We start from the raw sequence: 56,193 nt of genomic DNA on the forward strand, positions 1-56,193 counted from the left end.
GAAGGACGCCGAATGGGGGTATTGATACTTGGCACTGACTTTCGGCACGCTGTTGAGTTCTCAAGGAGCGGACGCGCTCGAAACCCGACCAATTGCTTGGCCCTCGTTCGAGGCGGCTTGTCCGACTGTACGCCGTGCACGGCTCGCTGTCACACCCGGGGGTCTGACCTCGCGGCTCCCGGCTCTCTCGACCCGGTCTCGCTCGGCGCAAAGAAGAAGTTACGTGCCGACCGGGCCCTCGTCAAACCGCCAGACGGCCTGAGCGACGTCCGAACGCCGCCCGAGGGCCGTGACCGCGGAGAAACCGCAGGTCAGCGCCGACTGCAGCGTCCAGGATTGCGAGGCAGGTCACTACCCGGGCCCCGGTGGAGGGCCAGCCAGCCCGCCCGCCGGCCTCAGAGCCCGAGCAGCGACTCGATCCCGACGGTCAGGCCAGGACGGCGGCCGATCTCCCGGACGGCGAGGAGGACGCCGGGCATGAACGACGCCCGGTCGTAGGAGTCGTGCCGCAGGGTCAGCGTCTCCCCCGCTGCCCCCATGAGCACCTCCTGGTGCGCGACGAGGCCGGCGAGCCGAACCGCGTGCACGGGCACACCTTCGATGTCGGCACCGCGCGCCCCGGGCAACGAGTCGGCCTCCCGGGTCGCGTCCGGCGCGACCGGGACGCCCGCCGCCCGCCGAGCGGCCGCGACCAGCCGGGCCGTGCGGGCCGCGGTGCCCGAGGGGGCATCGACCTTGGCCGGGTGGTGCAGCTCGACGATCTCCACGGACGGGAAGAAGCGCGCCGCCTCCTGGGCGAAGCGCATGAGGAGCACGGCACCGATCCCGAAGTTCGGTGCGATGAGCACCCCGAGGTCCGGCTTGGGCTCCAGCCACTCGGCGATCGTGGCCAGCCGCTGCTCGTCGAAGCCCGTCGTCCCGACGACGCAGTGGATGTTCTGGTCGATGCAGAAGCGGATGTTGTCCATGACGGAGTCGGGTCGGGTGAAGTCGACGACCACCTGGGCGCCCGCGTCCGCCACGTTGAACAGCCAGTCGCGCTCGTCGACCATCGCCACGAGCTCGAGGTCCTCTGCGGCGTCGACCGCCCGGCACACCTCGGTGCCCATCCGGCCCCGGGCGCCGAGCACCCCCACCGAGACCAGCGGGGTCTCCCCGGTGGTGGAGGTCGGAGGCTGGACGTCGGGGGCCGGCGGAGTGCTCATCCCGCGATGCTCACCAACGCGGGCGTCGCACGCAAGGCGGCGCCCCACCCACCGGCAGGTCAGGTCGTACGCGCGGCCCGGTGTCGGGCGAGGGCTTCCCAGGCCAGGAGCCCGACGGCCACCCCGACGACGTCGGCGACGAGGTCGGCGAGCGACGTCGACCGGTTGAGCACGGCCAGGGACTGGAGCAGTTCACTGGCCGCCGCGTAGAGCACCAGGAGGACGGCGAGCACCCCCCGGCCGACACCGGCCCACCGGCCGCTGACCGCCAGCACGGCGAACAGCAGCCCGTGCACGACCTTGTCCACGCCCGGCGGGGCCGACGGCACGCCGGACGCCGGGGTGAGCAGCACCGCCAGCGACACCAGCACGACGACGGCGAAGGTGCCGCGCGCCAGTGCACCGTGGTCGGCGAACGCGGGGGTCGGGCGGGAGGTCATCCGGCGGATCAGGCGGCGAGCAGCCGGTCGAGGTCGCGTTCCCGGTAGGGGCCGACGACGGCCAGGCAGGTCGGCCGGGTGAACAGGTCGGCGGCCACCGCACGCACCTGGTCCTCCTGCACGGCCTCGAGCCGGTCCAGCACGGTGCGCACCGGCAGGTACTCACCGTAGGAGAGCTCGCTCTTGCCCAACCGGCTCATCCGCGAGCCGGTGTCCTCCAGCCCCAGCACCAGCCCGCCCTTGAGCTGGCCGCGTGCCCGGGCGACCTCCTCGGTGGTCAGGCCGCTGGCCGCGACCTCCGCGAGCCCGGCGCGGATCAGCCGGAGCACCTCGGGCACGCGCTTGGGCGAGCAGCCGGCGTACACCGAGAAGCTCCCGGCACCGGCGTAGTGGGTCAGCGAGGACCCCACGCTGTAGACCAGGCCCCGCTTCTCCCGGATCTCCTGGAACAGCCGCGAGCTCATGCCGCCACCCACCGCGGCGTCCAGCACCGCGCCGGCGTACCGCCGCTCGTCCAGTCGGCCCATCCCCAGGCTGCCCAGCAGCAGGTGCGTCTGCTCGGTGCGCCGGTGGATCAGCCCGGTCGGCCGAGCCGGCTCGCCCAGGACGACGTCGGACCCCAGCCGCAACGGCTCCGGCCGCGTTCCCCCGCTCAACCGTCCACCGAAGGCCGCCGTGACGAGGTCGATGACCTGCTGGTGGTCAACCCGTCCGGCCGCCGAGACGACGATCGAGGGGACGGCGTAGCGGTCGCGGTACCAGCCGTCGACGTCGTCCCGGGTCAGGGACTCGATCGACTCCACGGTGCCGAGCACCGACCGGCCCAGCGGGGTGTCGCCGAACAGGGTCTCGGCGTACAGGTCGTGCACCGCGTCGGCGGGCTCGTCGTCGCGCATCGCGATCTCCTCGAGCACCACCGTGCGCTCGGACTCGAGGTCCGGGGCGGTGTTGAGCGCCTCGGTGACCAGGTCCCCGAGCAGGGTCACCGCGAGCGGGAGGTCGCTGGCGAGCACGTTCGCGTAGTAGCAGGTGTGCTCCTTGGCGGTGAAGGCGTTCATCTCACCACCGACGGCGTCCATCGCCGTGGCGATCTCCAGCGCCGTGCGGCTCCGGGTGCCCTTGAACAGCAGGTGCTCGAGGAAGTGCGAGGAGCCGCCCAGCTCCGGGCTCTCGTCCCGGGACCCGACGCCGACCCAGATGCCGAGGGTCGCCGACAGCACCCCGGGCATCGTCTCGGTGAGCACCCGCAGCCCGCCGGGCAGCTCGGTCCGCTCCACCCGGCCGCCGACCTCGTCGACGTCCAGCACCTGCGTGACACCGACCGGGGCCGGGACGGACGCCGCAGCGCCCGCCCCGGCCCCGGTCAGGTCGGTACTCGTGTTCACGCCTCCGCGGGAGCGGCGGTCTCGTCAGCCGGAGCTGCGTCACCGGCAGCGGCCGCGTCGCCCTCGACGACCGGCACCAGGCTGATCTTGCCGCGGGCGTCGATGTCGGTGATCTCGACCTGCAGCTTGTCGCCGACGTTCGCGACGTCCTCCACCTTGGCGATCCGCTTGCCGTTGCCCAGCTTGCTGATGTGGACCAGGCCGTCGCGGCCGGGCAGCAGCGAGACGAAGGCGCCGAAGGCCGTCGTCTTGACCACGGTGCCGAGGAACCGCTCGCCGACCTTGGGCAGCGTCGGGTTCGCGATGGCGTTGATCCGGTCGACCGCGGCCTGGGCCGAGGGGCCATCGGAGGCGCCGACGTAGATCGTGCCGTCGTCCTCGATGGTGATGTCGGCGCCGGTCTCGTCCTGGATCGCGTTGATCATCTGGCCCTTGGGCCCGATGACCGCGCCGATCTTGTCGACCGGGATGCGCACCGTGGTCACCCGCGGGGCGTAGGCGCTCATCTCGTCGGGGCCGTCGATCGCCTCCAGCATGACGTCGAGGATGTGCAGCCGGGCCGCGCGGGCCTGGGTCAGCGCACCGGCGAGGACGTCGGAGGGGATGCCGTCGAGCTTCGTGTCCAGCTGGAGGGCCGTCACGAAGTCCTTGGTGCCGGCGACCTTGAAGTCCATGTCACCGAAGGCGTCCTCGGCGCCGAGGATGTCGGTCAGCGCGACGTACTCGGTCTTGCCGTCGACCTCGTCGGAGACCAGGCCCATGGCGATGCCGGCGACCGCGGCCTTCAGCGGCACACCGGCGTTGAGCATGGCCAGCGTCGAGGCGCAGACCGAGCCCATCGAGGTGGAGCCGTTGGAGCCGAGGGCCTCGGAGACCTGTCGGATCGCGTAGGGGAACTCCTCGCGGTTCGGCAGCACCGGCAGCAGTGCCCGCTCCGCCAGCGCTCCGTGGCCGATCTCGCGGCGCTTGGGCGAGCCCACCCGGCCGGTCTCACCGGTGGAGTACGGCGGGAAGTTGTAGTTGTGCATGTAGCGCTTGCGGGTGATCGGGTTCAGCGTGTCCAGCTGCTGCTCCATGCGGAGCATGTTCAGCGTGGTGACGCCCATGATCTGGGTCTCGCCGCGCTCGAACAGCGCCGAGCCGTGCACCCGCGGGAGCACCTCGACCTCGGCCGACAGCGGCCGGATGTCGGTGAGCCCACGGCCGTCGATGCGGATCTTGTCGCGCAGGATGCGCTGGCGGACGACCTTCTTGGTCACGGCGCGGAAGGCTCCGGAGATCTCCTTCTCGCGGCCCTCGAACTGCCCGGCCAGGGCGGCCTTGACCTCGTCCTTGAGCGCGTCGGTGGCCTCCTCGCGCTCCTGCTTGCCGGCGATGGCCTGGGCCACGGCCAGCTTCTCGGCGGCGTGCGCCTCGACGGCGGCGTAGACGTCGTCCTGGTAGTCCAGGAAGCGGGGGAAGTGCGCCTCCGGCTTGGCGGCCTTCTCGGCCAGCGCGGACTGCGCCTGGCACAGCGCCTTGATGAAGGGCTTGGCGGCCTCGAGGCCCTGGGCCACGACCTCCTCGGTCGGGGCGGTGGCGCCACCGGCGATGAGCTCGATGGTCTTCTCGGTGGCCTCGGCCTCGACCATCATGATCGCGACGTCGCCGTCGGGCAGGACCCGGCCGGCCACGACCATGTCGAAGACGGCGTCCTCGAGCTCGGCGTGCGTCGGGAAGCCGACCCACTGGCCGTTGATCAGCGCCACCCGGGTGCCACCGATCGGGCCGGAGAACGGCAGGCCGGAGAGCTGGGTGGAGGCCGAGGCGGCGTTGATCGCGAGCACGTCGTAGACGTGGTCGGGGTCCAGCGACAGGACGGTGATGACGACCTGCACCTCGTTGCGCAGGCCCTTGGCGAAGGTCGGCCGCAGCGGGCGGTCGATCAGCCGGCAGGTGAGGATCGCGTCCTCGGAGGGGCGGCCCTCGCGGCGGAAGAACGAACCGGGGATCTTCCCGATCGAGTACATCCGCTCCTCGACGTCCACCGTCAGCGGGAAGAAGTCGAACTGCTCCTTGGGCTGACGGCCGGCCGTGGTGGCCGACAGCAGCGTGGTGTCGCCCATGGTGGCGACGACGGAGCCGGCGGCCTGCTTGGCGAGGCGGCCGGTCTCGAAGGTGACGGTGCGGGAACCGAGGGCCCCGTTGTCGATCACCGCGGTGGCGGTGAACACGCCGTCCTCGGCGTCGAAGTCGGTGGGATCTGTGGTGGGTGCGGACATCGTGTCCTCTTCCTACGTCGCATACGGCGACGTCCTCTTCGCGGCGTCGCGCCGACGGCGTCCGGGGCGACCGGTCTTCGATCGAAGCCCTCGGGGGGCGCACTCGCGGGGTCCTGCACTCAGGCTCGCTGCGTCCCGGGGGCCACTACCGAGGACCGGCCCTCGCGGGGCGGCCGGCGTGGGGCCGGTGGTCCCGTGCGGCGGGTGCCGCACGAGTGAGGGGACCGTCCCGGTGTTGCCGGAGCGGTCCCCTCGGTCGTGCTAGCGGCGCAGGCCGAGCCGCTCGATGAGCGAGCGGTACCGGTTGATGTCGGTCTTGGCCAGGTAGTTCAGCAGCCGCCGGCGACGGCCGACCAGCAGGAGCAGGCCCCGCCGGCTGTGGTGGTCGTGCTTGTGCATCTTGAGGTGCTCGGTCAGGTCGCTGATCCGTCGGGTCAGCATCGCGACCTGCACCTCGGGGGAACCCGTGTCGTTCTCGACCGTCGCGTACTCGGTCATGATCTGCTTCTTCGTCGCGCTCTCCAGCGCCATGGTGCCTCCAGGGCAGGTCACGTGTGGCCCCCGGTCTGTGTCACGGGGGCAGCATGCACACACGTCGGTCACCCGACGTCAGCACCGAGGTTACACGGCCGCACCAGGGCCAGGCCCGGAGTCGCCCGGTCACACCTCCAGGACGGCGCGGGTCCGCGCCACGTCCTCGCCCATGGCCACCAGCAGCTCCGGCACCCCGGCGAAGCTGAGCATCGGGCGCAGCCGCTCGACGAACTCGACGCCGACGTGCTCGCCGTACAGGTCGCCGTCGAAGTCGAGCAGGTGGGCCTCGACGGTGCGCCGGGCGCCGGCGAAGGTCGGGTTGCTGCCCACCGAGATCGCGGCCGGGTGGGTGCTGCGGCTGACCCCGCGGTGGTCGCGCAGCACCAGCCGCCCGGCGTAGACCCCGTCGGCCGGGATCGCGGTGTGCGCCGGGCTCTCCACGTTGGCGGTCGGGTAGCCGAGCTCCCGCCCGCGACGGTCACCGCGGACGACGATCCCGTCGACCCGGTGCGGGCGGCCGAGCGCGAGGGCGGCCGACGCCATGTCCCCGGCGGCCACGCAGGCCCGGATGTAGGTGGAGGAGATGGTCACCTCGCCGTCGCCGGCCGGGTCGGGGGCCGAGCCGACGCTGGTCAGGTCGACCCCCTCGACGCTGAAGCCGAACCGCCGGCCCTCGGCGGCCAGCGTCTCGACGGTGCCGACCGCCTTGTGCCCGTAGGTGAAGTTCCGCCCCACCACCACCTGGGCGGCGTGCAGGTGCTCGACCAGCACGGTGTGCGTGAACTCCCCCGGGGACAGCCGGCTGAACTCGGGCGTGAAGGGCAGCACGCACATGGCGTCCACACCCAGCTCGGCCACCAGCTCGGCCTTGCGGTCGGCCGAGGTCAGGATCGCCGGGTGGGAGCCGGGCCGCACCACCTCGGAGGGGTGCGGGTCGAAGGTGAGCAGCAGCGCCGGTCGTCCGACCGCGCGGGCCCGGGTGACCGCCGCACCGATCAGGTGCTGATGACCCCGGTGCACGCCGTCGTACATGCCGACGGTGACCACGGTGCGCCCCAGGTCCGGCGGCGTCGCGTCCAGCCCACGCCAGCGCAGCACGTCGTTCCCCTCCCCCGGTGTCGAGTGGTCGACGTGCTCAGGAGGCCACGGGCGCGACGCGGTGCAGCCAGCCGTGGGTGTCGGGGACCCGGCCGTGCTGGACGTCGAGCAGCCGCGCGCGCAGCTCCATGGTCAGCGGGCCGGGCTCGCCGTTGCCGACCGTGAAGTCGCCGGTGCGCCCCTTGACCTCACCGACCGGGGTGATGACCGCGGCCGTACCGCAGGCGAAGGTCTCGGTCACCGTGCCGTCGGCGACACCGGCCCGCCACTCGTCGACGCTGAACTTCCGCTCGGTGACCGGGTGGCCGAGCTCGCGGGCCACGGTGATCAGCGACTCGCGGGTGATCCCGGGCAGCAGCGTGCCGGTGAGTTCAGGGGTGACGAGCTCGGCGTCGGCGCCGGAACCCAGGACGAAGAACAGGTTCATCCCGCCCATCTCCTCGACCCAGCGCTTCTCCACCGCGTCCAGCCAGACCACCTGGTCGCAGCCGGCGGCGATCGCCTGCTCCTGGGCCAGCAGGCTGGCCGCGTAGTTGCCGGCGCACTTGACGTCGCCGGTGCCGCCGGGGGCCGCCCGGATGTAGTCCTCGGAGAGGTAGACCGACACCGGCTGCACCCCGCGCGGGAAGTACGCCCCGGCCGGGCTGGCGATGACGAGGAACAGGTACTCGCTCGCCGGCCGGACCCCGAGGAACGGGTCGACGGCCATCATGTACGGGCGGAGGTAGAGGGTCTGGTCGGGGCCGGTGGGGACCCACTCGCGGTCGGCGTCGACCAGGGCGTCGACGGCGGTGAGGAAGGCGTCGTGCGGGACGGCCGGCATGGCCAGCCGGGCGGCGCTGCGGGCGAACCGGGCGGCGTTGGACTCCGGCCGGAAGGTCGCGACGCTGCCGTCCGGCTGGGCGTAGGCCTTGAGCCCCTCGAAGATCGACTGGGCATAGTGCAGGCCGGCGGTGCTGGGGTCCAGCTGGAGCGGCCCGTACCCGGTCAGCCGGGCGTCGACCCAGCCCTCACCGGCGCGGTACCGGGCCACGACCATCGAGTCGGTGAAGTGGCGACCGAAGCCGGGGTCCGCCAGGACCGCGACACGGTCGGCGGCGGACCGGCGCGGCACGTCCTCCACGACCAGCGGCACACCCTCGGTGAAGACCCGGGGGGAGGTACGGCTGTCGGCGAGCGTGTCGGTCATGGCTCCCACCTGCTGGTGCTCGTGCTGGAGCGTGGTCCGGCGGTTGCCAGGCCCGCCCGGTCACCCTAGCCCGGCTCCGCGGCCCCACGGCACGTGCGGCGGGACGACCACCCGTCCGGACGTGGTGCGACCGGACGAACCGGCGGGCCCGGCCGTCGTCGCCGGGGCGGTGACGACGACGGCGCGGGCCGGCGGCTCAGCTGCTCTTCGGGGCCGCGGACTCGACGACCTCGTAGCTCCACACGTGCTGCTGCGAGCGCTCGGCGGCCGGGGCCAGGGTGTCGCCCCCGCCGTCGTGCGCGCGGTCGAAGTCCTGGCTGGTCTGCCAGGCCTCGTAGGCTTCCTGGCTGCTCCACCGCGTGTAGACGAGGTAGGAGTCGGTGCCGGCGACCGGGCGCAGCAGCTCGAACCACTCGAACCCCGGGGTGGTCTCCACCGCACCGGCCCGGCCCTTGAACCGCTCCTCGAAGCGGGCGCGCTTGTCCTCGGGCATGGTCACGACGTTGATCTTGACGACGCTCATGCACCGCATCCTGCCCCGCGACGACCGGCTCGACACGGCGGGTGCGACACCGCGGCTGCTGGTTCGGCGTCCACTCGCACGGGAGGGCGCGGTCATCCCCGCGGCGGTGGGACGTAGACCCGGATCGGCGGACGCACTCCCGCAGGGGTCGTCCAGTCGGCCGACCGGCGGTCGGCCAGGCACCATCCCAGCCGCTCGTACAGGCGCACGGCACCGCTGCCCTCGACCACCTCGAGCACCACCTGCAGACCCCGGTCCGCGGCGCACGCCGTCACCGCGGCCAGCAGACCGGCGCCGAGGCCCTGCCCTCTCCCCCGCGGCGCGACGTACAGCCGGGAGACGGCACCAAGCCCGCCGGCCGGCACCCCGGTCTGCCGGCTCAGCCCGTCGTCGACCACGTCGCCCACCAGGCAGGCGTGCCCGACGACGACGCCGGCCACCTCGGCCACCCAGCAGGCGACGGTCCCGCTGGGCGTCAACCACGCTGCGGGGTCCGCCGGCCACCGCGCCGGGTACCCGTCGACGTCGTACACCTCCCGCAGGGCCCGGACGCTGTCCGGGAGGTCGTGGTCCACCCGCCGCCGCACCAGCACCCGGACAGTCTGCCGAGCCGGTGGGCGAGACTGACGCGGTGACCGAGCAGCCGCGCACCGCCGACATCGGCTTCGCCCGGCTGGACCCCGACCGGGCGGCCCGGACCGGCACCCCCGAGGTGGTCTTCGCCGGCGGCAAGACGCCGGCCGAGACGGTGGGCTGCCTGGCCGGCCTGCTCGACGCCGGCACCCCGCTCGCCTGGGCCACCCGGGTCGACGAACCCACCGCTGCGGCGGTGCTCGCGCGCTGGCCGGAGGCCCACGTCGACCCGGTGGGCCGGGTGGCCTGGGTGGGCACGCCGGCACCGCCGGTCGGCCAGGTGCTGGTGCTGACCGCCGGGACGTCGGACGGCGCGGTCGCCGCCGAGGTCGCCGCCACTCTGGCCGCCAGCGGGGTGGGGTGCCGGCGGGTGGACGACGTCGGGGTGGCCGGCGTGCACCGGGTGCTGGCCGTGGCCCCGGACCTGGCCGCGGCCGACGCCGTCGTCGTGGTCGCCGGGATGGACGGCGCGCTGCCCAGCGTGGTCGCCGGGCTCACCGACCGGCTGGTGGTCGCCGTCCCCACCTCGGTCGGCTACGGCGCCGCCTTCGAGGGCCTGGCCGCGTTGCTCACCATGCTCACCGCCTGTGCGCCCGGCGTCCTGGTCGTCAACATCGACAACGGGTTCGGTGCCGGCGTCGCGGCCGCCCGGATCGTCCGCTCAGCTCACCGGTAGCGCACCGGGTCGGGCAGCAGCTCGTTCATCGCCCCCGACCGGAAGCCCCGCGGGTCCAGCTCCACCCGGGCGAAGCCGGGGACCGCGGCCAGCAGCTCTGCGCCGACGACCGGGACGAGCACGGCGTCGACCTCGACCCGGGCCACGTCGTCGCCCATGTCACGCACCCGTAGGTCGCGGGCCACGTGCCCGGCCTCGGTCAGGGCCGCCCGCAGCGCCGCCTCGGCCGCCTCCACCCGGGCCAGGCCCGCCGCCGACACCGGCACCCCGTAGGCGATCCGGCTGGCCAGGCACGCGGCGGCGGGTTTGTCGGCCAGCGGCAGGCCCCAGAGCCGGGCGGCCGCCCGGACGTCGTCCTTGGTCATGCCGGCCCTGGCCAGCGGCGCCCACGCCCCCCGCTCGGCAGCCGCCCGGATGCCGGGCCGGAAACCCGCCCGCAGGTCGTCGGCGTTGGTACCGGTGACCACGTCGGCGATCCCCAGCTCCGCGGCCAGCGGGGTGAGCACGTCGACCAGTTCGGTCTTGCAGAACGCACAGCGGTCACCGGCGTTGGCGACGTAGCCCGGACGGGACAGCTCGTCGGTGGGCGGCTGCTCGTGACGCACCCCCAGGCCCACCGCGAACTCATGAGCCGCCACCCGCTCGACGACCGGCAGGCTCGGCGAGATCGCCGTCGCCGCGACCACCCGGTCGACGCCCAGGGCCCGCACCGCCGCGGCGAGCACCACCCCGGAGTCGACGCCGCCGGAGAAGGCGACCAGCACCCCGGGCACGGCGGCGAGCTCGGCGTCCAACAGGGCCAGCCGGTGCTCGAGTCCGCTCATCGTGGCCAGGGTGTCATCCAGGTCAGCCGGGCGGGAAGCCGACCGCGACCCGGGCGACCGACCCGGCGTCCTCCACCAGCGCGACCAGCCGCCCGTCGGGAGCGACCGCCGCGTGCAACCCGGGCGCACCGGTGGCCGGGACCCGCTGGCCGTACCCCAGGGCCACGGCCTCCTCCACGGTGAGCTCGCGGGCGGGGAAGACCGCCCGGGCGGCGTCCGTCAGGCCCAGCACGCCCGGCCCGCTGCCCGGCCCGGCCAGCGCCCCGGCAGCCTCCTCGACGGGACGGGCCGCGGTCGTGGCGAAGGGCCCGGAGGAACTGCGGCGCAGCGCGGTGAGGTGGCCGCCGACCCCGAGGGTCCCGCCCACGTCCCGGGCGATCGCCCGGATGTAGGTGCCGGTGCTGCAGGAGACGGTGACGTCGACGTCGACCAGGTCGGCGGTGGGACGACGGACCTCGTGGACGTCGATCCGGTGCACAGTGACCGACCGGGCGGCCAGCTCGAACTCCTCGCCGGCCCGCACCCGGTCGTAGGAGCGCTTGCCGTCGACCTTCACCGCGCTGACCGACGAGGGCACCTGCTGCAGCGGGCCGACCTGACCGGCCAGTGCGGCACGGACGGCGTCCTCGGTGACCCCGGCGGCCGAGGCGGTGGCGGTCACGTCACCCTCGCGGTCGTCGGTGACCGTCGTCTGGCCGAGCCGGATGGTGGCCTCGTAGGTCTTGTCCGAGCCGGAGAGGTGGCCGAGCAGCCGGGTGGCGGCGCCCACGCCCAGCACCAGCAGCCCGGTGGCCATCGGGTCCAGGGTGCCGGCGTGCCCCACCTTGCGCACCGACAGCACCCGCCGGGCGCGGGCGACGACGTCGTGGGAGGTCATGCCGCCGGCCTTGTCGACCAGCAGCAGGGACGGCGGGACGTCGGCGTCGGGCTTCTTCCGGCTCATCCGACCTCCTCGCTGACGCTCGTCGGCCGGCTTCGCCGGGCTGCTCTGCTGATCGGTTCGCTCGCGAGCTCGCTCACGAGACCACGCTCTCACCCAGCCAGACGCTGCCCCGCACCCGCCAGCCCACCGCCACCAGCCGCAGCACGATGAACAGGGTCAGGCCGGTCCACACCCCGGGCAGTCCCCAGTCCAGCCAGCCGGACAGCAGCGACAGCGGCACGAAGCCCACCAGCGCCGACCCGACGGTGACGGTGCGCAGGTAGGCGACGTCCCCGGCGCCCATGAGCACCCCGTCGAGGGCGAAGACCACCCCGGCCAGCGGCTGCATGAGCGCCAGGAACCACCACACGACGCCGGCCTCGGCGAGCACCGCCGGGTCGTCGGTGAACAGCGGCGGCAGCACCGGGCGCAGGGCGAGCAGCACGACGGCGACGAGGACGCCGGTGCCCAGGCCCCAGCCGACCACCCGGCTCGCGGTGGCGCGGGCCTCGGCCGGGCGGGCCGCACCCAGCGCCGTGCCGACGAGGGTCTGCGCGGCGATGGCGTAGGCGTCGAGGACCAGGGCGAGGAACAGCCACAGCTGCAGGGCGATCTGGTGCGCCCCGAGCTCGGCGGTGCCCGACCGGGCCACCACCCCCGCGGCGGCGGCGAAGGCCAGCTGGAGGACGGCGGCGCGCAGCAGCAGGTCGCGCCCGAGCACCAGCTGGGCCCGCAGCGCGGCCGGTCGGGGCCGCAAGGAGATCCCGGTGCCGGCGATCTCGCGGGTCAGCGCCCGCACGAAGAGCGCAGCGGAGACGGCCTGGCCGATCACGTTGGCCACCGCAGAACCGACCAGGCCCATCTCGGCCGTGTGCACCAGCAGCGGGCACAGCACCAGGCTGACCAGGCTGCCGGCCAGGACGTAGCCCATCGGCCGGCGCAGCTCCTGGACGCCACGCAGCCAGCCGTTGCCGGCCAGTGCGATCAGGAGCAGCGGGAGCCCCAGGCTGGCCACCCGCAGCCACTCCTCGGCGGCCTCGGCGACCGGCCCGTCCCCGCCGGCGAGCAGGCGGGTCAGCGGCCCGGCCGCGACCTGGAAGACGGCCGCCAGTCCCACGCCCAGGGCCAGGGCCAGCCAGGTGGCCTGCACGCCCTCCGCGACCGCGCCGACCCGGTCCCCGGCCCCGGCGCGCCGGGCCGCGCGGGCGGTCGTCCCGTAGGCGAGGAAGTTGAGCAGCGCCGCCACGTAGGCCAGCAGACCGCCGCCGACGGCGAGGCCGCCGAGGCTGACCGTGCCGAGGTTGCCGACCACCGCGGTGTCGACCAGCAGGTACAGCGGCTCGGCGGCGAGCACCACCAGCGCCGGTGCCGCCAGGGACGGGATCGACCTGCTCAGCGGGCCAGCTCCTGCCGGAGCGCGGCGATCGTGTCCTCCCGGTCGGCGGTCGAGGTGTACCCAGCGGCCGCGCGGTGACCACCGCCGCCGAGGGCCATCGCCACCCGGGCCAGGTCGGTGGCGCCGCGCGAGCGGAGGGAGACCGACCAGGCACCGTCGTCCTGGCCCTTGAGGACGCAGGCAACGTCGGCCTCGGCGGTCGCCCGGACGACGTCGACCAGGGCCTCGAGCTGGTCGGCGGCCAGGCCGTGGGCGCGCGCCTCGGCCGCCGTCGACCAGGTCCAGACCAGGCCTGCGCCGACCTCCCGGTCGAGCACCGCGCGCCCGGTGACGGCCGAGAGCAGCCCCAGCCAGCCGAAGGGCGCCGTGTCGAACAGCCGCTGGCTGATCGCCGCGTGGTCGATGCCGGTGCGCAGCAGCCGGGCAGCCAGCTCGTGGGTGCCCGGCGCGGTGTTGCCGAAGCGGAAGGAGCCGGTGTCGGCCGCCAGCCCGGCGTACAGGCAGGTGGCCAGCCGCTCGTCGAGCTCCACGCCCAGGCCGTCCAGCAGGTCCGCGACGAGCACCACGGTCGCGGCAGCGCGTGGCTCGACCACCCGGATCTCGCCGAACCCCGGGTTGCTGGCGTGGTGGTCGACGACGACCGACCGCCGCGCGGTGGTCAGCAGGGCCGCCAGGTCACCCAGCCGACCGGGGGCGGCCGCGTCCAGGCTGACGAACACGTCGACGTCGGCCGGCACGGTCCGCGGTGGGACCAGCTGCTGGGCGCCGGGGAGCCAGCCCAGCGAGGCCGGCAGCGTGAACGGCTCGGGGAAGGTCGCGACCACCCGGGCGCCGCAGCGGCGGAGCCCCTCGGCCAGCGCGAGGGTGCTGCCCAGGGCGTCGGCGTCGGGCTGGACGTGGCCGGAGAGCACGACCGTCTGCCCGGCGGCCGCCGCAGCGGCGAGCAGCTCCACGGCCGCGTCCGCGGGCGCGGAGACGGTGGTCACCGGTTCACGTGCCGTCCGGGCCGGCGTGCGGCGGCTGCTGCGGCTCGGGATCGGTGTTGCCGCCGCCCGGCGCGTAGTGCGTGCCGTCGTCCGACTCGTCCTCGGCGATGCTGTCGGTCGTCCCGATGTCGCCGTGCTTGCCGCCGGCGGTGGGGTCGCCGGTGGCCGGCTCCTCCCGGCCACCGAACCCGGCCACCTCTCGCTCTCCGGCCAGGTCGTCCGGGTCCGGGTCCACGGCGCCGGTCATGACGCGCTCCGCTCGGCGGCCGACGGGCGGCCGTCGGCGTAGCCGTCCGTGCGGCCGGCAGCGGCGTCGGCCGGCTCGTCGGCAGCGCCGTCGAGGTCGTCCCCGTCCTCGGTGTCCTCGTCCTCGTCGACCGCGGGCTTGCGGTACGGGTCCGCCTCGCCGGCGTACTGGGCGTTCTCGCGGGCGCGGGCCAGTTCGGCGTCGGCCTCCCGGACGCGGGCCAGGGCCTCCTCCAGCTCCCGGGCGGTGTCCGGGACGATGTCGGCCACGAAGGCCAGCGTGGGCACGAACTTGATCCCGGTCTGCTTGCCCACGGTGGAGCGGAGCACACCGGTGGCGCTGGCGAGGGCCCGTGCGGAGTCCTCGATCTGCTGCTCGTCGCCGTAGACGGTGTAGAACACCGTCGCCTCACGCAGGTCACTGGTGACCCGCGCGTCGGTGATGGTGACCATCCCGAGGCGGGGGTCCTTGATCTGCATCTCGATCGTGGCGCTGACGATCTGACGGATGCGCACCGCCAGTCGGCGTGCCCGGGCCGGGTCGGCCATGACGGACCTCCATGTCGAGGGTGTGGTGGCCCCCTTGCAGGGCCCCGCCGCGAGCGTGCGAGTGGCGGGGCCCTGCAAGGGGGTCATTGATCGGTGTCGCTGGACAGCTGCCGGTGCGTCGACAGCAGCGTCACCTCGGGTCGCTCGGCCAGCAACCGCTCGCAGGCGTCCAGCACGTCGCCCACCTGGGCGGCCTGGCCCGCCACGGTGGCGACCCCGACCTGCACACGGCGGTGCAGGTCGGGGTCGCCCACCTCGGCGGCGGCCACGGAGAACCGGCGCCGCAGTTCGGCCACGATCGGCTTCACCACAGCGCGCTTCTCCTTGAGCGAGTGCACGTCGCCCAACAGCAGGTCGGCGGTGAGCGTGCCCGTGAACACGCTCACCGCCTCTCTGCTGCTCAGTGACTCACGGCCCCGTCCCGAGCCTCACGCCGAGCCTGCGAGGCGTGAGGCGGACGGGGTCCCTCCGTTATGCGCGCGGCTTCTCGCGCAGCTCGAAGGTCTGGATGACGTCCTCGGGCTTGATGTCGTTGAACGACCCCAGCCCGACACCGCACTCGTAACCCTCGCGGACCTCGGTCGCGTCGTCCTTGAAGCGACGCAGCGACTCGACGGTCAGGTTGTCCGCGACCACGGCGCCGTCCCGGATGAGACGGGCCTTGGAGTTGCGGACGATCGTGCCGCTGCGCACCAACGAGCCGGCGACGTTGCCGATCTTCGGGACCCGGAAGACCTCGCGGACCTCCGCGGTGCCCAGCTGCACCTCTTCGTACTCGGGCTTGAGCATGCCCTTGAGCGCGGACTCGATCTCCTCGATGGCCTGGTAGATGACCGTGTAGTACCGGACGTCCACGCCTTCGCGGGCGGCGAGCTCGGTGGCCTGGCCCTCGGCCCGGACGTTGAAGCCCAGGACGATGACGTCGTCGGCCAGCGCCAGGTCGATGTCGCTCTTGGTGATCCCACCGACGCCGCGGTGGATGACCCGCAGCGTGAGGTCGTCGCTCACCTCGATCTTCATCAGCGCCTCTTCGAGCGCCTCGACGGTGCCCGAGTTGTCGCCCTTGATGATCAGGTTGAGCTGACGGGTCTCCTTGAGCGCCGCGTCGAGGTCCTCCAGGCTGATCCGCTTCCGCATGGACGCGTTCTGCGCGTTGCGGATGCGGGCCTGACGGCGATCGGCGATCTGCCGGGCGATCCGGTCCTCTTCGACGACGAGGAAGGTGTCCCCGGCGCGCGGCACGGAGGTCAGGCCGACGACCTGGACCGGACGGGCCGGCAGTGCCTCCTTGAGCTTGTTGCCGTGCTCGTCGAGCAGCGACCGGACGCGACCGTAGGCGTCGCCGGCCACGATCGAGTCGCCCTGGCGCAGGGTGCCGCGCTGGACCAGCACCGTGGCGACGGGGCCACGCCCCTTGTCCAGCTTGCCCTCGATGACCACACCCTGGGGGTCCTGACCCACGTTGGCCCGCAGGTCCAGCGAGGCGTCAGCGGTCAGCAGGATCGAGGTCAGCAGGTCGTCGAGGCCCTGACGGGTGGTCGCGGAGACGTCGACGAACATCGTGTCGCCGCCGTACTCCTCGGCCACCAGCCCGTACTCGGTGAGCTGCTGACGGATCTTGGCGGGGTTGGCCCCCTCCTTGTCGATCTTGTTGACCGCGACCACGATCGGCACCTCGGCGGCCTGGGCGTGGTTGAGCGCCTCGACCGTCTGCGGCATGACGCCGTCGTCGGCCGCCACGACCAGGACGACGATGTCGGTGACCTTCGCGCCACGGGCACGCATCGCGGTGAACGACTCGTGACCCGGGGTGTCGATGAAGGTGACCGGACGCTCGTTGCCCTCCAGCTCGGTGACGATCTGGTAGGCGCCGATGTGCTGGGTGATCCCACCGGCCTCCTTGCCCGCCACGTTCGCGTGCCGGAGCGCGTCCAGGAGCTTGGTCTTCCCGTGGTCGACGTGACCCATGACGGTGACGACCGGCGGACGGATGCCCCAGTCGTCCTCGTCGTCGCTCTCCTCGTCACCGAAGGTGAGGTCGAAGGTGTCGAGGAGCTCGCGGTCCTCGTCCTCCGGACTGACGACCTGGATGACCCAGCCGATCTCGGCACCGAGCAGCTGCAGGGTGTCGTCGTTGACCGACTGCGTCGCGGTGATCATCTCGCCCAGGTGGAACAGGGCGGTGACCAGCGCGGCCGGCTCGGCGTTGATCCGCTCGGCCAGGTCGGTCAGCGAGGCGCCACGCGGCAGTCGGACGGTCTGCCCGTTGCCACGGGGCAGCGAGACGCCACCCATGCTCGGCGCCGCCATGGAGTCGAACTCCTGACGCCGCTGCTTCTTGCTCTTGCGCCCACGGACCGGGCCACGACCACCCGGACGCCCGAAGGCACCCGCGGTGCCGGCACCGGAGCCACCACGGCCACGACCACGGCCACCGCCGCCGCCACCCGGACGGAAGCCACCGCCGGCCGGCGCGCCACCGGGACCACCGCCACCGGGACGGAAGCCACCGCCACCGCCGGGACCACCCGGACGGCCACGACCACCGGCGCCACCAGGGCCGCCAGGACCACCGGCGCGACCGCCACCGGCCGGCCGCGGCGGCATCATGCCGGGGCTCGGACGCTGCGGCATCATGCCGGGGTTGGGACGCGGCCCACCCGGACCGGCGGCGGGACGGGGCCCGCCAGGACCGGACGACGGACGGGGACCACCGGCGCCGGGAGCCGGACGCGGGCCACCGGGGCCCGGACGCGGCCCACCGGGACCGGCCTGCTGACCGGGAGCTCCGCCGGGTCGCGGACCGGCGGCAGCCGGACGCGGGGCGCTGCTGAAGGGGTTGTTGCCCGGCCGGGGAGCCGGACGCGGGCCGGGCCGGGGCCCGGGAGCGGCCGGACGCGGAGCGCCCGGCGCGGCGCCACCGGCTGCCGGACCGGCAGGTGCACCACCGGCAGGGCGCGGACCCGGAGCAGCCGGACGCGCGCCCGGCTGGGCCGGTGCGGCCGGAGGCTGCTGGGTCGGGGCGCTCGCGGCCGGCTGCTGCGGCGCCGGAGCGGACTGCTCCGGAGCCGGCTGCTGCGGTGCCGGGGCCTCGGCCGCCGGCTGCTGCGGTGCCGGCCGGGGGCCGGGACGCGGGCCGGGGGCGGCCGGACGGGCCGGCACGTCGGCCTGTGCAGCAGGGGCCTGGGGAGCGGCCGGGGCCGGAGCCGGAGCAGCGGGGGCCGGCGCGGCAGGAGCCGACGCCATGGGCGCGGCCGGCCGGGGGCCGGGTGCGCCGGGACGCGGGCCCGGGCGGGCACCGGAGGCGCCGTTGCCGGCACCGTCGCCGGGGAAGGCCTCACGCAGCCGTCGGGCCACCGGGGCCTCGACGGTGGAGGAGGCGGACTTCACGAACTCGCCCTGCTCCTTGAGCTTGGCGAGCACTGTCTTGCTGTCGATACCGAGCTCTTTCGCGAGCTCGTGTACGCGGGCCTTGCCTGGCACGGGTCTCCTCTGGTGAGGCCGGCGGCTGGCCCGCTCGACCTCTGTCTCAGTGGTGCATGGTCATCGTGGCGACTTCACGGGTTGCTCATCCGAGGTCGTCCTGCTCTCGACTGTGGACCGGCCGGGTGCCGGTCCGACTGGATCGCGCTCAGTACATGGTGCTCGGTGCGGTCCGTCCGGGGCACCACCCGGGCGGGTCAGGTGACCTGCCGGAGGACGTGGGCCTCGAGCGGGCCGGTCTCCAGCGGCGTGCTGCTGCGCAGCGCGCGCGGGAAGGCCCGGCGCCGGACTGCTGCCTGCAGGCACTCCGCGGTGGGGTGCAGGGACGCACCCCGGCCGGGGAGCCGTCGCCGCGGATCAGGGGTGAGCCCCCCGCCGCGGACGACGACACGCAACAGCTCGGTGACCGGAGCGCGTCGCCGGCACCCCACACAGGTGCGGACCGGCATCGACGAATCGGCCATCAGGGAGTCTAGCGCGCCGCGGGCCCGGGATGTTCCGCGCGCCGTACGGGGGGCCGGTGACCGCCCTGCGGACCGTGGGCACCGGGCCGGCCCGGCTGCACGCCCGCCCGCAACGGAGCCCGCCCGACACCCGGGGAGACCGGGGCGTCGCCGTCGGTGGGCTCGGCGTCACTGCGGATGTCGATGCGGCACCCGGTGAGCCGGGCGGCCAGGCGGGCGTTCTGCCCCTCCTTGCCGATCGCCAGCGACAACTGGTAGTCCGGCACGACCACCTGGACCGCCCGAGCGGCCGGGTCCACCACCCGTGCGCTGGTGACCCGCGCGGGCGACAGCGCAGAGGCGACGAAGCTGGCCTCGTCCTCGGACCAGTCGACGATGTCGATCTTCTCGCCGTGCAGGTCGCTCATCACGTTGCGGACCCGCTGGCCCATCGGGCCGATGCACGCACCCTTGGCGTTCAGCCCCGGGACGCGGGTGCGGACGGCGATCTTCGACCGGTGCCCGGCCTCGCGCGCCACGGCGACGATCTCCACGCTGCCGTCGGCGACCTCGGGCACCTCGAGCGCGAACAGCTTGCGGACCAGGTTGGGGTGGGTGCGCGACAGCGTCACCTGCGGACCGCGGAAGGTGCGGGCGACGGAGACGACGTAGGCCTTCAGCCGGCTGCCGTGCCGGTAGTCCTCACCGGGCACCTGCTCCGGCGCTGGCAGCGTGGCCTCCACCTTGCCGATGTCGACCAGCACCACGCCCTGGGTGTTGCGGCGTTCGTGCGCCTGCACGATGCCGCTGACGATGTCGCCCTCCTTGCCGGCGTACTCCCCGAAGGTCTGCTCGTGCTCGGCGTCGCGGAGCCGCTGGATGATCACCTGCTTGGCGGTGCTGGCGGCGATCCGACCGAAGTCGGAGGGGGTGTCGTCCCACTCGTGCACGACCTCGCCGTCCGGCCCCAGCTCCTGGGCCAGGACGGCGACCTCGCCGCTCTTGCGGTCGACCTGCACGCGGACGTGCTTGGCCGCGCCGTCCGCGTGCCGGTAGGCGGTGACCAGCGCGGTCTCGATCGCCTGCAGCACCGTGTCCGCCGGGATGCCCTTCTCCCGCTCGACCGCCTTGAGAGCCGTCACGTCGATGTTCACTCGTTGCCTCCTCGTCGCGACCGGGGGTCCCGCGGCGCGCGGCGCGGAGCCGGTCGCCCGGGCCTCCCGCTCGCGTCGACCGCGCTGGTCCCGGTCGGGTCCTGCTCGTCGTCGTGCTCGTCCTCGGCGTCCTCGGGCACGTCGCCGTCGGCCTCGTCGTCGGTCTCGTCGTCGTGGGTCTCGTCGTCGTCCTGGTGCTCGTCGTCGTCCTGCTGCTCGTCGTGCTCGTCGTCGCCGTGGTCGACCAGTGCGGCGTCGCGGTGCCCGGCCGGGCGGGTGAACTCCACCTGCACCCGCGCCTCGCCCAGCTCGGCCCAGGGCACGGTGCGCTCGCCGACGGCCTTGCGCACCTGGCCCTTCTTCGTGCCGCCCTTCTCCACGGCCAGCACGACCCCGTCGTCGTCGACCCGGAGGACCCGGCCGGTGAGCTGCTCCCGGCCGGAGTCGGGGCCGACGGCGACGCCGACCAGCCGGCCGACGTTGCGCCGCCAGTGCCGCGGCAGGGTCAGTGGGCGGTCGACCCCGGGGCTGGTGACCTCCAGGACGTAGGGCGAGCGGCCGAGCGCCTCGTCCTGCGCGTCGAGCACCTCCGACAGCGCACGGCTGAGCTCGGCGACGTCGTCCAGGCTGACCCCGGCGTCCCGGTCGACCACGACCCGGACCACCGACCGCTGGCCGGCGGGCCGGACGACGAGCTCCTCCAGGTCGTACCCGGCGGCGGCGACCACGGGCTCGACCCAGCCGGTCAGCTTGGCGGTCACCACGTCCGCGGTGCCTGCACCTCGCGTGGACACCGACTGCCTCCTGTTGTGTGGGAACCGCGACGTGCCCACCGGGTGGGACCCCGGTGGGCGGCCGGTCGGGCCCGACGGGCCACCGGCGTGCTGCGCGTGAACCGTCAGGCTACCGCCCGCACCGCCGGTACCACCGGTCCCACGAGTAGCGACCGGCGCTCCGGTGCGTTCGGCCAGGAGAGTCGCCCGCGACTGTCAGGATGGACGGCGATGTCCGGACCCCTCCCCGCTCCCCCGGCCGCCGGCACGTTCAGCCGACGCAGCCTCCTGCTCGCCACCCTCGCCGGCACGGCGCTGGTCTCCACCGGCTGCACCGGCAGCTCCGGCGACGTGACCGACGCGGTCACCCCGGCACAGGTCGACCGGCTGGCCGTCCAGGTCCGGGTGCAGGAGGAGGTGGTGGCCGGCTACGACCAGGCGTTGAGCAGCGCGCCCGACCTGGTGACGGCGCTGACCCCGCTCGCCGCACAGGCGCTGGCACAGCTGGACCGGCTGCGCGCGGCCGCCCCCGGCGACACCGGGACGACCGCGGCGGCGACCAGCGGCACCGCTGCGCCGACCGATCCAGCGGAGGCACGCGTCTGGCTGCGGGGCGTCGTCGCTGCGTCCGCCGCCGCGCACGCCGAGGCCTGCCCGGAGTTCACCGGAGGGCGGGCGGCGCTGCTCGGCAGCATCGCGGCCGGCCTGCGGGGCCAGGACGGACTGTTGGCATGAACACTGCTCCGCGACGGGCAGCCGGGAGACGGGACGACCATGGCTGACGGCACCAGCTCACCCTCGACCTCGCCCACCGCGACGGACATGTCTGCGGAGGACGCCGCACTGCAGGACGCGCTGGCCGCGGTGCACGCGGCGATCTGGGGCTACGGCGTCGTCGGTGCGGCACTCCCCCCGGAGTCCCGGGACGCCGTCGTCGCGTGCGAGCTGGCGTACCTGGACCTCCGCGATCAGCTCGTCGCCCTGCTGAGCGCCCGGCAGGTCGAGCCGGTCGCCGACGAACCGGGGCACACCCTGCCCTTCCCCGTGCTCTCCCCGGTCGACGCCGCAGCACTCGCGGTCGTGCTGGAGGAGGGCGCGTCCGCGACGTGGACGTGGGTGCTGGACCAGGCGAGCGAGCGCAGCACCCGCGTGCTCGCCGTGGCCGCGCTGAGCGCCGCCGAGCTGCGGGCGGTCGACTGGCGCGCCCTGGCCGGCCGCACCCCACCGACCAGCGCCTTCCCCGGCCTGCCGCAGGCCTAGCTGCCCAGCGCGGCGAGGAAGGCGTCGGCGACCTCGACGGCGACGCTGCTGGACTGCCCTCCCTCGACCAGCACGGCGAACGCGACGTCGCCTGCCGGGCCCCCGAGCTGGTAGCCCATGAACCACCCGTGTGCGTCCAGCGGGGTGTTGGTGCCGTACTCCGCGGTGCCGGTCTTGCCGTACACCTCACCCCGGTCGGCCAGCCCGGTGGCCGTCCCGCCGAGCACCACCTGGCGCATCATCGGCCGCAGCGCGTCCAGGACGGCCGGGTCGGGCCCGGCGGGGGCTGCCCCGGCCGGCTCTCCCCCCACGACCTCCACGGGCACGGCCGGGGTGCCGCCGGCGATGCCGGCGGCCACCAGGGCCAGCTGGGCCGGACTCATCAGCACCTGGCCCTGGCCGATCGCGTCGGCGGCCTCGGTCGTGCCGGTGCTCGTGGCGGGCACCTCTCCGCTGAAGACGTCGACCGGCAGCTGCCAGTCGGTGCCCACCCCGTAGGAGGCGGCCGCGGCGGCGAGCGCGCCGTCGGGGAGGGTGAGCGCCTGCTGGATGAAGGTGGTGTTGCAGGACTGGGCGAACGCCTCGGTCATCGGCACCGTGCCGAGGTCGAACTGGTCCTCGTTCTCGAACTCCCGGCCCTCCACGACCGTCGTGGCCGGGCAGGGCACCTGCGTCTCCGGGGTGACCGTGCCGGCGGACAGCAGCGCCGTCGCCGTCATCGTCTTCATGCTGGAGCCGGGTGGGAACTGCCCGGTCAGGGCGTTGACCGGGTTGGCCGCCTCGTTGGAGCTGACCGCCAGGAGCTCCCCGGTGCCCGGCCGCACCGCCACCAGGTGGGTGGCCAGCGGCTGGGTGGCCACGGCGGCGTCGGCGGCGTTCTGGACCGCCGGCAGCAGCGGGGTCTGTACCGGGGTGCCCGGCACGGGGTCGACGGTGCCGACGACCCGCCCGGTGTCCTCGAGGGCCTCGTCGGTGCTCACCACCCGCACGGTGAACCCGGGGGTGCCGGCCAGCTGCTCCTGGTAGGCCAGCTGCAGGCCGGACAGGCCCAGCCGGTCCCCGGCCGCGTAGCGCTGCTCGCCGTCGGCGTCGACCGTGCCCTCCAGCACCTCGGCGGTGGCGTCCCCGACCCGGCCCAGCAGGGCGAGCCCGAACCGGGACGTGGGGGCGAGCAACCGGGTGCTGGTCGGGAAGACCGCCCCGGGCAGGTCGTACACCTGTGCGCGGATCGCCTCGAAGTCCGGCCGGCGCAGGGTGATCACCGGGACGAACTGCCCGGCCGGGGCCGCCTGCACGTCGGCGGTGATCTCCTCCGCGGAGATCCCGGTCGCCGCGGCCAGGCCGGCGGCCAGCGCCGGCAGGTCGGTGACCTGGGCGGTGTCCACCCCGACGTTGACCACCTCGGTCTCGGCGAACAGCGGTGCGCCGGTGCCGTCGGTGATCGGTGCGCGCTCCGGCAGCGACCGGGCGAGCTCCAGGTGCTGGCCGTCGGCCAGCTCCGGGTGGACGACGACCGGCTCGGCGACGACCTCCCAGCTGTCCTCGCCCTCCTGCAGCTCCAGCGTGGCGTCGTAGGTCCAGTCCGGGGCCGCGGCGAGGTCCCAGGTGGCCTGCCAGGCAACGGTCGCCGCGCCGTCCTCGACCTGCACCTCGCCCAGCTCGGTGGCCAGGGTCGCGTCGGGCAGGTCGGCGGCGGTCTGCTCGAGCAGCGCAGCAGCGGCGGCGGGGTCGGTCGTGCGGTCGGCGGCTGCATCCGCCCGGCCCGCGGCCCAGTCGTCGAGGAAGGCCTGGGCGGCGGCGCGGACGTCGTCGGTGGAGTCGCCGGAGCACCCGCTCAGCAGCGGGGCGAGCACCAGCACCGCGGCGCCCCCGGCCGTCGTCACCCGGCGGGTGGCCCCGCGCCTGCTGCTGGACCCATGTCGGCTGCGCACCCACCCACCCTGGCAGAAGTCCGCTGCCGATCCGGAACTCCTCGCCGCACCAGCCCCAGGACTCACAGGCCGTTCAGAACAAGATCGAGGCGAAGGTGCCGACCTGCTGGAAGCCGACCCGCTCGTAGGCGGCGCGGGCCGCACGGTTGTAGTCGTTGACGTAGAGACTGACCACCGGCGCGATCGCCGTGCGTGCGTACTCGACCACCGCCGCGGTGCCCCGCTGCCCGATGCCCTGCCCGCGGTGCTGCGGGGAGACCCAGACACCCTGCACCTGGCAGGCGTCGCGGGAGACGGCTCCGACGTCGGCCTTGAAGAGCACCTCACCGCGCTCGATCCACGCCAGCGAGTGACCCGCGTGGACCATCTCCGCCACCCGGGCGCGGTAGCCGGCGCCGCCGTCGACGCGCAGCGGGCTGACCCCGACCTCCTCGGTGAACATGGCGACGGCGGCCGGCAGCAGGGTGTCCAGCTCCTCGGTCCGGACCGGGCGCACCCGCGGCTCGGCCGGCACCGACGCCGGCCCCGAGATGGCCAGCAGTGGCTGCTGGGCGCGTACCTCCCGTGCCGGGCCCCAGTACGGCGCCAGCAGCTCCCACAGCGGCAGCACCGCCGCCGCCGGGCCCACCACGGTCGAGCACCGTCGCCCGGCCCGCCGGGCCCGGTCGGCGAACGCGGTCGCCGCGGCCCGTTCGGTGCCCGGTCGGGCGAAGGGGATCAGGTTGGCGCCGGCCAGGCAGACCGCCTCCAGTCGGCGACCGGCGTACAGCCCCCACAGCGGCGCGCCCAGGGACGCGGTGGCGGTGCCATGGGTCTCGACCCGACCGGCGAGCATGCAGGCGCCGACCGGGTCGGTGGCGAGCAGCTCCCGGACGGCGCCCTCGTCGCCGGCGTCCAGGACCCGGGCGGGTGAGGAACGCAGCACGCGGACCACTCGTCCTCGGTCGACCGGTGCGGGCGGGTCAGGAGACGGAGACGACCGGCGGACCGGACGGGGTGCCCTCGGCGACCTGCGCCTCGGCGATCCGCATGGCCTCCTCGATCAGCGTCTCCACGATCATCGACTCGGGCACGGTCTTGACGACCTCGCCCTTGACGAAGATCTGCCCCTTGCCGTTGCCGGAGGCGACGCCCAGGTCGGCCTCGCGGGCCTCCCCCGGGCCGTTCACCACGCAGCCCATGACGGCGACCCGCAGCGGCACCTCCATGCCCTCCAGGCCGGCGGTGACCTCGTCGGCGAGCTTGTAGACGTCGACCTGAGCCCGGCCGCACGACGGGCAGCTCACGATCTCCAGGCCGCGCTGGCGCAGGTTCAACGACTCCAGGATCTGGTTGCCGACCTTGACCTCCTCCGCCGGCGGGGCGGAGAGGGAGACCCGGATCGTGTCGCCGATGCCCTGGGACAGCAGCGCACCGAAGGCCACCGCGGACTTGATGGTCCCCTGGAAGGCGGGGCCGGCCTCGGTCACGCCGAGGTGCAGCGGGTAGTCGCACTGGGCGGCCAGCAGCTCGTAGGCGCGCACCATGACCACCGGGTCGTTGTGCTTCACCGAGATCTTGATGTCCCGGAAGTCGTGCTCCTCGAACAGCGAGCACTCCCACAGCGCGGACTCGACCAGCGCCTCCGGGGTCGCCTTGCCGTACTTGGCCAGCAGGCGCTTGTCCAGCGAGCCGGCGTTCACCCCGATCCGGATCGGGGTGCCGGCGTCCTTGGCCGCCCGGGCGATCTCGCCGACCTTGTCGTCGAACTTCTTGATGTTGCCCGGGTTGACCCGCACGGCCGCACACCCGGCGTCGATCGCCGCGAACACGTACCGGGGCTGGAAGTGGATGTCCGCGATCACCGGGATCTGGGACTTCCGGGCGATGATCGGCAGCGCCTCGGCGTCGTCGGTGTCGGGCACCGCGACCCGCACGATCTGGCAGCCCGACGCCGTCAGCTCGGCGATCTGCTGCAGCGTCGCGTTGATGTCGGCGGTCTTGGTGGTGCACATCGACTGGACGCTGACCGGGGAGTCGCTGCCGACCCCGACGCCCCCGACGTCCAGCTGACGGGTCTTCCGGCGCGGAGCGAGGACGGGCGGCGGAGAGGCGGGCATGCCCAGCGAGACGGTCACGGTAGGTCAGTCTCCCACTTACTGCAGGGTGATCGGGTTGACGACGTCGGCGATGACGAGCAGGCCGGACAACAGGATGAACAAACCCGCCACGGCATAGGCGACCGGCATGAGCCGGGCGATGTCGAACGGGCCGGGATCGGGCCGCCCGCGCAGCCGGGCCACGGTCGAGCGGGCCTTCTCGTACAGCGCGCCGGCGACGTGTCCGCCGTCCAGCGGGTAGAGCGGCACGAGGTTGAACAGGAAGAGCACCAGGTTGACGCTCGCCAGCAGCGACACGAAGAAGCTGAGCTTGTCCACGTTGCTGAACTGCTCCAGGGCGAACGCCTCGCCGGAGAGTCGGCTGACCCCGACCAGGCCGATCGGCCCCTCGCGGTCGCGCTCCTCGCCCATGAACGTGGCCCGGAACAGCTGCGGGATGCGCTCGGGGATCTGCACCAGTCGCTGGACCGACTCGACCACCACGGTGCCGAAGTAGCCCGGCAGCGAGCTCAGCGGCTGGCCGACGTACTCCGTCGCCGACTGGACGCCCAGGTACCCGACCTCCTGCGTGCCGTCGGGCTCCCCGTCCCCGTCGGGGTCGGTGTAGACGGTGTTCTCGATCGGGGTGACCGTGAGGTCGAGCTGCTGGGTGGCACCGCCGCCGTCCGGTCGGGCGATGGTCAGGGTCAGCGCGGTGCTGGCGCTGGCCTGCACCGTCTCCACCAGCGCCTCCCAGCCGTCGCCGGGCTCCTGGGTGACGGGCTCGCCGTCGATGGCCAGGATCGTGTCCCCGGCCTGCAGCCCGGCCTGTGCGGCCGGGCCGGCCGGCGGCAGCGCGCAGTCGGCCGCACCCGCCTCGCAGGTCTGCCCCTCGGGCGTGATCGGGACGGTGCAGGGGTCGGCGGCGGCGGCGCTGGCGGCCCCGGCGGGCAGCACGCAGTCGGGCACCGCCGCGATCGTGGTGGTGGTGGTCGGCAGGCCGATGCCCACCAGCAGGACCAGGAAGAGCAGCACCGCCAGCACCAGGTTGTGGAAGGGGCCGGCGAACATCACGATCACCCGCTGCCACCACGGCTTGGCGTAGAAGACCCGGCCGCGGTCGGTGGGCAGCACGTCGTTCAGGGCCGCCCCGCGCACCTCGGCGATGAAGCTGCGCATCCGGGTGGCGCGCTTGCTCTCGCCCTCCTCGGCCGGCGGGATCATGCCGACGATCCGGATGTAGCCGCCCAGCGGGATCGCCTTGATCCCGAACTCGGTCTCGCCGCGACGGAAGGACCACACCGTCGTCCCGAACCCGACGAAGAACTGCGGCACCCGCATGCCGAACTTCCGGGCCCAGTAGAAGTGCCCGAACTCGTGGAAGCCGATGCTGAACAGCAGCCCGACGGCGAAGGCGACGATCCCGAGGACCGTCAGGAGGAACCCGCTCAGCTCAAGCTCCGTCTCGGGTTGTCCGCGTCGATGGCGCCGCGGGCGTGCTCCCGGGCCCACTTCTCAGCGGCCAGCACGTCCTCGACACAGGTGGGTGCGCCGAGGTCCGGCGCGGCGTCGAGGGTACGCGCGATGACCTGCACGATCCCTGTGAACGACAGGCGACCGGCGGTGAACGCCGCGACCGCCTCCTCGTTGGCCGCGTTGTACAGCGCCGGGACGACACCGCCGGCCTCACCTGCCTGCCGGGCGAGTCGGACCGCGGGGAACACCTCGGAGTCCAGCGGCTGGAACTCCCACGTGCTGGCGGTCGACCAGTCCAGTGCGGGCTGCACGTCCGGCAGTCGGTCCGGCCAGGCCAGCGCCAGGGCGATCGGCAGCCGCATGTCCGGTGGGCTGGCCTGGGCGATCGTCGCCCCGTCGGCGAACGTCACCATCGAGTGCACGATCGACTGCGGGTGCACCACGACGTCGATGTCGGCGTACGGGACGCCGAAGAGCAGGTGCGCCTCGATCAGCTCCAGCCCCTTGTTCACCAGGGTCGCGGAGTTGATGGTCACCACCGGGCCCATGTCCCAGGTGGGGTGGGCCAGCGCCTGCTCCCGCGTCACGCCGGCCAGCTCCGCCGCACTGCGGCCCCGGAACGGCCCGCCGCTGGCGGTGAGCACCAGCCGGGCCACCTCGCCCCGAGAGCCGCCGCGCAGGCACTGGGCCAGCGCGGAGTGCTCGGAGTCGACCGGCACCAGCTGGCCAGGGGCCGCCGCCGCCGTCACCAGTGCGCCCCCGGCGACCAGCGACTCCTTGTTGGCCAGGGCGACGGTGCGCCCGGCAGCGAGTGCGGAGAGCGTCGGGCGCAGTCCGATCGACCCGGTGATCCCGTTGAGGACGACGTCGGCCGGACGCGCGGCCAGCTCCTCGGCGGCACGCGGGCCGGCCAGGATCTCCGGGAGCGCGTACCGGCCCTGGGCCCAGCCACGCTGTTGCGCCGCGGCATAGAAGGCGAGCTGCAGGTCCTGGGCGGCAGTGGCGCGGGCGATGGCCACGGTGCGCACGCCCAGCGAGAGGGCCTGCTCGGCCAGCAGGGCGACGTCGCCTCCGCCGGCGGCGAGCCCGGTGACCCGCAGCCGGCCCGGGTTCTGCCGGGCGACCGCGATCGCCTGACGCCCGATCGACCCGGTGGACCCCAGCACGGTGACCGTCCGGGGTTCGGTGCTGCGCGGCTCGCTCATGCACCTGATCCTGCCAAGCTCTCTGCCGCCCGCCCCCGGGCATCCGGTCCGGGCGCGCCCGCCGGGTGCCCGGTGGGCGCGCCTGGCATCATGGCCGGTGAGCGGCCGAGCGCCCTCACGTCGGACAGAGCAGTGCCGCGACCGCGGCGACGAGTGCCAGCGAGGATGCCAAGTGAGCGAGCACAGCGGCCGGGGACAGGGCCACCAGACGAGCGCCCGGGTGATCGAGCAGTCCACCCGCGAGGAGGGCATCGTCCGCGCAGGTGAGGCACCCGTCCACGACGAGCACCCTGCGGACTGGGGCTGGCACGCCGAGTCGGGCCGGGTCGGCCGGATCACCGGCTGGCTGATGGTGCTGGCCCTGCTGGCCCTGCTGTTCGGCAACCACGACGGCCAGGTCGAGAACCTGTGGATCCTCGGCTTCGTCCTCACGCTCGTGGTCATGCTGCTGTGGGACGTCCGCCGGCGGAAGAACGCCTGGCGCTCCCGCTAGCCCGTTCGCCAGCCGGACGAGAGAGGCCCGCTCCCCGACCGGGGAGCGGGCCTCTCTCGTCCCGGTGGCTCAGTTGACGGCCACGCCGATCGCGCTGCCGATGAGATAGGTCGCACCGGCGGCCAACGCCCCGAACAGCAGCTGGCGCAGCGCCGACCACCACCACGGCCGCGGGGTGAAGCGCGCGGACAGCGCACCGGCGACCGCCAGGCCCACGCCACCGCACACCAGCGCCACCCACAGCAGGTCCAGCCCGAACAGGTAGGGCAGCAGCGGCACGGCGGCGCCGACCGAGAAGGTCACGAACGAGGAGACCGCAGCCACCTTCGGCGACGGGGTGTCCTCCGGACTCAGCCCCATCTCCGCGACGACGTGCAACCGCAGCGCCGTCTCCGGGTCCCGGGACAGCTGCACCGACACCCGCTCGGCGAGGTCGTCGTCCACCCCGCCGGCGCGCAGCAGCGCGACCAGCTCGTGCCGCTCCCCCTCGGGGTTGCGTTCCAGCTCCCCGCGCTCCTTGGCGACCTCGAGCTCGAGCTGCTCGTTCTGGGTGGTCACCGACGTGTACTCGCCCAGCGCCATCGAGATGGCCCCGGCGACGAGGCTCGCGACGCCGGAGAGCACGACCGTCTGCGCCGCGGCACCGCCGGCGCCGACCCCGGCCACGAGGGCCGTGTTGGTCACCAGACCGTCCATCGCGCCGAAGACGGCGGCCCGCAGCCAGCCGCCGGAGACGTCGGCGTGACTGTGCTCGTGCGCCTCCGCGTCGGGGGACACGGTCAGTCCTGGTCCGCCTCGGCTCCCAGCGGGACGGCGTCCTCGACGGTGGGGACCGGGACGGCGACGCTCGGCACCCCGTCGACCTGATCGGCGGCGGCCAGCTGACCGCAGGCGCCGTCGATGTCGGAGCCGCGGGTGTCGCGGACCGTGGTCGGGACGCCGGCAGCGCGCAGCCGGGCGACGAACTCCCGTTGGGCGGGCAGCGGGCTGGCGTCCCACTTGCTGCCCGGGGTCGGGTTGAGCGGGATGAGGTTCACGTGCGCCAGCCGCTTCGCCAGCAGCTTCCCGAGCAGGTCGGCCCGGAACGGCTGGTCGTTGATGTCCCGGATCAGCGCGTACTCGATCGAGTAGCGGCGCCCGGTGCGGCGGGCGAAGTCGTCGGCGGCGCCCAGCACCTCGTCGACCTTCCAGCGGGTGTTGATCGGCACCAGTTCGTCGCGCAGCTCGTCGTCGGGGGCGTGCAGGCTGACCGCCAGGGTGACGTTGAGCCCCTCCTCGGTGAGCTTGCGGATCGCCGGGACCACACCGACCGTCGACACGGTCACCGAGCGCTGGGCCAGGCCCAGCCCGTGCGGTGCCGGGGTCAGCAGTGCGTCGAGCGTCTTGCGCACCCGGGCGTAGTTGGCCAGCGGCTCCCCCATGCCCATGAAGACGACGTTGGACAGCCGGCCGGGTCCGCCGGGGATCTCGCCGTTCGCCATCGCCGCCGCCGCTGCGACCGCCTGACCGATGATCTCGGCCGCGGAGAGGTTGCGGGTCAGGCCGCTCTGGCCGGTCGCGCAGAACGGGCAGGCCATGCCGCAGCCGGCCTGGCTGGAGATGCAGACGGTGGCGCGCTCGGGATAGCGCATGAGCACGCTCTCCACCAGGGCCCCGTCGTGCAGGCGCCACAGCGTCTTGCGGGTGCGGCCGCCGTCGGCGGACTGGTGCCGGACGGGGGTCAGCAGCCCCGGCAGCAGCGCCTCGGCCAGCTCCGCGCGCGACGCGGCCGGCAGGTCGGTCATCTGCTCCGGATCGGTCACCCCGGCGTAGAAGTGCCGGGCCAGCTGATCGGCGCGGAACGGCGGCTGACCCAGTTCGACGACCGCCGCGCGGGCCTCCGCCCGGGTCAGGTCGGCGAGGTGCCGAGGCGGCTTGGTGCGGCGGGGGGCCTCGAAGACCAGGGGCAAGACAGTCATGGCGGGGTCCATGCTCCCACCACCGGGCCGCTGGAGGTGGCCCAGCGGGGGTGACATGGCTCCCCGGGAGGAGTCCGGGGAGGAGCCGCGCCCGTCAGCTGCGGCCGCGAGCCTCGGCCAGCGTCGCCGACGGGTCGGGCGCGCCGGACGGCGTGGGCGTCGGCGGCGTGGTCGTCGACGGCGTGGTCGTCGACGGCGTGGTCGTCGACGGCGTGGTCGTCGGTGTCGGCGGTGTGGTCGTCGGCGGCGAGGTCTCGGTCGGGGTCGCCGTCGGGCTCGGGGCGGGGGGCGGCCCGGGGTCGACGACCGGCGGGACCACCTCGCCATCGCCGGACGATCCGTCCCCGGGTCCGGCGGGGGCCTCCGGTTCGCCGCCGGGGTCGGTGCCCTCGGGATCGGGCTCCCGCGGATCGGGGTCCACCGGGGCGCACGCCGGGCCCAGGACGGGAGCGTCGACGGGGACGTCCGGGTCGGTGCCCTCGTCCGGGGTCTGGCCGTCCTCGGGCACGGTCGCCGGGCAGTCGCCGTCCGGCGCCGTCGGGTTCCCGACCGGGTCGATGGGGGCCGGTTCGATCGGACCCGGGCCGATCGGGGCGGGGACCATCGGGGCGGGGACGATCGGGGCGGGCAGCGCCGGAGGGCCCGGCAGCGGGGTCACCGCCTGCACGGCGGAGCCCGCGGGGCCGCCCGGCTGCACGCCGGACCGCGGCGCCACCACACGGAACGTGCGGCCCCGGGCCGACGAGGTGGCCACCGGGACCGATGCGGCCCGAGGGCCGGGTGTCGCAGCCGCGCTCGGCGACCCGGTCGGGGCCGTGGCGACCGGGGGGTCCACGTCGCCGGCGCCGGCGCCGAGCGCAGCCAGCCCGTTCACGCGAGTCGCGGGCGACCGGTTCGCGGTCGTCGGCGCAGCCCGCTCGTCGGTGTCCCGCTGGACTGCCGCGATCGAGGGGCCCGCGCCGTCCGAGCCGCCGGGAAGGGTGAAGCCGGCCACGACACCGGCGACGACGAGCACCGCTGCTGGGAGGAGGACGCGGTACCGCCGCCGGCCAGCAGCAGTCGGCGGCGTGCGGACGGCGGGGAGCGCGCCACCGGGAACGGTGCCGCGTGCGCCGGCATCGGTGGGCGCGGGCAGCGCCTCCGCAGCCTGGATGTCGGCAGCCCAGGCGGCCAGCTGCGCCTGGCGCTCCCGCTCGGCGCTGCGCTCGGCCTCCTCCAGTTCGGCCAGGGCAGCGACCAGCTCCGCGGACGCCCCCGGGACCAGGTGCTGCCGATCGGGCAGCAGCGGAGGCCCGGGCGCCATGGCCGGCTCGGGGAAGGCGTCCGCCGACGGCCGCGCGGGCACTGCCACGGGTGCGACGTCGACCCACTGCGGCAGCCAGGCCTCGTCCCACGCAGCAGCGTCGGACGGCGACTGATCGATCTGTCCGTGCTCGGCCGGCGCGCGGTCCGCCGACTCGTCGACGGCCAGTCTGTCCAGCGCCGGCACCTCGACCACAGGAGCCTCGACCTCCGGCACCTCGACCTCCGGCACCTCGACCTCCGGAGGCTCGGCCTCCGGCCGTTCGGTCGCCGCGTCGCTGGCCGTGGGAGCGCCAGGTCCGGGGCCTGCCGCAACCAGCTCGTCCGGCCCGCCCGCCGGCACGGCCGCCGCGGACGCCTGCTCCTGCAACGACTCGTCACCTCGCGGTGGGCCCGACGCCACGGCCACTCCTCCCCGGCCGGTCGCCGCCTCGGCCACCGTTCGCGGCCGAGCCCGGACACCAGACCCGAACGGCCATGCTGCCGGAGAGGATCGCGCCCATCCGTTAGGCGCGGCGTGATCGCCCGGTCACACTGCGCTCGGCCTCGCCGATCAGCCGCGCTTCCGCACGGCGCTGAGGTCGGCGTGCTCCCGGACCCAGGTGTGCATCGCGATCCCTGCCGCGACCCCGGCGTTCAGCGACCGCGTCGAGCCGAACTGGGCGATCGACACCGTGAGCGCGGCGCCGTCCCGGGCCGCTGGGGTGAGCCCGGGACCCTCCTGTCCGAACAACAGGACGCAGCGGCGCGGCAAGGAGACGGTCTCCAGCGGAACGGCGCCGGGGCCGTTGTCCACCGCCACCACCGTCAGGTCCTCGGCCGCCGCGAACTCCAGCAGCCCGGTCACCTCCGGGTGGTGGCGCAGGTGCTGGTAGCGGTCGGTGACCATGGCGCCCCGCCGGTTCCACCGGCGCCGGCCGATCACGTGCACCTCCGCCGCCAGGAAGGCGTTGGCGGTGCGCACCACCGTGCCGATGTTCAGGTCGTGCTCGAAGTTCTCGATGGCGACGTGGAACGGGTGCCGCCGTCGGTCCAGGTCGGCGACCACCGCCTCCAACCGCCAGTACCGGTAGCGGTCCACCACGTTGCGCCGATCGCCCTCGGCGAGCAGCTCACGGTCGTACCGCGGATCGGCCGGCCAGGGACCGACCCACGGGCCGACGCCGACCGACCCACCCCACTCGGTCGGCCCGGGCACCTCGTCGTCTGTGTGCCCGTCGTCCGTGGGCTCGCCGTCTGTCGGCCGGGCGTCCGTCGCCCGGCCCGTCGTCCCGTCCGTCACCGCCGCGGGCTCAGACCGGCGCGACCATCGACAGGATCAGCCACGCGACCGCGGCCGAGGGGAGCAGGGAGTCCATCCGGTCCATCAGACCGCCGTGGCCGGGCAGCAGGTCGCCCATGTCCTTGATCCCCAGGTCTCGCTTGATCAGGGACTCCCCCAGATCGCCCAGGGTCGCGGTGACCGCGATGGCGACCCCGAACAGCACGCCACCCCACCACGGCCCGTCGAAGACCAGCGTGATCAGCAGCGTGCCGATGAGCACGCAGGCCGCCACCGACCCGGCCAGCCCCTCCCAGGACTTCTTCGGACTGACCGTGCGAGCCAGGGGGTGTTTCCCGAACAGCACGCCCGCAGCGAAGCCGCCCACGTCACTGCAGACCACCGTGCCGATGAACGTCAGCACCCGGGCGGCACCGTCGTCGGGCGCCAGGAGGAGGACGGCGAACCCGGCCAGCAGGGGCACGTAGAGGGCGACGAAGACCGCGGCCGACGCATCGCGCAGGTAACCGACCGGGCCGTCGCCCAGCCGCCAGAGCAGCACGGCGAAGACGGTGAGCAGGAAGGCGATGACCAGCCCCGAGGGGCCGCGCGTCCACGCCAGGGCCGCCATCGCGACCGCCCCCACCAGGACAGGCGTGCGGGGCGGCCGATGACCGCCCTTCTCCAGCGCCCCGCTGAGCTCGAAGACGCTGATCAGGACGGCGGCGGTGACGACGGCGAGGAAGGAGGGCCGCCAGAGCAGCAGCGTGGCGAAGACCACCGCTCCGAGCGCCAGCCCGACCCCGACCGCGGCGGCCATGTCCCGCCCGGCCCGCCCGACGGCCCGCGCTGCGCCACTCGGGGTGTCCTGCGGGGGCTCCCCGGTGACCTCGGCACCCAGGGCATCGGGCACCGCGGTGAGCGGGGCGTCGGCGGGCGCGTTCTCGTGGCCGGCTCCCGGACCCCGCGCCTCGACCGCCGGCCCGACCTGCATCGGCACGGCTTCGCGGCGCTCGTCGTCCCGGCGCAGGTCGTTGGTCTCCGGCCCCGCGACCGGCAGGGGGCGCGGGCCGCGGGGTCCGACCGCGGGTCGCGGCGGCACCGGCGGCTGGTCGATCCGAACCAGCGGTCCGGTGTCGGGGTCCTGCCGTGGGGCCGGCCCCTCCCCCTTGCCGCCCGGGCCGTCGGCGATCCCGGCCCGGCTGCGGGCAGGCTGACGGCCCGAGCCGAGGGGCTCGGGGCGGTGCGGGTCGCGGGTCACGGCAGCGTCGGGAGGTCGACTCAGACGTCCAGGAGCTCGGTCTCCTTGTTCTTCATCGCCTCGTCGATGCTGGCGACGTGCGCCGCGGTGAGGTCGTCGAGCTCCTTCTCCGCGCGACGCACGTCGTCCTCCCCGGCCTCACCGTCCTTGTTGATCCGGTCCAGCTCCTCCTTGGCGCGGCGGCGGACGTTGCGGATCGAGACCTTGGCGTCCTCGCCCTTGGACCGGGCCATCTTCACCAGGTCCCGCCGGCGCTCCTCGGTCAGCTGGGGGAAGACCACCCGGATCAGCGACCCGTCGTTGGTGGGGTTGACGCCCAGGTCGGAGTTGCGGATCGACTTCTCGATCGCCTGCAGCTGGGTCGCGTCGTAGGGCTTGATGACCGCCATCCGCGCCTCGGGCACGGTGATCGAGGCCATCTGGGGCACCGGGGTCAGCGCGCCGTAGTAGTCGACGAAGATCTTGTTGAACATGGACGGCGCGGCGCGGCCGGTGCGAACGGAACCGAGGTCCTCGCGAGCGACCGACAGGGCCTTGTCCATCCGCTCCTCGGCGTCGAGCAGGGTGTCGTCGATCACGGGTTCTCTCCTCCTGCGGCAGCTGCCGGGGTCTGTGCGGTGTGCGGATGGGGCGGCACCCGGCGTGCGCCGCCCCGATCGACGTCCGGCCCGGTCAGGGCTGGGCGCTGATCAGCGTGCCGATCCTCTCACCTGCCACCGCGCGGGCGATGTTGCCGTCGCGCAACAGGTTGAACACGACGATCGGCATCTGGTTGTCCATGCAGAGGCTGATGGCCGTGGCGTCGGCGACCTTGAGCTGCTTGGCCAGCACCGTGCCGTAGTCCAGGTCCGAGTACATCGTGGCCGCGGCGTTGGTGCGCGGGTCGTCGTCGTAGACGCCGTCGACGCCGTTCTTGGCCATCAGCAGCACCTGGCACTCGATCTCCAGGGCCCGCTGTGCGGCGACCGTGTCGGTCGAGAAGTACGGCATCCCGGCGCCGGCCCCGAAGATGACCAGCCGCCCCTTCTCCATGTGCCGCATCGCCTTGCGCGGGATGTAGGGCTCGGCGACCTGCCCCATGGTGATGGCCGTCTGCACCCGGGTCTCGAGCCCGGCCTTCTCGCAGAAGTCCTGCAGGGCCAGGCAGTTCATCACCGTGCCGAGCATGCCCATGTAGTCGGCGTGACCGCGGTCCATGCCGGCCTGGGAGAGCTCCGCGCCACGGAAGAAGTTGCCGCCACCGACGACGACCGCGACCTGGGTCCCGGAGCCGACCACGGCGGCCAGCTGCTCGGCGATGGTGCGGATGATCACCGGGTCGACCCCGACCTTGCCGCCACCGAAGGCCTCACCGGAGAGCTTGAGCAGGACCCGGCTGTAGCCGGACCCGTCCAGCGGGGCGAAGGCGGTGGGCGCGGACTTCAGAGCGGTCACGGGCGTTCCTCGGTTCGGTGTCGGATGGATCGATCCTGCCGCATCTGGCGGGCGTGCGCGGGCGTCCCGGCGGGTCCGGACAGGCCACCGGCCCCGTCCTGGTGAGAACGGGGCCGGTGGATCTCCGTGGGCTGAGCGGTCTCAGGCCTCGGAGGTACAGCTCAGGCCTGGCCGACCTCGAAGCGGGCGAACCGGTCGACGGTCAGGCCGGCGTCGGCGATGACCTGCTTGACGGTGCGCTTCGGCTCGGTGATCGAGGGCTGCTCGAGCAGGACGAAGTCCTTGAAGTAGGCGTTGACCCGCCCCTCGACGATCTTGGTGATCGCCTGCTCGGGCTTGCCCTCCTCCTTCGCGGTCTGCTCGGCGACCCGGCGCTCGGTCTCCACGGCGTCGGCGGGGACCTCCTCGCGGGTCAGGTAGCGGGGACGTGCGGCGGCGATGTGCATCGCCAGCGAACGCGCCGCGTCCGCGTCGCCGCCGGAGTACTGCACGGCGACACCGATGGCCGGGGGCAGGTCGGTGGCCCGCTTGTGCAGGTAGACCGCCGTGGTGCCCTCGAAGACGGCGAACCGGGAGAGCACCAGCTTCTCGCCGATGCGGGCCGACTCCGACTCGATGAGCTGGGCGACCGACTGGCCGTCGACCTGGGTGGCCATCAGTGCGTCGACGTCGGCCGGCTTCTCGGCGACGACGAGGTCGAGCAGGCGCTCGGCGAGCTTGACGAAGTCGGCGTTCTTGGCGACGAAGTCGGTCTCGCAGTCGAGCTCGAGCAGGGCCCCGTCGCGGCTGACGACCACGCCGTTGGTGGTCGAGCGCTCCAGGCGCTTGCCCACGTCCTTGGCGCCCTTGACGCGCAGGAACTCGATGGCCTTGTCGTAGTCGCCATCGGCCTCGGTCAGGGCCTTCTTGGAGTCCATCATGCCGGCGCCGGTGGCGTCACGGAGACGCTTCACGTCGGCTGCGGTGAAAGCAGGCATGTCACTTCCTCTGATCGGTGGTGGTGCGGGGCGCGGACCCCGCGAGGTGAGGTGCCGGCCTGGGGCCGGGCAGACGGCGGCGCCGCCCTCCCCCGCACGAGCGGGGAGGAGCGGCGCCGACCGGTCAGCCGTTCTGCGCGCCCTGGGTGCCGGTGGACTGGTCACCGGTGGCGGGGACGCCCTCGACCGGGGCGACCTCGTCGGCCGTGACGGCCGGGGGTGCGGCCGGGGTCTCGGGCAGCTCAGTGGCGGCAGCCGGGGCAGCCTCGGTCGCCGGGGCGGCCTCGGCCGCCGGGGCGACGGCCGGAACGGCCTCGGCGGCCGGAGCGGCCGCCTCAGCGGTGCCGCCGGTCAGCAGCTCACGCTCCCAGTCGGCCAGCGGCTCGGCGGCGGCCGGGGCCTCGGCGCCGTCCTCGCTGCGACCGGCGTTGGCCTGCGCAGCCGAGCGGGCCATCAGGCCCTCGGCGACCGCGTCGGCGATCACGCGGGTCAGCAGCGCGGTGCTGCGGATGGCGTCGTCGTTGCCCGGGATCTTGTAGTCGACCTCGTCCGGGTCGCAGTTGGTGTCGAGGATCGCGACGACGGGGATGCCCAGCTTCCGGGCCTCGCCGACGGCGATGTGCTCCTTCTTGGTGTCCACGATCCAGACGGCGCTGGGGACCTTCTTCATGTCGCGGATGCCGCCCAGGGAGCGCTCGAGCTTGGCCTTCTCGCGGGAGAGGACCAGCTGCTCCTTCTTGGAGAGGCTGACCAGTGCGCCGGTCTGCTCGAGGTCCTCGAGCTCCTTGAGGCGCTCCAGCCGCTTGTAGACGGTCTGGAAGTTGGTGAGCATGCCGCCCAGCCAGCGCTGGTTCACGTAGGGCATGCCGACCCGGGTCGCCTGCTCGGCGATGACCTCCTGCGCCTGGCGCTTGGTCCCGATGAACATGATCGAACCGCCGTGGGCGACGGTCTGCTTCACGAACTCGTAGGCCTGGTCGATGTAACCCAGCGTCTGCTGGATGTCGATGATGTAGATGCCGTTGCGCTCGGTGAAGATGAACCGCTTCATCTTCGGGTTCCAGCGACGGGTCTGGTGCCCGAAGTGGACCCCGCTGTCGAGCAGGTTCTTCATGCTGACGACTGCCACGTGGCGCCGCCTTCCTTCTCGTGCGCGGGCGGCCGGGGCCGACGCCGCGCTGCTCGGTTGTCGCGGACGCACCGGGAGGTGCGCCGCCCTGGTGTCCGGCTGCGCCACCGAAACCCGCCAGGAGGCGGGACCGAGGTGACGACTGCCCCGCTGCAGCAGCGGGAAGAGGACACGCGAAGTCGATCCGCCGGAGGCGGACCGCATCGACGAGCATACGCCCTGGGCGACCGCGGTCCGACCGGGTCGTCCCCAGGGCCCCCGGACGTCCACGACCTCGCGCCGGCACCTCCGCTCGGCGGCGTCCGGCGGCAACCTCTGGCGGGTGTCCCCACGCCGCACTCCGCTCGCCGCACTGGTCGTCGCCGTCCTGCTGACCGGCCTGCCGGCGGCATCGGCCACCCCCACCGCCGCGCCGGACGCGTCCACCCCCGCACCGGCACCAGCCTCCGGGCTCTGGGACTGGCCCCTGCCGGGCGCACCCACGGTCGGTCGGCCCTTCGACGCCCCGGCGACGCCGTACGCGGCTGGGCACCGCGGGGTGGACCTGACGGGCGCGGTGGACGGACAGGTGCTCTCCGCCGGCGACGGGGTGGTCGCCTTCGCCGGGATGGTCGCCGGCCGGCCGGTGGTCAGCGTCGACCACGCCGACGGGCTGCGGACGACGTACGAGCCGGTGACCGCTGGGGTGGCCGCCGGTCAGTCCGTGGCCCGCGGCTCCCCGCTGGGCGTGCTGGTGGGCGGGCACGCCGGCTGCCCGGTGGACGCCTGCCTGCACTGGGGCCTGCGCCGTGGCGAGACGTACCTGGACCCGCTGGCACTGCTGCGTCCGCCGCGGGTGCGACTGCTCCCGTGGCACTGAGCCCACCGGACGGCGGTGACGGCGCTACCGTCCGGGCGTGCGTTGGCGACGGAAGAAGGCCCCCGAAGAGCAGGCCACCGAGCAGCAGGCCCCCGACCAGGACCCCGGTCAGGTGCTGGACGGCCTGCGGCAGGTGGTCGACCGGTTCGGCTGGGCGGTGCTGCACGGCGGCGGAGGCGGCCCGGGTGACCCGCGGTGGTCGCACACCGTCGGGCTGACCGCGCTCGGGCACCCCGAGGTGATCGTCGTGGGGCTGCCGTTCCCGGCCGGGGAGAAGTACCTCAACCTCGTGGGCGAGGCGGTGCGCGGCGGTGCCCGCTTCGGCCCCGGCGCGGCCACGACCGGGCTGACCGACGCCGACTCCCCGGTGGTCTTCCTCGCGGTCGAGGACACCGCACGGCTCGCGGTCGCCGAGCAGTTCTACGGCTCGATCGAGGTGCTCCAGCTCGTCTGGCCGGACTCGACCGGCCGGCTGCCCTGGCAGGAGGGCCACCGGAACCCGCCGGAGGCCCAACCGCTGCTGGGGCCGCTGCCGGGTGACGGGTCGGCCGACAGCTGATCTCGGCTGTCCTCCGTCCCGGCTGGGATCAGAGCCCCTCGATCAGCAGCTGCTCGATGAGGTCGGGGACGACACGACGACGAACCAGTGGGGTGGTCAGCCGGTGATGCCGCCGGTGTAGCCAGGTGGCGTCGGCGGGACGTAGTTCTGCTCGACCTGCTCCGGAGTGACGTTGTAGTAGGTGGTGCCGTTGGGGACCGCGATCTGCGGCGGTTGAGGCGCCGGAGCGGGAGCGGGGGCGGGCGCGGGCGCGGGCGCAGGCGCCTGAGGTGCGGGGGCCTGGGGTGCGGGCGCCTGGGGTGCGGGCGCCTGGGATGCGGGCCGGGAGCCCGTCGAGGGCCGGGAGTTGCCGGTGGGCGAACCGGTCTGGGTCTGCGGCGGGGCCACGGTGGCGGCTTCGGCCTCGGCCTGCAGACGAGCAGCCTCAGCAGCCGCGGCGGCGTCGGCTTCGGCCTGGAGGCGGGCTGCGTCCGCGGCGGCAGCGGCGTCGGCTTCGGCCTGGGCTCGGGCTGCCTCCGCGGCAGCGCGGTCGTCGTCGGTTGCCGGGGACTCGGTGGTGCGCTCGACAGCGGACCGGTCCGTCCCGACGGTGGTGACCGTCACGGGGCCGTCGTTGGCTCCGCGGGCCAGGAAGACGCCGACAGCGACACCGAGTACGGCGACGCAGGCGATGACGAGCGCGAGCCTGCTCTTGCCGTCCATGGTCCGGAGCGTGTGCAGGGCCTTCATGTGTCGTGTCCCCCGAGGCGGGTTGGTGGATGTGTCGTCGCTCTCGGTGTACGGATCGGCTCCGACAGGTGGGCTCTGGTCTACCTGGACGGGGTCAGTCACTGGAAATGGTGACGCCAGTGACCGACCCGTCGATGGGAGTGAGGGGGAGGGTCACGTCGACATCGATCCGAGAGCCTGGGCGGGGGCTGGTGGCGGCGACCCGGTCGGTGTCCAGAAAGTCCTCCAGCGCGGCGGTCTGGCGGCCGAGGACGGCGTGAACCCGGCGTCCAGGAGCGCTGGACGGCCCCGGCGCAGACCCAGACGGCGGGTCCCAGTCACCGACGATCAGGCGATGTCGGCCAGCTTGGTGCGCAGGTGCAGGACGGCCTTGGTGTGCAGCTGGCAGATCCGGCTCTCGGTCACCCCGAGGACCCGGCCGATGTCGGCCAGGGTCAGGCCCTCGAAGTAGTAGAGGCTGACGACGACCTTCTCCCGCTCGGGGAGCTGCTCGACGGCGCGGGCGAGCAGCTGCCGGGCCTCACCGTGCTCGGCCATCGCCTGCGGGTCCAGCGCGCTGGTGTCCTTGAGCGTGTCACCCAGGCGGGGAGCGGAGCCGTCGTCGTCCACGAGCAGCTCGTCGAGGGCGACCACGTTGACCAGCGACAGCTGGCCGAGGAACTTGCGGATCTCCTCGACGTCCATGTCCATCTCGTCGGCGACCTCTTCGTCGGTCGGGCTGCGCTGGAGCTTCGACTCCAGGGCCGCGACCGTCCGCTCGTACTGCCGGGCCTTCATCCGCACCGAGCGCGGGATCCAGTCGGTGGACCGGAGCTCGTCGATGATCGCGCCACGGATGCGGGCCATCGCGTAGCTCTCGAACTTGATCTCCCGTTCGGGCTCGAAGCGGGTGATCGCGTCGATCAGCCCGAACGTCCCGTAGGACACCAGGTCCGCCTGCTCCACGTGCGCCGGCAGGCCGCTGCCCACCCGGCCGGCGACGTACTTGACCAGCGGCGCGTAGTGCAGGATCAGCCGGTCGCGCAGCCCGGTGTCCCGGTTCTCGACGTAGCGCGACCAGAGCTCGATCACGTGGGCGTCGGGGTCCCCACTCACACCGACCTGCCGAACCGTCGCCTCAGACACCTGCACTCCCCCGCTCGACCTCTGCTGTCCTGTGCACCGACGCCGTCCTCATGCCCGCGGATGAGCGCGAGCGTGGACCGCCCGGAGCCGCTCGACGGTCACGTGCGTGTAGACCTGCGTCGTCGCGAGGCTAGCGTGACCCAGCAGTTCCTGAACGCTGCGCAGGTCGGCGCCGCCCTCCAGCACGTGGGTGGCGGCCGAGTGCCGCAGCCCGTGCGGGCCGATGTCCGGGGTGCCCGGCGCGGCGGCGACCGCCGCGTGCACGACCCGGCGGGCCTCCCGCGGGTCCAGCCGGCCGCCGCGCACGCCGAGGAGGAGCGCCGGTCCACTGCTCCCCGTGGCGAGCACCGGACGGCCCTGCCCCAGCCATGCCTCCAGGGCGTCGGCCGCCGGGGCGCCGAACGGCACGCTGCGCTCCTTGCGGCCCTTGCCCAGCACCCGCAGCAGCCGGCGCCCGCGGTCGACGTCGTCGACGTCCAGCCCGACGAGCTCGCCGACCCGCACCCCGCTGGCGTAGAGCAGCTCGACGACGAGCACGTTGCGCAGCCGCAGCGCCGCGTCGGCCGGGGTCTCCTCCTCGGCCGGCGGGCGCGCCGCCTCCTCGAGCACCGCGCGGGCCTGGTCGGCGCCCAGCACCCCGGGCAGTGTGCGGTGCGCGCGTGGGCTGGCCAGCCGCAGCCCGACGTCCTCGGCGACCTGACCGCTGCGGCGCAGGTGGGCGGTGAACGAGCGTGACGACGCGGCCCGCCGGGCGGTGGTGGACCGGCTGTCCCCCCGGGTCCGTCCCTGGGCCAACCAGCTGCGCAGGGTGGCGAGGTCCAGGTCGGCGACCGTGCGACCACTACGCCGGACCAGGTGGTCCAGCAGCGAGACGACGTCCCCGACGTAGGCGCGGACGGTGTGCTCCGACAGGTCCCGCTGGAGCCGCAGGTGCTCCTCCCAGCCCGCCAGCGACTCGGCGAGCGCCGGCGGGAGCGCGGCGCGCAGCTCTGCGGTCCCGGTGGCCATGGGCGCAGCGTCCGTCGGCGAGGCGGGCCGGTCAACCGGGCGCGCCGCAGACCGGGCACCGCGGTCATCCACCCGTCAGGGGTCACCGAGCCGGCTGGCGCTCCCTGGGCGGCCGCCGGACCCGCCAGCCGGTGCCGGTCCACTCGACGAGGTCGGCGAGCTCGAGGGCCGGCAGCACCCGCAGCACGTCGACCACCGAGCACCCGGCGACCGCAGCCAGCCGCTCCGGCGGCACTCCCACCCGGACCGGGCAGGCGTCCAGCACCCGCCGGGCGACGTCGGACAGCGAGTCACCAGGCTCGGTCGCCCGCTCCACCGGCGGCGCCAGGTCCTCCCCCAGCCTGCCGACCGCCTCCAGCACCTCGGCTGCCGAGGTCACCAGCGCCACGCCGTGCTCGCGGTCCCGGAGCAGCTGGTGACACCCCACCGACATGGCGCTGGTGACCGGGCCGGGGACGGCCATCACCGCCTTGCCGAGCTCGCGCGCCCGGTTGGCGGTGGCCTGCGCGCCGGAGCGGGCAGCCGCTTCGACCACCACGGTGCCCTGCGTCAGTGCCGCGATCAGCCGGTTGCGCACCAGGAAGCGGTGCCGCAGCGGCGCGCACCCGGGCGGCCACTCGCTGACCAGCAGCCCCTCGTCGAGCACCCGGGCGAACAACGCCGAGTGCGCACCTGGGTAGACGCGGTCGACCCCGCACGCCAGGACGGCGACGGTCGGTGCCCCGGCGGCCAGCGCACCCCGGTGCGCTGCGGCGTCGATCCCGAAGGCGCCCCCCGAGACGGTCGTCCAGCCCCGTTCCCCCAGCCCGTGCGCCAGCTCACCGGCGACGTGCTCGCCGTAGGCCGTCGAAGCCCGCGATCCGACCAGCGCGACGGAGCGGTCGACCAACCCGGTCAGCGACGCCGCCCCGCGCACCCACAACGCCAGCGGCGGCACCAACGTGAGCGTGCGGTTCGGCCGCCGACCGTCCACCAGCCCTCGCCCGTCCTCGGTGGCGAGGGCCAGTGAGTGCAGCGGCAGCACCGGCCACTCCGGGTCCTCGGGCGTCACCAGCCGGCCCCCACACCGTTCCACCCGCCGCAGGTCCTCGACGCTGGCGTCCTCTCCCGCCCGGGCACCGGCCACCGCCTGCACCTCGGCCGGGGCGGTGCCCGCCCGCAGCGCAGCGGCAGCCGCCACCGGGCCGGCGTCCTCCACGAACCGCCACACCGCGACCGACCCCGGCTCCAGCGCCCGGGACAACCACGCGCGCGCCCGCCGCACCTCGGGGTCGACACCCTCGCTCATGCCGCGGCCCGCTGCAGGCGCATGCCCAGCGCCTCGTCCACCTGGTCGGCGCCGGGCACGACCAGGCCCTCGAGGTCGGCCAACGTCCAGGCGACGCGCACCACCCGGTCGAAACCGCGCACCGACAGCGAGCCACGCTCCAGGGCCCGCTCCGCCAGTGCGAGCGCCGCGCGCGGCACCGGCCAGCGCTCCCGCAGCAGCCGCCCCGGCACCTCGCTGTTGAGCGCCAGGCCGCTGCCGGCCAGCCGTTCGGCCGCCACCGCCCGCGCGGCCCGCACCCGTGCCGCGACCACCGCGGTCGACTCCGGGGTGCCCAGGCCGTCCAGCCAGGCGGCCCGGGTCACCGGCGGCAGGGTGACCCGCAGGTCGATCCGGTCCAGCAGCGGCCCGGACAGCCGCGACTGGTAGCGCCGCCGTTCCAGGGCGCTGCAGGTGCAGGCCGTGTCACCGGCCGCACTCGCGCAGGGGCAGGGGTTGGCGGCCAGCACGAGCTGTGCCCGGCACGGGAAGGTCGCCGACCCGTTGGCCCGGTGGATGGTCACCGCACCGCGTTCCAGTGGCTGGCGCAGCGTGTCGAGCACGGCCCGGGGGAACTCCGGCGCCTCGTCGAGGAACAGCACCCCGCGATGGGCACGGCACAACGCTCCGGGACGGATCTGGCCCGAGCCGCCGCCGACCAGGGCGGCCATGGTCGCCGAGTGGTGCGGCGCCTCGAACGTCGGCCGGGTCACCAGCGGTGCACCGGGCGGGAGGGTGCCGGCGATGGAGGCGATGGCGGTCACCTCCAGGGCGGCCTGCTCGTCCAGCGGGGGCAACAGCCCGGGCAGCCGTTCGGCGAGCATGGTCTTGCCGGCGCCCGGCGGCCCGCTCAGGAACAGGTGGTGGCCACCGGCGGCGGCCACCTCGACCGCCCGGCGTCCCGCGGCCTGCCCCACCACGTCGGCCAGGTCGGGCCCCGGTGGCGCCGGGGCGGCCTCCGCCCGGACGTGCGGAGAGAGCAGGGCCTTCCCGGCGAGGTGGGCCACCACCTGACGGAGGCTCCCGGCCGCGAGTACGGCGATGCCCTCCACGAGCCCGGCCTCCTCGGCGTTCTCCTCCGGCACCACCACCTCGCGGTGGCCGGCCCGCGCGGCCGCCAGCACGGCCGGCAGCACCCCACGGACGGCCCGTAGGGACCCGTCGAGCCCGAGCTCCCCCAGCAGCACCAGCTCCCGGACGGCGGCCGCCGGCACCACCCGGGCGCCGGCGAGCACGGCGACGGCCAGGGCCAGGTCGAACCCACTGCCCTGCTTGGGCATGGCCGCCGGCGACAGCCCGATGGTCACCCGGCGCAGCGGGAACTCATGGCCGCTGTTGAGCAGCGCGGCCCGCACCCGGTCCACCGACTGGCGCACGACGGCGTCGGGCAGCCCGACCAGCGCCACGGTCGGCACCCCGGGCGCCAGGTCGACCTCCACCTCCACCATCGCCCCCTGGACGCCGGCCAACCCCACCGACCAGGTCTGCGCGAGCGCCATCAGAACGCGTTCCGCAGGTGCGTCACCCGGGCCGGCCCGGACGACGGCACGTACACCCCGACGACGTCGAAGCGCAGGTCCGGGGCGTGCTGGTCGTGCGCCGCCAGCCAGGCACGGGCCAGCGACCGCAGCCGGCGGCGCTTGCTCGCGGTCACCGCCTCGGCCGGGTGCCCGAACCCGGTGCCGGTGCGCGTCTTCACCTCGCAGAAGACCAACGCCCGGCCGTCCCGGGCGACGACGTCGAGCTCACCGTCGCGGCAGCGCCAGTTGCGATCGAGGACCTGGAGGCCGGCGTCGGTCAGCGCCCGGACGGCGACCCGTTCGCCGTAGGCACCGAGAGCGGCGCGGTGGCCGGGCGGGGACTTCTGCGGATTCGGCACCCGTCGACCGTCGCCGTCGGGAGGTCTGCGGGGCCAGGGCCCCGGCCGGGTTGTGGACGGACGGCCGCGCTGTGGACGGCGGCCGGCGGACCCGCCTCAGTGCCGGCCAGGGTGACCGGCGACCGGGATCAGGGCAGCCGCGGGTTGTCCGGCAGCTCCAGGTCGGGCTTGTCCAGCTCTTCCACGTTGACGTCCTTGAACGTCACCACCCGGACGTTCTTCACGAACCGGGCAGGGCGGTACATGTCCCACACCCAGGCGTCGGAGAGGGTGAGCTCGAAGAACACCTCTCCCCCGGCGTCACGCACCTGGAGGTCGACGCTGTTGGCCAGGTAGAAGCGCCGCTCGGTCTCCACGACGTAGGAGAACTGCCGGACGATGTCCTTGTACTCGCGATAGAGCTGCAGCTCCATCTCGGTCTCGTACTTCTCGAGGTCCTCGGTGCTCATCGCGCGTGCTCCATCGGTGCCGGGGACATCAGTGCCGCAGCCGGGGTTCCGGGCGGCACCGGTCCATCATCGTGCATGGCCGCTGCTCCCGGCAGGGGTGGCGTCCGCGCGGCGTGTGCGGCCCGGGCCCGGGCGACGTTGACGAAGCGCATCCGGTGTTCCGGGCACGGCCCGTGCTCGTCGAGGGCGGCGCTGTGCGCGTCGGTGATGTAGCCCTTGTGCTCGGCGAACCCGTACTGCGGGAAGCGTCCGTCCAGCTCCAGCATCGTCCGGTCCCGGGTGACCTTGGCCAGCACCGAGGCGGCCGCCACACAGGCCGCGACCCGGTCGCCCTTCCACACCGCGAGGGAGGGCTGCGACAGGCCGCTGACCGGGAAGCCGTCGGTGAGCACGTAGTCGGGGCACGGGTCGAGCACCCGGACAGCGCGACGCAGCGCCTCGATGTTGGTCACGTGCATGCCGCGCGCGTCGAGCTCCCCGACGGGGATCGCGACCACCGACCAGCAGACCGCCCGGTCGACGACCTCGGCGTAGACCTCGTCCCGGGTGGCGGCGGTGAGCAGCTTGGAGTCGGCCAGCCCGGGCACCCGCCCGCGGCGTCCGGCGGGGAGCACGCACGCGGCGGCCACGAGCGGGCCGGCGCAGGCGCCCCGCCCGGCCTCGTCCGCCCCGGCTATGGCGGCGAACCCCCGGCGGCGGAGCGAGCGCTCCATCACCCAGAGCTCGTCGGTGGGGTCTGCAGCACCAGGTCGAACGGCCATCGCCTGCCGACCCTACGTCGCCGCCCCGGACCCGCCAGAGCACCCGGTGGGTCCGCGTCCGATCGCACCCCGGGACGCACCACGAGCCGGTCCCTGGGGGAACAGGGACCGGCTCGGGGCGGCTGGTCAGCGGCGCGGACGCCGATCCGACCGGCGCGCCGGAGCGGAGCCCGCTCCGGCGGTCCATCCGGTCCGCGCAGCCGTGGGCGCGCGGACCGTGGTCGTGGCTGCCGGGTCAGGCGTCGGCAGACGTGAGGGCGTGGGCGCCGCAGCTGCAGCCGGGGTTGCGTGCCGAGAGCACCAGGGAGACGGCGTGTGCCCGGTCGCGGGCGCCCAGCTTGCGCAGGATCGCCTTCACGTGGGACTTCACGGTGTCCTCGGAGATGAACAGGTTCTTCCCGATCGCCCGGTTCGACTGGCCCTGGAGCAGCTCGTCGAGCACGTCGGACTCCCGGCGGGTCAGCGGCACCTCCGGGGTCAGCTCCCGCGACACCGGCTCCGCCGAGCCCTCCCCGCGACGGATCTGCGGGTCGACCACGGTCCGCCCGGCCCGCGCGGCGAGCACGGCCCAGCCCAGCAGCGTCGGGGAGGTGTTCATCAGCAGGTAGCTGCGCACCCCGGCGGCCAGCGCCTCGTTCACCACACCCGGGTCCTCCGACGTCGCCAGCGCCACCACGGCCAGCTGCGGGAACCGGCGACGCAGGTCCCGCACCGCGTTCAGGGTCGCGGCCCGGCCGGTGCCCAGCTCCACCACCACCGCGTCCGGCCGAGCCGACTCCGCCAGGGTCAGCGCGCGGCGCGGCTCCCCCGGGGTGCCCACCGCCTGCATGCCGGCGGTCTCGTTGATCATGCCGACCAACCCACGGCGCAGGACCGGGGCGTCGGCGAGGATCAGGACGCGGGTGACGCCGCGAGGGGTGCTCGCCATCGGGGTAGACACAGCTGACTCTCCGTTCAAGGTCCGGTGACTCTCTGCTTGTCCATCGGACGAGTGAACGGAGTGCTTGAACAACTTCTCGGGGAGTCTGCGCCAATCGCGCACAGATCATGCCGAACGCGGCAGGACAGCCGGGGGTGTTGCTCCGGCGCGGCGGTTCGACGACCACGACCCGAGCCCCGGGTCAGTCGGTGTTCGACTCCCGGCCGGGCCGGGTCTGGACCGGTCGACGGACCCGGCGCCAGCCGGTGCCCGGCGGGCGCCGGGACGGCCCGGTCAGCCGGGCGCCCCGGGAACGACGCCGCCGGCGCCAGGCGGTGAGCGGCAGCGCGCCACCGAGCCCGAGCACGTAGGGGGCGGCCAGGGCTGCGGTGTCCTGCACCGGTGCCGGCTCCGGCCCGACGGCGCCAGCAGCGTCCGCCTGGCCGGCCTGGATGTCCGGGCTGTCCAGCAGGGTGAACCGGTCCAGCGGCCAGACGACCAGGGCCGCCTTGCCGATGACGTCGTCGACGGCGATGGTGCCGGCGTACTGGTCGTCCATGTGCTGCTTGGAGTCGGCCGACGCGGAGCGGTGGTCGCCCATCACCCACAGCCGCCCCTCGGGCACGGTGACCGGGGGGAACTCGCGCCCCCCGGAGCCCCCGGTGTTCAGCGGGGAGTCCTGGTGGATGTACGGCTCGTCGAGCGGCTCGCCGTCGACCACGACCCGCCCCTGCGGGTCGCAGCACTCGACGGTCTGCCCCTCGGTGGCGATGACCCGCTTGACGTAGTCGTCCTCGCTGGGCGGGGCGACGCCGATCGCCCGGCCCAGGGTCAGCGCGGCACCGGTGAACCAGTTGGCGGGCTCCTCCACTGCGATCTCCGGCGACCAGGTGTCCGGGCCCTGGAACACCACGATGTCGCCGGGCTCGGGCTCACCGAACCAGTAGGGCACCTTGTTGACCAGCACCCGGTCACCCGTGCAGCCGGTGCAGCCGTGCAGCGTCTGCTCCATCGAGCCCGACGGGATGAAGAACGCCTGCACCAGGAAGGTCTTCACCAGCAGGGCGAGCACGAACGCGATGACCAGCAGCACCGGCAGCTCACGCAGCAGGGAGCCCTTCTTGGCCTCCCGCCCACGGCCTCGGCTGGCGGCCGCCGACCCGGTCGGGGTCGTGGCGGTGGGGTCGGCGGAGTTCTGGTCGGCGGAGGTGGGACGCCCGGCATCGCCGGTGTCGGCAGGCTCAGCAGGCCCGTGCGTGCTCATCGGGGCCCAGCGTACGGTCCGCCGGCCGACACGTCCGGCGACCCACCCGCCGACCGGTGCGGCCAGCGCTGTCCCCCACGAACGCGACCGGGCCGGCTGCGAGTGCAGCCGGCCCGGTCGTTCAGATCGCTGGAGGTCAGCGGCTGACGACCTCGCGCTTCTCCTTGATCTTGGCGGCCTTGCCGCGCAGCTCGCGGAGGTAGTACAGCTTCGCCCGGCGCACGTCACCGCGGGTCAGCACCTCGATCTTCTCGACGACCGGGGTGTGCACCGGGAAGGTGCGCTCCACACCGACGCCGAAGCTGACCTTGCGGACGGTGAAGGTCTCGCGGATGCCGCCACCCTGGCGACGGATGATGACGCCCTGGAACACCTGGACACGCGCACGGGTGCCCTCGATGACACGCACGTGCACCTTCACGGTGTCCCCGGGCCGGAAGGTGGGGATGTCGTCGCGCAGCGACGCGGCGTCGAGGGCGTCCAGGGTGTTCATCGCAGCAGTCCTCAGTCCTAGCGGGAAAGTCGTCGTGGTACGGGCAGCGGTGTCCCGGTGCATCCGTACCGGGTGGCTGCGCTCCACCACCCGGTAGGGGTGCGGAGCCACCGTCGGGGTGAGCCGACAGCCTGCAGCAGCTCACTACTGTGCCACATCTTCAGTCGACGACGCGTGGCGGCCCCGTCCACGGGCCGCCGAGCACCCCCGGCAGCGCTGCGGCGAGGTCCCGCGGGGCGAAGGCCTCCCCGCTGTCGGTGATCTCCGCCAGGGACCACCACCGGTGCGGTTCGTCCAGCTGCTGTTCCAGCTCGGTGCGCCCGCTGACGTCGACGTCGTGCACCACGTCGCGCAGCACGAAGAAGGTCTCCCGGGCGTCCAGCAGGGTGTCACCCCACCGGCCCTGCCAGCGGCGGAGCCACACCGGGCCCTCCAGCGCCGCCGGCTCGACCAGCAGGGCGGTCTCCTCGGCCAGCTCCCGCACTGCCGCCGTCCGCAGGTCCTCGCCGTCCTCGACGCCACCGCCCGGGGTGAACCAGTACTCCACTCCCCCGGCTCCGCTGCTCGGCTGCAGGCCGCGCCCACCGAACAGCAGCACCCGCTGCTCGCGGTCTAGCACCAGCACCCGGGCCGACGGGCGGACCCAGACCCGCGACGTCACGCCTGGGGATCCGCGTCCAGCGCGGCCCGGTCCGCGGCGGTCAGCGCCCCGTCGGGCAGCCCGGCGAGCAGGTCGGGACGGCGATCGGCGGTGCGGCGCAGCGACTGGGCCCGCCGCCAGCGGGCGATCGCGGCGTGGTCACCGGAGAGCAGCACCGGCGGCACCTCGTGGCCGCGCCAGGTCGCCGGCCGGGTGTAGGACGGGCCCTCGAGCAGCCCGTCGGCGTGCGAGTCGAACTCGACCGACTCCGCGTTGCCCACGACACCGGGCAGGAGCCGGGTGACCGCCTCGACCATCACCAGCACCGCGGACTCCCCGCCGGCGAGCACGTAGTCGCCGATCGAGACCTCCGAGACCGGACCGCCCTCGGCGGCCCAGTCGGCGACCCGCTGGTCGATCCCCTCGTAGCGGCCGCAGGCGAAGACCAGCCCGGGCTCGGTCGCCCACTGGGCAGCGACCGCCTGGGTGAACGGCCGCCCGGCCGGCGTGGGGACGACGAGCCGGGTGCCGGGAGGACGCACGGCCTCCAGCGCCCTCCCCCAGGGCTCCGGGCGCATGACCATGCCCGGCCCCCCGCCGTAGGGCGAGTCGTCGACCGTGCGGTGGACGTCGTCGGTCCACTGCCGCAGGTCGTGCACGCCGACGGAGACCAGGCCCCTGGCCGCCGCCTTGCCCAGCAGCGACTGGCCCAGCGGGGCGAGGTACTCCGGGAAGATCGTCAGGACGTCGATCCGGAACGTCACAGGTCGAGCAGCCCCTCGGGCGGGTCGACGACCAGCCGGCCGGCCGCGAGGTCGACGGTCGGGACCATCGCGGTGACGAACGGCACCAGCAGCTCCCCGCCCTCGGGACGGCGCAGCACCAGCAGCTCGGTGCCCTCGTGCCGCACGCCGGTCACCTCCCCGACCGGGGAGCCGTCGGGCAGCTCGGCGGCCAGCCCGACCAGCTGGTGGTCGTAGAAGGAGTCGGGGTCCTCCAGCTCCGGCAGGGCCGCGACGGGCACCAGGAGCATGGTGTTGCGCAGCGCGTCAGCCGCCTCGCGGTCGGCGACCACGGTGCCGTCGGGCAGCAGCAGCGTGAGCAGCAGCGTGCCGCTGTGCCAGCGGGCCGCCTCGATGGTCAGCGGCCCCCGGGTGGCGGGCTCGGTGAGCAGCGTGCCCCCCGGGGCGAACCGCAGGTCGGGGTCGTCGGTGCGCACCTCGACGGTCACCTGACCACGGACACCGTGGGGTCGGCCGATGCGGCCGACCACCACGGTGTCGGTGTTCTGCGGGGTGGCGCCGGAGGCGCCGGGAGTGCTCAGCGCCCGTCGGTGTCGACGACGTCGACCCGGAGGCCGCGACCGCCGACACCGGTCATCACCTGACGCAGCGCCTTGGCGGTGCGCCCGCCACGGCCGATGACCTTGCCGAGGTCGTCGGGGTGCACCCGGACCTCGAGGGTCTTGCCGCGCCGGCCGTTGACGAGGTCGACCACGACGTCGTCGGGGTTGTCGACGATGCCCTTGACCAGGTGCTCGAGCGCCTCTTCGAGCACGTCTTACTCGGCGGTCTTCTCGGCCGCGGCGGGCTCAGCCGCAGCCGGCTCGGCGGCCGGTGCCTCGGCGGCGGCCGGCTCGGCGGCGGGCGCCTCGTCAGCAGCAGCCTGGGGAGCGTCAGCGGCAGCGGCCTTGGGAGCGGCCTTCTTCTTCGGCGTGGTGGCGTCGGCGGACGGCTCGTTCATGGCGGCCCGCGCGGCCTCCTCGTAGATGGCCTTCTTGTCGGCCTTGGGGGCCGCGACCTTCATCGGGGCCGGAGCCGGCTCGCCCTTGAACTTCTGCCAGTCGCCGGTGACCCGGAGGATGGCGGCGACGGCCTCGGTCGGCTGGGCGCCGACGCCGAGCCAGTAGGCGGCGCGCTCGGCGTCGACCTCGATGAAGGACGGGTCCTCCTTCGGGTGGTACTTGCCGATCGTCTCGATCGAGCGGCCGTCACGCTTGGTGCGGGCGTCGGCGACGACGATGCGGTAGTACGGCGCGCGCATCTTGCCCAGGCGCATGAGCTTGATCTTGGTGGCCACGAGTGTGGTGTGCTCCTCGAACGTGTGTGGTTGCTCGCCGGACGGACGCGTGGGGGTACGCCGGGGCGGAGCGCTGGACACGAGCGGGGATGGTGAGAGGGCCGCCCACCGCCGTGTTCGACAGACCATGATGCCAGATCCCAGGAGGACCGCTGTGGCCAGGACCGGCCTGCTCCACCACGTCGAGCTGTGGGTGCCCGATCTCGCCCGGGCCGAGCGCTCCTGGGGGTGGCTGCTCACCCGGCTGGGTGCCCGGCCGTACCAGTCATGGGAGCTCGGGCGCTCCTGGTCCAGCGGCGACGTGTACGTCGTCCTGGAGCAGTCCCCAGCCCTGGTCGGCGACCGGCACGAGCGACGCGCGCCGGGGCTCAACCACCTGGCGTTCTGGGTGGACGGCGACCTGGACGCGCTGGTCGCCGAGGCCCCCGCCCACGGCTGGTCGCTGTTGTTCGCCGACCGGCACCCGTTCGCCGGTGGACCCGAGCACCGGGCTGCGTACCTGGCCGACGGCGACGGCTACGAGGTGGAGCTGGTGCCCTCGTCGCCGGACTCCGCGGCCACCAGGAACCCACCCCAGCCGTCGTAGCTGCCCCCGTGCCGCTCGACGATGCCGACCACCTCACGGGTGAAGCCCGCTGCGGTCCCGTGGTCCACCGCCGTCATGGCACTGAACTCGAGCCACACGGTGAGGAAGCGGCGGTACAGCCCGTCGACCCGGTAGCCGGCCGCGGTGAGCTCCTCGCCCGCCGCGACCGCCGCCGACCGGGACCGGAACCCGGCCAGGTGGTCGATCGGCCGCGGCCGGTCCACCTGGTCCCCGTGGCCCAGGTTGGCCTCGACCGTCTCGGCGGTCAGCCGGAGCTGCTCGGCGAGCGACGAATCAGCCACGGACCGCGGCGAGCACGGCCGCAGGTGCGTCGGCCACCGCCACCTCCGACCGCTCTCCCGTCGCCCGGTCGCGGACCTCGATCACGCCCTCGGCCAGACCGCGCCCGACCGTCACGATCGTCGGCATGCCCAGCAGCTCGGCGTCCTTGAACTTCACCCCGGGCGAGACCTTCGGCCGGTCGTCGTACAGCACGGTCAGCCCGGCGGCGACCAGCTCCTCGGCCAGCGACTGTGCGGCCTCGAAGACGGCGGCGTCCTTGCCGGTGGCGACCAGGTGCACGTCGGCCGGGGCGATCTCCCGCGGCCACACCAGGCCCAGCTCGTCGTGGGTGGACTCGGCGATCGCGGCCACCGCGCGGGAGACACCGACGCCGTAGGAGCCCATGGTGACGGTGACCAGCTTGCCGTTCTCGTCGAGCACCTTGAGGTCGAGCGCCTCGGCGTACTTGCGGCCGAGCTGGAAGATGTGGCCCATCTCCACGCCCCGGGCCAGCTCCAGCGGGCCGGAGCCGTCGGGAGCGGGGTCGCCGGGCAGCACCTCGGCGGCCTCGATCACGCCGTCCCAGTTGAAGTCCCGGCCGGCGACGAGGTCGAACACGTGCTTGCCGGGCTCGTTGGCCCCGGTGATCCACCGGGAGCCGGGGACGACGCGGGGGTCGACGAGGAACCGGATGCCGGACTTCCCCTCCGCGCCGAGGACCTGCGGCCCGATGTAGCCCTTGACGAGGTCGGGGTGGGCGGCGAAGTCGGTGAACGGCTCGACCTCGGCCGGGGCGAGCTGCGCCTCCAGCCGCTTGGTGTCGACGTCCCGGTCACCGGGCAGGCCGATGACCAGCGGCTCCCGGGTGCCGTCGGGGTGCACCAGGGTGACGACGACGTTCTTCAGCGTCGAGGCGCCGGTGTACCCGGCCTCGGGGAACAGCTCGTTCGCCGCCGCGACCAGCGTCTCGATGGTCGGGGTGTCGGGGGTGTCCTCGACGTGCGCCTCGGGCAGCCCGTCGAACGGGATCGACTCCGGGACGACGGTCGAGACGGCCTCGACGTTCGCCGCGTACCCGCCGGGCGAGCGGACGAAGGTGTCCTCGCCGATCGACGTCGGGTGCAGGAACTCCTCGCTCTTGGACCCGCCCATCGCACCGGACATCGCCGAGACGATCACGTAGTCCAGGCCCAGCCGGTCGAAGATCCTGATGTAGGCGGCGCGGTGCGCCGCGTAGGAGGCGTCCAGCCCGGCGTCGTCCACGTCGAAGGAGTAGCTGTCCTTCATGGTGAACTCGCGGCCACGGAACAGCCCGGCCCGGGGTCGCGCCTCGTCCCGGTACTTGGTCTGGATCTGGTACAGCGAGACCGGCAGGTCCTTGTAGGACCCGTAGAGGTCCTTCACCAGGAGGGTGAACATCTCCTCGTGGGTGGGGCCGAGCAGGAAGTCGTTGCCCCGCCGGTCCTTGAGCCGGAAGAGGTTGGGCCCGTACTCGGTCCAGCGGCCGGTCGCCTCGTAGGGCTCCCGCGGCAGCAGCGCCGGGAAGTGCACCTCCTGGGCGCCCATCGCGTCCATCTCCTCGCGGACGACGCGCTCGACGTTCCGGAACACCCGCCAGCCCAGCGGCAGCCAGGTGAACCCACCCGGCGCCGCGCGCCGGATGTAGCCGCCCCGGGCGAGCAGCCGGTGGCTGGGGACCTCGGCGTCGGCGGGGTCGTCACGCAGGGTGCGCAGGAACAGGGAGGACATCCGAAGGAGCACGGGAGGAGTGTCCCAGGCGTCCGCCGGACGCCGTCCATCGGTTTGACTCAGGCGACGACGACGCCCCGGAGGACCATCCGCTGCGGTCGCTGTAGCGAGTCGAGGTCGGCCCGGGGATCGGTCTCGTAGACGACCAGGTCGGCCGGGGCACCCTCGGCGATGCCCGGCAGGCCCAGCCACTCGCGTGCGCCCCAGGAGCCGGCGGCCAGTGCGGCCTCGGCGGGCAGCCCGGCGGCGTGCAGCGCCCGGATCTCGTCGGCGATGACCCCGTGGTCGACGCCCCCACCGGCGTCGGTGCCGGCGAACACGGGCACGCCGGCCTCGAACGCAGCGCGCACCACGGCCCCGGAGTTCGCGTACAGCCGCCGCATCGTGGACGCGTAGGAGGGGTACTTGGACTCCCCCGCGGCTGCGAAGCCGGGGAAGTTCTCCACGTTCACCAGCGTCGGGACGACCGCGGTGCCCCGGCGGGCCATCTCCCCCACCAGCTCCTCGGTCAGCCCGGTGCCGTGCTCGATGCAGTCGATCCCCGCCCCGATCAGCCCGGGCAGGGCGTCGGTGCCGAAGGTGTGCGCGGTGACCCGCGCACCCTCCTCGTGCGCGGCGGCGATCGCCGCGGTCAGGACGTCGTCCGGCCACTCCGGCGCCAGGTCGCCGACGCCGCGGTCGATCCAGTCACCCACCAGCTTCACCCAGCCGTCACCGCGCCGGGCCTGCACCCGCACCTCGGCCACCAGGTCGGGCGGCTCCAGCTCGATCGCCAGCCCGGGGATGTAGCGGCGGGGGGCGGCGATGTGCCGACCGGCACGGATGACCCGGGGCAGGTCCAGGTGCTCGTCGAGCACCCGGGTGTCGACCGGGGACCCGCAGTCGCGCAACGCCAGCACCCCGGCGGCACGCTCCTCCAGGGCCTGGTCGCGCAGGTCCTCGACGCCGGTGGCGTGCACCCCACCCCGGCCGATGCCGACGTGGCAGTGCGCGTCGACCAGGCCGGGCAGCAGGAAGCCAC

At 74.1% G+C, this 56,193-nt stretch carries 60 protein-coding genes and 1 pseudogene (1 of these 61 only partly in view); 7 read left to right on the plus strand and 54 right to left on the minus strand.

The window, feature by feature from the left end; genetic code table 11:
- Positions 1-395: 395 nt before the first annotated feature.
- The 9 genes from dapB to O2V63_RS16640 form a co-directional block, all read right to left on the minus strand.
- Entirely contained in the window at positions 396-1,205 is an 810-nt protein-coding gene (gene dapB / locus O2V63_RS16600; protein WP_269168659.1) for a 4-hydroxy-tetrahydrodipicolinate reductase, read from the minus strand.
- A gap of 59 nt (positions 1,206-1,264) precedes the next feature.
- Positions 1,265-1,645 carry a VanZ family protein gene (locus O2V63_RS16605; protein ID WP_269168660.1) on the minus strand — a complete coding sequence of 127 codons (381 nt, stop codon included), beginning with the start codon at positions 1,643-1,645 and terminating at the stop codon, positions 1,265-1,267.
- An 8-nt stretch (positions 1,646-1,653) separates the two neighbouring features.
- On the minus strand, positions 1,654-3,030 hold the full coding sequence (locus O2V63_RS16610) for a M16 family metallopeptidase (protein WP_269168661.1): 1,377 nt from the start codon (positions 3,028-3,030) through the stop codon (positions 1,654-1,656).
- A complete protein-coding gene (locus O2V63_RS16615) occupies positions 3,027-5,291 on the minus strand; it encodes a polyribonucleotide nucleotidyltransferase (protein WP_269168662.1) in 2,265 nt (754 codons plus the stop codon). The genes O2V63_RS16610 and O2V63_RS16615 overlap by 4 nt, the downstream gene beginning before the upstream one ends.
- Before the next feature lie 261 nt (positions 5,292-5,552).
- A complete protein-coding gene (gene rpsO / locus O2V63_RS16620; protein WP_029339129.1) occupies positions 5,553-5,822 on the minus strand; it encodes a 30S ribosomal protein S15 in 270 nt (89 codons plus the stop codon).
- 129 nt (positions 5,823-5,951) lie between these two features.
- On the minus strand, positions 5,952-6,923 hold the full coding sequence (locus O2V63_RS16625; RefSeq protein ID WP_269168663.1) for a bifunctional riboflavin kinase/FAD synthetase: 972 nt from the start codon (positions 6,921-6,923) through the stop codon (positions 5,952-5,954).
- Positions 6,924-6,960: 37 nt separating this feature from the next.
- Positions 6,961-8,112: a branched-chain amino acid aminotransferase gene (locus O2V63_RS16630; protein WP_269168664.1), complete on the minus strand. Its 1,152-nt coding sequence runs from the start codon at positions 8,110-8,112 to the stop codon at positions 6,961-6,963.
- A 196-nt stretch (positions 8,113-8,308) separates the two neighbouring features.
- Positions 8,309-8,635 (minus strand): antibiotic biosynthesis monooxygenase family protein, encoded by a 327-nt coding sequence (locus tag O2V63_RS16635; protein WP_269165227.1) that lies wholly within the window; start codon positions 8,633-8,635, stop codon positions 8,309-8,311.
- 92 nt (positions 8,636-8,727) lie between these two features.
- Positions 8,728-9,228 (minus strand): GNAT family N-acetyltransferase, encoded by a 501-nt coding sequence (locus O2V63_RS16640; RefSeq protein WP_269168665.1) that lies wholly within the window; start codon positions 9,226-9,228, stop codon positions 8,728-8,730.
- A 38-nt stretch (positions 9,229-9,266) separates the two neighbouring features.
- Here O2V63_RS16640 and larB point away from each other — a divergent pair, with 38 nt between their 5' ends.
- On the plus strand, positions 9,267-9,944 hold the full coding sequence (larB, locus tag O2V63_RS16645) for a nickel pincer cofactor biosynthesis protein LarB (RefSeq protein ID WP_269168666.1): 678 nt from the start codon (positions 9,267-9,269) through the stop codon (positions 9,942-9,944).
- On the opposite strand, the gene larE is transcribed toward larB, so the two are convergent.
- From larE to rimP, 12 genes and pseudogenes are all read right to left on the minus strand, one after another.
- Positions 9,935-10,768, minus strand: coding sequence for an ATP-dependent sacrificial sulfur transferase LarE (gene larE / locus O2V63_RS16650; RefSeq protein WP_269168667.1), 834 nt, complete (start codon positions 10,766-10,768; stop codon positions 9,935-9,937). The genes larB and larE overlap by 10 nt on opposite strands.
- Positions 10,769-10,790: 22 nt before the next feature.
- The gene (gene truB, locus O2V63_RS16655) at positions 10,791-11,711 is read right to left on the minus strand and encodes a tRNA pseudouridine(55) synthase TruB (RefSeq protein ID WP_269168668.1); all 921 of its coding nucleotides are present in this window, start codon (positions 11,709-11,711) and stop codon (positions 10,791-10,793) included.
- Positions 11,712-11,784: 73 nt separating this feature from the next.
- Positions 11,785-13,047: an MATE family efflux transporter gene (locus tag O2V63_RS16660; RefSeq protein WP_269168669.1), complete on the minus strand. Its 1,263-nt coding sequence runs from the start codon at positions 13,045-13,047 to the stop codon at positions 11,785-11,787.
- A 35-nt stretch (positions 13,048-13,082) separates the two neighbouring features.
- Positions 13,083-14,072, minus strand: coding sequence for a DHH family phosphoesterase (locus O2V63_RS16665; RefSeq protein ID WP_269168670.1), 990 nt, complete (start codon positions 14,070-14,072; stop codon positions 13,083-13,085).
- A 4-nt stretch (positions 14,073-14,076) separates the two neighbouring features.
- On the minus strand, positions 14,077-14,319 hold the full coding sequence (locus O2V63_RS16670; protein ID WP_269168671.1) for a hypothetical protein: 243 nt from the start codon (positions 14,317-14,319) through the stop codon (positions 14,077-14,079).
- Positions 14,316-14,867: a 30S ribosome-binding factor RbfA gene (rbfA, locus tag O2V63_RS16675; protein WP_164701070.1), complete on the minus strand. Its 552-nt coding sequence runs from the start codon at positions 14,865-14,867 to the stop codon at positions 14,316-14,318. Before rbfA ends, O2V63_RS16670 begins: the two co-directional genes overlap by 4 nt.
- 83 nt (positions 14,868-14,950) lie before the next feature.
- Entirely contained in the window at positions 14,951-15,253 is a 303-nt protein-coding gene (locus O2V63_RS16680) for a DUF503 domain-containing protein (protein ID WP_269168672.1), read from the minus strand.
- Positions 15,254-15,338: 85 nt separating this feature from the next.
- Positions 15,339-17,177, minus strand: coding sequence for a translation initiation factor IF-2 (gene infB, locus O2V63_RS16685; RefSeq protein WP_269165347.1), 1,839 nt, complete (start codon positions 17,175-17,177; stop codon positions 15,339-15,341).
- 1,032 nt (positions 17,178-18,209) lie between these two features.
- Positions 18,210-18,350 (minus strand): annotated as a pseudogene (locus O2V63_RS16690) (translation initiation factor IF-2 N-terminal domain-containing protein); the annotation flags it as partial.
- Positions 18,351-18,547: 197 nt separating this feature from the next.
- Positions 18,548-18,814: a YlxR family protein gene (locus tag O2V63_RS16695; protein WP_164701072.1), complete on the minus strand. Its 267-nt coding sequence runs from the start codon at positions 18,812-18,814 to the stop codon at positions 18,548-18,550.
- Positions 18,815-18,822: 8 nt separating this feature from the next.
- Positions 18,823-19,947 carry a transcription termination factor NusA gene (gene nusA, locus O2V63_RS16700; protein WP_269168673.1) on the minus strand — a complete coding sequence of 375 codons (1,125 nt, stop codon included), beginning with the start codon at positions 19,945-19,947 and terminating at the stop codon, positions 18,823-18,825.
- The gene (gene rimP, locus O2V63_RS16705) at positions 19,944-20,741 is read right to left on the minus strand and encodes a ribosome maturation factor RimP (RefSeq protein WP_269168674.1); all 798 of its coding nucleotides are present in this window, start codon (positions 20,739-20,741) and stop codon (positions 19,944-19,946) included. Before rimP ends, nusA begins: the two co-directional genes overlap by 4 nt.
- Before the next feature lie 210 nt (positions 20,742-20,951).
- Here rimP and O2V63_RS16710 point away from each other — a divergent pair, with 210 nt between their 5' ends.
- Positions 20,952-21,455 (plus strand): hypothetical protein, encoded by a 504-nt coding sequence (locus tag O2V63_RS16710; RefSeq protein ID WP_269168675.1) that lies wholly within the window; start codon positions 20,952-20,954, stop codon positions 21,453-21,455.
- An 87-nt stretch (positions 21,456-21,542) separates the two neighbouring features.
- Entirely contained in the window at positions 21,543-21,980 is a 438-nt protein-coding gene (locus tag O2V63_RS16715) for a ferritin-like domain-containing protein (RefSeq protein WP_269168676.1), read from the plus strand.
- On the opposite strand, the gene O2V63_RS16720 is transcribed toward O2V63_RS16715, so the two are convergent.
- The 5 genes from O2V63_RS16720 to dxr form a co-directional block, all read right to left on the minus strand.
- Positions 21,977-23,911, minus strand: a complete 1,935-nt coding sequence (locus O2V63_RS16720; protein ID WP_269168677.1) for a penicillin-binding transpeptidase domain-containing protein — start codon at positions 23,909-23,911, stop codon at positions 21,977-21,979. The genes O2V63_RS16715 and O2V63_RS16720 overlap by 4 nt on opposite strands.
- Before the next feature lie 73 nt (positions 23,912-23,984).
- Complete coding sequence (locus O2V63_RS16725; protein WP_269168678.1) at positions 23,985-24,836, minus strand: GNAT family N-acetyltransferase; 852 nt, start codon at positions 24,834-24,836, stop codon at positions 23,985-23,987.
- Between the two features lie 37 nt (positions 24,837-24,873).
- Positions 24,874-26,028, minus strand: coding sequence for a flavodoxin-dependent (E)-4-hydroxy-3-methylbut-2-enyl-diphosphate synthase (ispG, locus tag O2V63_RS16730; protein WP_036339862.1), 1,155 nt, complete (start codon positions 26,026-26,028; stop codon positions 24,874-24,876).
- Positions 26,029-26,046: 18 nt separating this feature from the next.
- Complete coding sequence (locus tag O2V63_RS16735; RefSeq protein ID WP_269168679.1) at positions 26,047-27,501, minus strand: M50 family metallopeptidase; 1,455 nt, start codon at positions 27,499-27,501, stop codon at positions 26,047-26,049.
- The gene (dxr, locus tag O2V63_RS16740) at positions 27,438-28,670 is read right to left on the minus strand and encodes a 1-deoxy-D-xylulose-5-phosphate reductoisomerase (protein ID WP_269168680.1); all 1,233 of its coding nucleotides are present in this window, start codon (positions 28,668-28,670) and stop codon (positions 27,438-27,440) included. The genes O2V63_RS16735 and dxr overlap by 64 nt, the downstream gene beginning before the upstream one ends.
- A 172-nt stretch (positions 28,671-28,842) precedes the next feature.
- Between dxr and O2V63_RS16745 the strand changes: the two genes are divergently transcribed.
- Positions 28,843-29,163: a DUF2631 domain-containing protein gene (locus tag O2V63_RS16745; protein WP_269168681.1), complete on the plus strand. Its 321-nt coding sequence runs from the start codon at positions 28,843-28,845 to the stop codon at positions 29,161-29,163.
- Positions 29,164-29,232: 69 nt separating this feature from the next.
- On the opposite strand, the gene O2V63_RS16750 is transcribed toward O2V63_RS16745, so the two are convergent.
- From O2V63_RS16750 to rpsB, 9 genes are all read right to left on the minus strand, one after another.
- Entirely contained in the window at positions 29,233-29,940 is a 708-nt protein-coding gene (locus O2V63_RS16750) for a VIT1/CCC1 transporter family protein (RefSeq protein ID WP_269168682.1), read from the minus strand.
- Between the two features lie 2 nt (positions 29,941-29,942).
- Positions 29,943-31,121, minus strand: coding sequence for a 23S rRNA (adenine(2503)-C(2))-methyltransferase RlmN (gene rlmN / locus O2V63_RS16755; protein WP_269168683.1), 1,179 nt, complete (start codon positions 31,119-31,121; stop codon positions 29,943-29,945).
- A gap of 94 nt (positions 31,122-31,215) precedes the next feature.
- Complete coding sequence (locus tag O2V63_RS16760) at positions 31,216-32,655, minus strand: hypothetical protein (RefSeq protein WP_269168684.1); 1,440 nt, start codon at positions 32,653-32,655, stop codon at positions 31,216-31,218.
- A gap of 321 nt (positions 32,656-32,976) precedes the next feature.
- Entirely contained in the window at positions 32,977-33,621 is a 645-nt protein-coding gene (locus tag O2V63_RS16765) for a TrmH family RNA methyltransferase (RefSeq protein WP_269168685.1), read from the minus strand.
- A 94-nt stretch (positions 33,622-33,715) separates the two neighbouring features.
- Positions 33,716-34,945 (minus strand): phosphatidate cytidylyltransferase, encoded by a 1,230-nt coding sequence (locus O2V63_RS16770; protein ID WP_269168686.1) that lies wholly within the window; start codon positions 34,943-34,945, stop codon positions 33,716-33,718.
- 20 nt (positions 34,946-34,965) lie between these two features.
- Positions 34,966-35,523 carry a ribosome recycling factor gene (frr, locus tag O2V63_RS16775; RefSeq protein ID WP_166755318.1) on the minus strand — a complete coding sequence of 186 codons (558 nt, stop codon included), beginning with the start codon at positions 35,521-35,523 and terminating at the stop codon, positions 34,966-34,968.
- Between the two features lie 94 nt (positions 35,524-35,617).
- On the minus strand, positions 35,618-36,379 hold the full coding sequence (pyrH, locus tag O2V63_RS16780; RefSeq protein WP_063124227.1) for a UMP kinase: 762 nt from the start codon (positions 36,377-36,379) through the stop codon (positions 35,618-35,620).
- Between the two features lie 161 nt (positions 36,380-36,540).
- On the minus strand, positions 36,541-37,356 hold the full coding sequence (gene tsf / locus O2V63_RS16785) for a translation elongation factor Ts (RefSeq protein ID WP_269168687.1): 816 nt from the start codon (positions 37,354-37,356) through the stop codon (positions 36,541-36,543).
- Between the two features lie 124 nt (positions 37,357-37,480).
- Positions 37,481-38,485: a 30S ribosomal protein S2 gene (rpsB, locus tag O2V63_RS16790; protein ID WP_269168688.1), complete on the minus strand. Its 1,005-nt coding sequence runs from the start codon at positions 38,483-38,485 to the stop codon at positions 37,481-37,483.
- Positions 38,486-38,807: 322 nt separating this feature from the next.
- On the opposite strand from rpsB, the gene O2V63_RS16795 reads away from it, so the two are divergent.
- Both O2V63_RS16795 and O2V63_RS16800 read left to right on the plus strand, forming a co-directional pair.
- Complete coding sequence (locus tag O2V63_RS16795) at positions 38,808-39,344, plus strand: M23 family metallopeptidase (protein ID WP_269168689.1); 537 nt, start codon at positions 38,808-38,810, stop codon at positions 39,342-39,344.
- 37 nt (positions 39,345-39,381) lie between these two features.
- Positions 39,382-39,903, plus strand: coding sequence for a DUF4262 domain-containing protein (locus O2V63_RS16800; RefSeq protein ID WP_269168690.1), 522 nt, complete (start codon positions 39,382-39,384; stop codon positions 39,901-39,903).
- 96 nt (positions 39,904-39,999) lie between these two features.
- Here the strand turns inward: O2V63_RS16800 and O2V63_RS16805 are convergent, their stop codons facing one another.
- The 16 genes from O2V63_RS16805 to rpsP all read right to left on the minus strand — a co-directional run bounded on the left by O2V63_RS16805 (position 40,000) and on the right by rpsP (position 52,555).
- Complete coding sequence (locus O2V63_RS16805; protein WP_269168691.1) at positions 40,000-40,632, minus strand: hypothetical protein; 633 nt, start codon at positions 40,630-40,632, stop codon at positions 40,000-40,002.
- 327 nt (positions 40,633-40,959) lie between these two features.
- Positions 40,960-41,727, minus strand: coding sequence for an RNA polymerase sigma factor WhiG (gene whiG / locus O2V63_RS16810; protein ID WP_269168692.1), 768 nt, complete (start codon positions 41,725-41,727; stop codon positions 40,960-40,962).
- A gap of 78 nt (positions 41,728-41,805) precedes the next feature.
- Positions 41,806-42,765, minus strand: a complete 960-nt coding sequence (locus tag O2V63_RS16815; protein WP_269168693.1) for a tyrosine recombinase XerC — start codon at positions 42,763-42,765, stop codon at positions 41,806-41,808.
- Between the two features lie 82 nt (positions 42,766-42,847).
- Positions 42,848-44,053, minus strand: a complete 1,206-nt coding sequence (gene dprA / locus O2V63_RS16820; protein ID WP_269168694.1) for a DNA-processing protein DprA — start codon at positions 44,051-44,053, stop codon at positions 42,848-42,850.
- Positions 44,050-45,570, minus strand: a complete 1,521-nt coding sequence (locus tag O2V63_RS16825) for a YifB family Mg chelatase-like AAA ATPase (protein WP_269168695.1) — start codon at positions 45,568-45,570, stop codon at positions 44,050-44,052. The genes dprA and O2V63_RS16825 overlap by 4 nt, the downstream gene beginning before the upstream one ends.
- Positions 45,570-45,950, minus strand: a complete 381-nt coding sequence (locus tag O2V63_RS16830; RefSeq protein WP_269168696.1) for a YraN family protein — start codon at positions 45,948-45,950, stop codon at positions 45,570-45,572. Before O2V63_RS16830 ends, O2V63_RS16825 begins: the two co-directional genes overlap by 1 nt.
- A gap of 128 nt (positions 45,951-46,078) precedes the next feature.
- Complete coding sequence (locus tag O2V63_RS16835; RefSeq protein WP_036339823.1) at positions 46,079-46,399, minus strand: DUF2469 domain-containing protein; 321 nt, start codon at positions 46,397-46,399, stop codon at positions 46,079-46,081.
- Positions 46,396-47,160: a ribonuclease HII gene (locus tag O2V63_RS16840; protein WP_269168697.1), complete on the minus strand. Its 765-nt coding sequence runs from the start codon at positions 47,158-47,160 to the stop codon at positions 46,396-46,398. The genes O2V63_RS16835 and O2V63_RS16840 overlap by 4 nt, the downstream gene beginning before the upstream one ends.
- 235 nt (positions 47,161-47,395) lie before the next feature.
- Positions 47,396-48,088: a response regulator transcription factor gene (locus O2V63_RS16845; protein ID WP_269168698.1), complete on the minus strand. Its 693-nt coding sequence runs from the start codon at positions 48,086-48,088 to the stop codon at positions 47,396-47,398.
- Between the two features lie 193 nt (positions 48,089-48,281).
- The gene (gene lepB / locus O2V63_RS16850) at positions 48,282-49,343 is read right to left on the minus strand and encodes a signal peptidase I (RefSeq protein ID WP_269168699.1); all 1,062 of its coding nucleotides are present in this window, start codon (positions 49,341-49,343) and stop codon (positions 48,282-48,284) included.
- 136 nt (positions 49,344-49,479) lie between these two features.
- Positions 49,480-49,836: a 50S ribosomal protein L19 gene (rplS, locus tag O2V63_RS16855; protein WP_036339817.1), complete on the minus strand. Its 357-nt coding sequence runs from the start codon at positions 49,834-49,836 to the stop codon at positions 49,480-49,482.
- Between the two features lie 160 nt (positions 49,837-49,996).
- Positions 49,997-50,497: an NUDIX hydrolase gene (locus tag O2V63_RS16860; protein WP_269168700.1), complete on the minus strand. Its 501-nt coding sequence runs from the start codon at positions 50,495-50,497 to the stop codon at positions 49,997-49,999.
- Positions 50,494-51,240 (minus strand): tRNA (guanosine(37)-N1)-methyltransferase TrmD, encoded by a 747-nt coding sequence (gene trmD, locus O2V63_RS16865; RefSeq protein ID WP_164701909.1) that lies wholly within the window; start codon positions 51,238-51,240, stop codon positions 50,494-50,496. Before trmD ends, O2V63_RS16860 begins: the two co-directional genes overlap by 4 nt.
- On the minus strand, positions 51,237-51,752 hold the full coding sequence (gene rimM, locus O2V63_RS16870) for a ribosome maturation factor RimM (RefSeq protein WP_269168701.1): 516 nt from the start codon (positions 51,750-51,752) through the stop codon (positions 51,237-51,239). The genes trmD and rimM overlap by 4 nt, the downstream gene beginning before the upstream one ends.
- A gap of 44 nt (positions 51,753-51,796) precedes the next feature.
- On the minus strand, positions 51,797-52,033 hold the full coding sequence (locus O2V63_RS16875) for an RNA-binding protein (protein WP_014742367.1): 237 nt from the start codon (positions 52,031-52,033) through the stop codon (positions 51,797-51,799).
- Between the two features lie 3 nt (positions 52,034-52,036).
- Positions 52,037-52,555, minus strand: coding sequence for a 30S ribosomal protein S16 (gene rpsP, locus O2V63_RS16880; RefSeq protein WP_269168702.1), 519 nt, complete (start codon positions 52,553-52,555; stop codon positions 52,037-52,039).
- A gap of 154 nt (positions 52,556-52,709) precedes the next feature.
- Between rpsP and O2V63_RS16885 the strand changes: the two genes are divergently transcribed.
- Positions 52,710-53,141 carry a VOC family protein gene (locus O2V63_RS16885; protein WP_269165269.1) on the plus strand — a complete coding sequence of 144 codons (432 nt, stop codon included), beginning with the start codon at positions 52,710-52,712 and terminating at the stop codon, positions 53,139-53,141.
- On the opposite strand, the gene O2V63_RS16890 is transcribed toward O2V63_RS16885, so the two are convergent.
- The 3 genes in view from O2V63_RS16890 to O2V63_RS16900 are tightly spaced (at most 47 nt apart) and all read right to left on the minus strand, a layout consistent with a single transcriptional unit that may run on beyond the window.
- Entirely contained in the window at positions 53,072-53,443 is a 372-nt protein-coding gene (locus O2V63_RS16890; protein WP_269168703.1) for a ribonuclease E inhibitor RraB, read from the minus strand. The two genes, O2V63_RS16885 and O2V63_RS16890, sit on opposite strands and share 70 nt — an antisense overlap.
- Complete coding sequence (locus O2V63_RS16895) at positions 53,436-55,184, minus strand: proline--tRNA ligase (protein WP_269168704.1); 1,749 nt, start codon at positions 55,182-55,184, stop codon at positions 53,436-53,438. Before O2V63_RS16895 ends, O2V63_RS16890 begins: the two co-directional genes overlap by 8 nt.
- Before the next feature lie 47 nt (positions 55,185-55,231).
- Positions 55,232-56,193, minus strand: the 3' portion of a protein-coding gene (locus tag O2V63_RS16900) for an amidohydrolase family protein (RefSeq protein ID WP_269168705.1). It continues 133 nt past the right edge of the window; the window shows 962 of its 1,095 coding nt (coding positions 134-1,095); its start codon lies beyond the right edge, outside the window; the stop codon is at positions 55,232-55,234.

Origin of the sequence: Modestobacter sp. VKM Ac-2977 (assembly GCF_026968045.1) — a bacterium.
In the GTDB taxonomy this organism is placed as follows: Bacteria; Actinomycetota; Actinomycetes; order Mycobacteriales; family Geodermatophilaceae; genus Modestobacter.

What these genes read in the sequence shown, in the direction of transcription:
- O2V63_RS16845 (WP_269168698.1), bottom strand. Translation starts at nt 48,088, where the DNA reads ATGGCGAGCACCCCTCGCGGCGTCACCCGCGTCCTGATCCTCGCCGAC.
- rlmN (WP_269168683.1), bottom strand. Translation starts at nt 31,121, where the DNA reads ATGACTGTCTTGCCCCTGGTCTTCGAGGCCCCCCGCCGCACCAAGCCG.
- O2V63_RS16695 (WP_164701072.1), bottom strand. Translation starts at nt 18,814, where the DNA reads ATGGCCGATTCGTCGATGCCGGTCCGCACCTGTGTGGGGTGCCGGCGA.
- O2V63_RS16670 (WP_269168671.1), bottom strand. Translation starts at nt 14,319, where the DNA reads ATGACCGGCGCCGTGGACCCGGACCCGGACGACCTGGCCGGAGAGCGA.
- O2V63_RS16630 (WP_269168664.1), bottom strand. Translation starts at nt 8,112, where the DNA reads ATGACCGACACGCTCGCCGACAGCCGTACCTCCCCCCGGGTCTTCACC.
- O2V63_RS16615 (WP_269168662.1), bottom strand. Translation starts at nt 5,291, where the DNA reads ATGTCCGCACCCACCACAGATCCCACCGACTTCGACGCCGAGGACGGC.
- dxr (WP_269168680.1), bottom strand. Translation starts at nt 28,670, where the DNA reads ATGAGCGAGCCGCGCAGCACCGAACCCCGGACGGTCACCGTGCTGGGG.
- O2V63_RS16715 (WP_269168676.1), top strand. Translation starts at nt 21,543, where the DNA reads ATGTCTGCGGAGGACGCCGCACTGCAGGACGCGCTGGCCGCGGTGCAC.
- rbfA (WP_164701070.1), bottom strand. Translation starts at nt 14,867, where the DNA reads ATGGCCGACCCGGCCCGGGCACGCCGACTGGCGGTGCGCATCCGTCAG.
- O2V63_RS16835 (WP_036339823.1), bottom strand. Translation starts at nt 46,399, where the DNA reads ATGAGCACCGAGGACCTCGAGAAGTACGAGACCGAGATGGAGCTGCAG.
- rplS (WP_036339817.1), bottom strand. Translation starts at nt 49,836, where the DNA reads ATGAACACCCTGGACGCCCTCGACGCCGCGTCGCTGCGCGACGACATC.
- O2V63_RS16605 (WP_269168660.1), bottom strand. Translation starts at nt 1,645, where the DNA reads ATGACCTCCCGCCCGACCCCCGCGTTCGCCGACCACGGTGCACTGGCG.
- larE (WP_269168667.1), bottom strand. Translation starts at nt 10,768, where the DNA reads ATGAGCGGACTCGAGCACCGGCTGGCCCTGTTGGACGCCGAGCTCGCC.
- O2V63_RS16825 (WP_269168695.1), bottom strand. Translation starts at nt 45,570, where the DNA reads ATGGCGCTCGCGCAGACCTGGTCGGTGGGGTTGGCCGGCGTCCAGGGG.
- tsf (WP_269168687.1), bottom strand. Translation starts at nt 37,356, where the DNA reads ATGCCTGCTTTCACCGCAGCCGACGTGAAGCGTCTCCGTGACGCCACC.
- O2V63_RS16805 (WP_269168691.1), bottom strand. Translation starts at nt 40,632, where the DNA reads ATGAAGGCCCTGCACACGCTCCGGACCATGGACGGCAAGAGCAGGCTC.
- O2V63_RS16635 (WP_269165227.1), bottom strand. Translation starts at nt 8,635, where the DNA reads ATGAGCGTCGTCAAGATCAACGTCGTGACCATGCCCGAGGACAAGCGC.
- O2V63_RS16815 (WP_269168693.1), bottom strand. Translation starts at nt 42,765, where the DNA reads ATGGCCACCGGGACCGCAGAGCTGCGCGCCGCGCTCCCGCCGGCGCTC.
- truB (WP_269168668.1), bottom strand. Translation starts at nt 11,711, where the DNA reads ATGAGCCGGAAGAAGCCCGACGCCGACGTCCCGCCGTCCCTGCTGCTG.
- O2V63_RS16840 (WP_269168697.1), bottom strand. Translation starts at nt 47,160, where the DNA reads ATGGCCGTTCGACCTGGTGCTGCAGACCCCACCGACGAGCTCTGGGTG.
- dprA (WP_269168694.1), bottom strand. Translation starts at nt 44,053, where the DNA reads ATGAGCGAGGGTGTCGACCCCGAGGTGCGGCGGGCGCGCGCGTGGTTG.
- rpsO (WP_029339129.1), bottom strand. Translation starts at nt 5,822, where the DNA reads ATGGCGCTGGAGAGCGCGACGAAGAAGCAGATCATGACCGAGTACGCG.
- O2V63_RS16710 (WP_269168675.1), top strand. Translation starts at nt 20,952, where the DNA reads ATGTCCGGACCCCTCCCCGCTCCCCCGGCCGCCGGCACGTTCAGCCGA.
- lepB (WP_269168699.1), bottom strand. Translation starts at nt 49,343, where the DNA reads ATGAGCACGCACGGGCCTGCTGAGCCTGCCGACACCGGCGATGCCGGG.
- dapB (WP_269168659.1), bottom strand. Translation starts at nt 1,205, where the DNA reads ATGAGCACTCCGCCGGCCCCCGACGTCCAGCCTCCGACCTCCACCACC.
- infB (WP_269165347.1), bottom strand. Translation starts at nt 17,177, where the DNA reads ATGGCGGCGCCGAGCATGGGTGGCGTCTCGCTGCCCCGTGGCAACGGG.